Raw genomic sequence first — 47,745 nt, 5'->3', positions numbered from 1 at the left:
GTCCAAAATGTACAAGCCATAAAAAAAGTAGACAAACTCGATTTTCATCGAGTTTGTCTACAGTCTGAAGGGGTCCCTACTCGGGATCCCTTTTTTTATCCATTCAGATGAATCCATCTGCTTGTATGAAACAAACTGCTATATTTTCACTTGGTTGTGCAGAGAATAAGATAAAGCACTTTCTCGATCACAGCTGCGCTGCTTTTGGAGAAGGAGTCCTCTTACAGAACTTAATGAATGCAACGTTACATAACTTGTGATATAATACAATTAAGTTACATTAGCAAGAGGAGAAGATGTATGGAATATGTAGAAGCCTTTAAAGATATTAATCAAATCAGCAAAATTAAAACATATTTACGAGCTCACTCCAGTCGAGATTATTTATTGTTCGTGCTCGGCATCAATACAGGCATGAAAATAAATGAAATGCTGGAAATGACAGTCGCCAACGTTCTTGATGAAACAGGTAAAATCAAGGAGTTTTATGAGCAGCGGATGGAAAATGACGAGGTCCATCAAATTTTCTTAAACCTAAAGGTTCGTACCGCTTTACAAGAGTACCTTAAAGGCTCGAAGGTTATCGAAGGTCAATTTTTATTTCTTTCCCCCAAGACAAAAAAACCGATCACTCGTCAGCAGGCGCACCGAATCATCCATGATGCTGTGGAAGGTGCAGGATTGACAGGTAAATTCGGAGCAAGTTCGATGCGTAAAACTTTCGGCTACCATGCCTATAAACAAGGTGTGTCATTAGCTTTGATCCAAAAGCATTACCATCATTCAAGCCCTTCGGAGACACTAAAATACATCGGCATATCCAGGGAGAATAAGTTCAAGACGATTATTGATGTTAACTTATAAACATTCTTCTATCTTCTATCTTCTGTTACTCTAACCAACAAATTTAAGGAGGAATTCCAGTGAGAATTAGAGAAAGTGAACTTCCTGGCATTGGTCAAAAATTCGAAATCATAACCAGAAATGATGAAAAGCTAGTAGTCGTCATTCACGATGACGGCCGTCGGGAATTATACCATTTTGATCAGGAGCATGAAGATGTCATATCGAGCATCACCATTAATGATCAGGAATCGAGGCAATTGGCTTCCATCATAGGCGGAATGGTTTATAAACCACAAGCACTTGAAACGATTGAAATGTCCCTGGGTGATTTGGTAATTGAATGGTTCAAAGTGGAACCAGGTTCTAGAGCCATCAATCAAACGATCGGTTCGATTGATATCCGAAGCAATTATAACGTTACCGTCATCGCCCATTCGAAAAAGGGCAAAAAACAACTGAATAATCCTGGTCCTGACTCCATCATTGAAACAGGCGACACGCTTGTGATATCTGGTGAAAGAAAAGATATCCGTAACCTGACGAGAGAACTACTTACCGACGAAAGGAGTGACTAAGCTCTTATGGACCATTTAGTCTTTGAAGTGGGAACTGCCCTGCTTCTAGTAGCATTCGCTGCTCTCATTGCAGGCAAATTTAAAGTATCAAATGTTCCTCTTCTAATTATCATCGGGATGCTCGTGGGTCCCCATGCCCCGCACTTCGGGTTGATTGACCTACGATTCATCGAAAGTGATGAAATCATCGCGTTTCTTGGAAGAGTTGGTATCTTATTTCTCCTGTTTTATTTAGGGCTTGAATTTTCCGTCAAAAAGCTTATGAAATCAGGGAAAAATATCGTGACTGGCGGAACCTATTACATTTTAATCAACGTAGGCATGGCCCTCATATATGGGTTCCTTCTAGGTCTCCCATTAAAAGAAGTCCTGATATTAACAGGGATTATCAGCTTTTCATCAAGTGCCATTGTGGCAAAGGTACTGGTGGACCTGAAAAGGACCGGTAACAATGAAACGGAGCTAATCCTTGGTATTATCATGTTTGAAGATATCTTCCTCGCCGTTTATTTATCAGTCGTATCTGGATTGGTATTAAGCTCTTCCGGTTCCGTTTGGGGAACATTACTTTCCACTTTCATCGCGATCGGGTATATGCTGATATTCTTCGTTATTGCCCGTAAGGCTTCTGGGGTACTGAACAAGCTATTCAACATAACCTCAGATGAGATATTTATCATTGTCGTATTCGCGTTACTATTCTTCATTGCAGGTTTCTCGGAAACGATTCATGTTGCAGAAGCCATTGGTGCTTTATTGCTCGGCCTAGTCTTTTCTGAAACGGAACATAGCGACAGGATAGAAAAACTTGTCATTCCCTTTAGAGACTTCTTTGGGGCCATATTCTTCTTCAGCTTTGGCTTGAGTATCGATCCGACCTCCCTTGGTGGAGCTATCTGGATGGTTCTTGGGGCTGTCATCATCACTATAATCGGTAACTTTGCCGCTGGTATGATAGCCGGACGCAAATCAGGTCTATCTCACAGGGCCTCTGCAAATATCGGTTTAACGATCGTTTCTCGTGGTGAATTCTCCATCATTTTAGCGAACCTAGGCATCGCCGGCGGTTTAATGCCTATACTCACCCCGTTTGCTGCCTTGTATGTGTTGACATTGGCGATTCTTGGACCGATCATGACCAAAGAATCCAAACACATCTATAATATCCTAAATAAAGTCTTCAAATGGGCCCCTCCAAAAATCGAAAGGGAACAAGAAAAAAAAGTGCACTAATGAAAAAAACAAGCTCTGCCTTCTAGCTTTGCTTGTATACAAAAAGGTTGGGAATGACCTCATTCCCAACCTTTGAGCATAAAAAATAAAAAAGGAAGCCTAGGCTTCCTTTTTTTCATGCTAAGATGTTGCATTTGAACTGCTGATTTCATGTATTATTATTTTATCTGCTTTCTGGTTTTTGATTTTGCTTTTTTACTTCCTGAGCATTTGTTTCACTTGCAAACTCAGTTTCGAATCGACCTTTAGTGGATTGTTGGTTTTGACGTATTACTTCCTGAGCATTTGTTTCACTTGCAAACTCAGTCTCAGATTGAGTAGCATATTGTCTAAAGGTACCTGCTTGATTTTTCTTTTCCATTTGAATTCACCTCCACGATAGTAACATAACCAACATCGTGAGGTAGTATCCGGAAATTTCTTACTTAATCTAACGGGTAGACTATTTTTTTACAAGACTTGACCTTGTTGATTGAAAAAATGATTTCTAGACATTTATTTTACGACCCTTCCATTTTACAGAACGTAAAACATTAACCCGGAAAAAGGAATATACATAGACTCCTGTGAAAAATAAAAACAATAACGGATAAAAAGGGAATACCGCCCATCTGAAATTACCGACCCTACGGGCAAACCATGCCGTTTGAATCGAATAGAGGATATACAATACTCCACTGATAATAATGACGGGAGTGTTTAATTCAATAATCGAAGAGATCAACGCTCCCGTAGTGATTAAACTGCCGGCAATCCAGATGATAACCATCAACATGATGACTGGATGAGTAGACTTGGAACCCACGGCAAAGCTTTTGCACCAGCCTTCTATAAGGCTACTCAAGCCTTCAGGGTACATGCGTAAAGAGATAATCCCTTTGCCACCCAAGCAATGAACCGGGAGATTATGGTCAAGAAATGCCTGGCCCAGTGCCAGATCATCCATGATTTCTCCCTCGATTTTTTTATGCCCTCCGGACAAAAGATAATCGTCTTTATTGCATAAAATGCACGGACCGAACGAACCGGCGGTTTTAAACCGTGATCCCCAAATGGTAAATACATTCATGCCCACAATGACAATAATGTTAAATATTACAGAGAGATGTTCATACAAGCGATCGACTGTATGATATGGCTGTAAGGATACAATGCCCCTCGCTCCTTTTCCCTTGTAGAAATTCAGTAGATTTTTCAACCCATCCAAATTGGTGAACGCAGTATCTGCATCCAAAAACAATAACCAACTCCCTTTTGCATGCTCAGCACCACGCCAACAGGCCGATGACTTCCCGGATCCTTCATTTTTCAGAACATTTGCACCGTAGCTTTCCGCAATAGCCACAGTATTGTCAGTTGAATGGTCATCAACAACCAATATTTCAAATTGCTTGAAATGTTGTTCTTGCAAGGATTGCAATAACGGTGAGATCCTGCCTCCTTCATTCCTGGCAGGAATAATGATCGACAGAAACGGAAGACCGGTATTCTTAACAGAGGAGAAAACTGGAACTGGCAAAGACCAGAACATGATAATGGCAATAATAACTGCCAGAAAACCAATTGCGAGATTAATCACTTCTGAAGCTGTCATATAAAACGCCTCCTTCACTTAAACTCATCAGAAAGTCTTTATTTTCCTGAATAATCAAACATTTCACCTGTATCATCTTGTATTAGTTCCTGTGTGGTGATCTTGGCCGATAATAGCACGATAGGGACACCAGCACCCGGATGTGTGCTGCTTCCTGTAAAATACAAATTTTCACAATGTGTTGCCTTGCTTTGCGGACGAAAGTGGTTGCTTTGGGCCATCGTTGGTTGCAAACCAAAAGTGGCTCCATTATATGCATTGAATCTCGACTCAAAGTCCGAAGGTGTTGTATACGTTTCGGTTACAATCTCATTTTCAATGTTTTCAAAACCGCGGATTTTTTTTAATTCATCAAAAATGTAGCTGCGATAATAAGAAATGGTTTCCTCGTCCCATTGATAATTGGCTGCTGCTACATTGGAGACAGGCATCAGGATGTACAATCCATCTTTCCCCTCGGGTGCAAGGGAAGGATCCATTTTTGAAGCTATGTACACATAAAAGGAGGCATTCGTCAGTTTCTTCCCGTCAAAAATATCCTCCAGATTTTTATTTAGCTTTTTATTGAAAATAAAATTATGTACATGGTCAATTTCTTCATATTTTCGATCCATGCCGAGATATAAAAGAAAACATGAGCAGGTGTATTTCATGCTGTCAATCTTTTTATCAGTATATTTCCCTTTGGCGGTCTTGTCTTTTATTAAGTGTTTCATGGCATACGGGAAGTCTGCATTACAAACGACAAAATCCGCGGTGATATTTCTGCCATCCACGGTAATCCCAGTCGCCTTGCGATTATGAATGCATATTTCCTGCACATCTTTGCCATAGTGGATGGTTCCTCCAAGTTCCGTGAAGAGACTCTCCATAGCAAGTGCCATCGTATACATACCGCCTTTTATAAACCATACTCCATATAAAAATTGGATCATGGGGATCATGGCGTAAAAAGATGGACTTTCAATAGGGGAAATGCCTATGTACAACGTTTGAAAACTGATTAATTGCTTCAGCCGTTCATTCTTAATATACTTTCCTATGAAGGAATCTGCAGTGCCGTATGCTTTCAGTTTCAACGCTTTCTTTAACATGGGAAGGTTATAAAAATCAGCATTTTTGCGGAACGGCCTTTGAAGAATGTGATGCTTTGCAATGACAAAGCGTTTATAAATTTCATGCAAATATAGAAAAAACCCTTCCGTATCCTCTTCGCTGATCGATTCTATCGTCTGTGTCAATTCGGTAAGGTCCGAGGAGATATCGAAAGGCTTGTCGGGAATATCACTGAAATAAGCCCGATAAATCGGGTTCAATTTTTCCATTGGAATATAATCATCGGGGTTCCGTCCGCATAGTTCGAAGATCTCCCGATATAATTCCGGCATCATGACGATGCTTGGCCCCAAATCAAATGTATAGCCATCCAGTTCAATTCGATTCATTTTGCCACCGGGAGTTAATCCTTTTTCATATATCTCCACCTGGTACCCCGCGTGCTGCAGTCTAATTGCACTGGCTAGCCCTGCAACACCTGCACCCACAACAATTACCTTCTTACTCATGTACATTCCCTCATTTCCATACGATATGCTGCTTCATTTCTTAACAAGTTCTGAAGTAATGGCAGTAATACGCCCGCGATTGTAGCGCTGAACAACGATAATGGGAAGGTTGAATACAAAGGCATACAGGATCATCACCCAGCCCGCCCATAGTGGATTCCACAAGAAGAACAACGGAGCAGGCAGAATGGAAAGCCAGTGTGTGAATTCCGCGCGTTTTGTTTCCGCAGCAAAGATCATCAAGTCCCTCAACCCGATGCCATGTAATCCCTTTTTACTGTAACCCTTTTTAAGAAAAATCGTACCGTCTATAATATAGCCTTTCCATTTTTTCACCTGGAATAAACGCTGCCACAATTCTCCGGATTTTTCCCAAGAGAAAATTCGAAACCAAAATTGATCTCTTAGAAACCATGCCAAAGGCACTTTCAAACAAATGGCAGAAATGAACAGATGAAAAAATGCCCATGCAAAAATGTCAGTGATAATGATCCAATGCTCAGGAAATGAAACAACCATGATAATTCCCCTCATTTTCTATGCTTCATAGGTAACAACGTGTTTTATGATTTACAATTACAACAGCCACTTCCTTAACTTTTTCAATAAATTCATATTTCTATCGGAATAAGGCGGGAATTTACCTTGAACATGGATGTAATGATATGCTTTGTAATCTGTTTTATCATAACTGAAGGCTAAAAAACCAGCCTTCCCATGATAAGCACCGTATCCACTTCTTCCAACCCCTCCAAATGCGACATGGGGATTCGCGGCATGATGAATCACTTGATTGACGCTGATGGTTGGTGACCGCATGTGTTCCATGAACAGCAGGATTTGTTTATTGTCTTTACTGAAGATATACCCTGTAAGTGCATCACGTTGAATCATATCACTAGATAATAATGTTCTTAAATCAGTATATGGAATGACAGGCAGTACCGGGCCGAATATCTCTTCCTGAAAGATAGAACTCCCCGGTTTCATATTCGTAACAACCGTTGGTTCGATGAACCGATCGCTTCGATCATACGTACCGCCATGCCAGACATCCCCTTTCCCGATAAAATCAACCATCTTCTGAAAATGTGCATCGTTACAAATCCTGCCATAATCAGCGCTTTCCTGTGGCCGAGCTCCGTAGAATGCTGAAAGCGAAGCGGATATTTCAGAAAGTGTTTTTTCGTAAATGGACTGATGGACAAAAATTGTGTCCGGCGCAATACAGGTTTGTCCCGCATTAAGAAATTTACCCCAGACGATTTGCTGGATTGCCGCTTTTGAAAAGCCTGTTTCTTCTATAATACAGGGGTTTTTCCCGCCGAGTTCCAGTATCACCGGTGTGAGTTGATCGGCCGCCTGCTGCGCTACCGCTTTTCCTGTCTGCTGACTGCCTGTAAAAAAAATCAGGTCAAAAGGTGATGAAGTCAATAGGCTGGCGGTCTGTGCATCTCCCGTAACAACTGTTAATTGTTCGGGAGGAAATACGTGATTGATGACCTCTCTAAGCAATTCACCAGTTGCCGGTGCATGTTCAGATGGTTTGATCACACAGCGGTTTCCGCTGGCTATTGCACCGATGGCAGGCATTAATGCAAGCTGGAGCGGATAATTCCACGAACTAATGATGAGTATACTCCCGTATGGATGCCTCTTTCTTTTGATCGCTTCCACATATCCAAATTTTAGATGTCGGGACCGAACAGGCTTGATCCATTTTGCTAAGTGCTTGCATACATAATCAATTTCATTTAATAAGACTGCGATTTCAGATGAAAAGGTTTCGAATGCCGGTCTTCCCAAATCTGAATAAAGGGCTTGAATAAATGCACTTTCATGCTCCAAAAGAATGGTTTTCAGCTTCAATAGCTTTTTTTTACGCGTTTCAACTGAGAGATCAGCACTGGAAAAAAGATCCTCTCTCTGCCTTTCCGGTAATGTCTTTAGAAAATGACCGTTATTGTCAGACATTGGATACATCCCTCTGAACGATTTTCTCGCTTACAAGCTGACCACTTAAGGTAACCATTGGCATTCCGCCGCCGGGATTTACCGTTCCACCGACAAAATATAGATTATCGTAGAGTTCACTCTGTTTCGGATGCTTAAATCCTTTATTCTTCTTCCGGTCTGACACCGTTCCATAAATCGCACCGCGGTCGGAGCCATACATCCTCCTGATATCTTCCGGTGTCCATACATCCTTTGTGACTATATTATCCCGTAAGTCATGCAGGCCCATTTTTTCCAATTTGATCAAGACCCGCTCAGAGAATTGTTCATAGTCCTGCTGTGTAAGTGGGTGTTGATCCCGAATATAGGGAATATGGGGCAGTACTTTTATATTTTCATGCCCTGCAGGAGCTTGTGTCGGATCAGTCTTATTGACGTTGACCAAATAAATGACCGGATCGTCCGGCAGTTCATGACGATGGAAGATCGATTGCATTTGCTGCTTCATATTATCTGCGAAAAAGAAATTATGATGGCGCAGTTGCGGATAACTCTTTTTAACTCCCAAATGCATCACGAGGCCGGAACTGGCCGGCTCGAATTTCTTTTTTAGTTTTTTCACATAATGGCTGTCTTCTTCCAGTAAACGTTCGTAAACCGGTATGACTTCCATATTGGAAACAAAATAATTTGCTGTTAGTTTTGTTCCGTCTTCCAAAACGGCTCCGTTTATTTTACCATTCTCTTTTTCAAGTTTTACGATTTGCCTTCCCAGGTGGAAGGTAACACCCACTTCCTCAGCCAGCTTCACCAGGCCACTCGAAAGTTTGTGCAGACCGCCTGGTACATACCATAGACCCTGGTCATGCTGCATGTAGATCATCATATTAAGGACGGCCGGTGCATCGTAAGGGGACGAACCCACGTACTTGATAAAATAGGAGAGCATCACGCGAAGCTCCTCATTACTAATTCGTTTATTAATGGCTCCATGAACCGTAGAAAACAGATCAAAGTTCTTCAAAGCAGCGAACAAACCAGTATGTTTCATGATTTGTCTCGTAGTATCAACGCCATGCTGAAAGTAGATTTTATCCGTCATATCATAAAGTTTTTTTGAATAGTGAAGCAGATTTTGATATTCACGCATATCATTTTCACTCAGGGCTGGGTTCTTCTCTTGCATTTCGTTCAAATCTTCATATAAGTCAATGACGTTTCCATTAGGGAAAAAGGAGCGCCATTGATGATCCAGCTTTTCAATCGGGACGTAATCCTTCATGGATTTTCCACTGGCGGTAAATAATCGTTCAAAGATCTGCGGCATCGTCAGGATGGATGGGCCAAGGTCAAAACCAAAACCATCTTGATCCAGCCGGTTCAATTTACCTCCAATGTGGTTGTTTTTCTCATATAAGGAGACATCGTATCCTGCTTGCGCAAGTGAAATGGCAGCTGACAATCCACCGAGTCCGCCTCCGATGATGATTACGGTTTTATTTTTCAACTGTTAATGCATCTCCTTCCCGCAAACCAAAGACGTTGTTGGCTGCAACAATGATTTGAGTCATTTTTTCTTTTGTAACATAGTTTCGTATAGTTAGACACTGGTATCCATTGTTTCGCACAGCGTCAAGTATGCCTTTGTAAATGTGAGCAGACAGATAGACGGGTATGCGACTATCTGGATTCAACAGCTCTATGTTACACAAGAAATTGCTATATAATGATTCAGCTCGTGCAGCAAGTTTTTCCCATAGGCGGATGAAATCTTCATTAATCGTGCCGTTATGTAAATCATTCTGTGAATAGTGGACATGGATTAGTTCGTCTTCGGGTAGATAGATGCGATTTTTCTCACGGTAATCTTCTCCAATATCACGCAGGATATTCGTTATTTGCATGGCAACGCCAAGACTTATCACTGATGAATGCAGTTCCGCAGAAGATCTTGAAGCGATGACAGGGACAAGCATCAAACCAACAGTCCCAGCTACATAGTAACTGTATCTTTCCAGTTCATCCATTGTTTTTGGGGGTGTAAATGTCAAATCCAAGGTTTGCCCAGTCAGCTGGTCATAAAATGGGCTGATATCCATATCATACGTATTAAATACTTGTCTGAGTGCGCGCCAGAGTGGTTTATCCAATTCCTCATGATCGTTGAACAAATCAAGTTCTTTCTTTAATTGTCTCAGCAACTGACCCTTTTTCTTGGAAGAATGGTTTCCATCTGCACACTCATCTGCGGTCCTGCAAAAAGCATAGATGGCATAAACGGCTTTTGCTTTTTCACTAGGGAGTTGTGAAAATGCATAGTAAAAGATTTTGGAATGTTTCTTTATGATCTTCTCACAATAATCAAAATCCGCTTGCCTTTGCTCTTTATCCATATCCATCTCCTTCTGATCTATTTGCAGATCATTGAAATATAATAAAGCGCCTTTATTGGATAAGTATACTTTTTCAACTGCTGCCATATCTGTAACCTTTGAACTTATATTAAATCCTAATTCCCCCCAACAAAAACTTGGATGTGCTGAACATACATTATATTTGGAAAGAATAACGGAGGAAGTGTTTCAATTTTCATAGGATTCCACCACTTCTTTGATTTTCCATGCAATCAACTGCCAAGCCTCTTCAGCTCTTTCTTTTGGGCCTAGATGGGTAAAAGCATGAGAACAGTCTTTGAATAGCTCAGCTTGAACGTTTATTCCTGCTGCTTTTAATTTCTCAGCATAGCATTCGGCTTCTGGTCTAAATGCGTCGTACTCCGCTATGAGAATAAGGGCGGAAGCTAAGCGGTCACTGATCTCAGCACGAACAGGGGAAGCGTGAGGATGCCCCGCTAGTTCTTTGTCAGGTACGTAACACATATTTATAAAATGGGCAACTTGAGGGTATCGGGAACGCCACTTATCTCGTTCTGGTTTATCTGCATGCGAGGTGACAAAATCCAGCATCGGGCAGGATAGCACTTGGAGCAGCGGCTGATTTTCCCCTTTCTCTTCAAGGTAGAGACAGAGCGCTGCTGCGATATTTGCACCTGAACTTTGTCCGCCGACCATGATTTTCCCCGCATCAATATTCAAATCATCGGCTCTTCCCTTCACCCATTGAAGAATGTCATAGCACTGTTCAATCGGTTTGGGAAACGGGTACTCCGGTGCTTTCGCATAATCGACATTTAGAACCACACATTCTGCCTGATTGGCCAAGAAGCGGCAATAAGGATCATCCATCTCCTTTTCATGCATTATGAACGCTCCACCATGGAAGTTGATGTATACAGGGAGCTTTTCCTGCTTTGCTCCCAAAGGATAATATAAAGATAGATAAGTACGTTGAACAGAAGTCTCAACTAGCACATTTTTTTTCATTTTTACTTGCTGCAGTGGAATCATAGGTGATTTCTTTGCTTCATTGGGGAGGAGACGCAGTAATTTTGCAATAATTGTAGTGAACATAGAGTAACCTCACTTTTTTACCATTATAGCTTGAATGAAACGTATCTATACTCCCCCTTTTATGTACCCTACACATAATTTTTAAAGTTAATAATGCTACGTAACTATCTATTCCACAAAAAGAGGCGTAACCCTGCTTTAGAATCACCCTGTTAATTCAGTTGTTCATCTGTTTAACGCCTTTTCTTGATCAAGCTAGTGACGGCTGATTTTCCAGTAAAAGCTGTCATCCATCTATGAGCCACCAGGACAGGTACAGCGGCTCTTCCTGAAACTGTGCCAAGGTACCTGCCCCTTGACATAATTATTCACAATTTAAGGATATAAAAATTAAGGATGAACGACATAATATCTCATTCAACCTTTTTTCTAATTTGCTATAAATTTTATCCGTATCATGCTCAGCATTTACTGCTATCTATCGACATTAGATTGCTTTTCAGTTTTACTAGCAATTTGCTCAAACACGATATCTAATTTTTCTATAATAACTCGTTCCCCACTTACTAGCCTTTCCAAACTCTCATTACAAGCTTGTTGTCCACTTTTTTTCTGAGTTGTTTTTCCATCTCGACAGAGCCAGATTCTATCTCCTTATTCACTCTAAGTGGATTGGAACGGAAGGCAACGAACACTCCTCCTTAGAAAAACGTGTCTTCGCGAGACCTCGCAGGCTGAAAGCCGAGGAAGCTCACGGGACCGCCCGCGGAAAGCGAATGCCTGCAGTGGAAAGAAACGCTCGAGGTCCAATTCCTCCAAATCTGCGGGCAATGGTAATCAACGGACAAGCCCTAACCAGGCAAAATCATATAGCGTTCCGATAAAACATACAATTTCTTATTACAAAGGGATTAACTTTCCGCAACAGAGGGAAAAGAAGCAAATAAACCAAGTAACTAATCAGGAGTGATGTCTGAATGGATAAATCGATAAGATTTTCAAAAAAACTTATCAAAGAAATAAAGGAAGATCGTGTAACGGGACTGGCAGCAGAACAAGCTTATTACTATTTACTCGCACTATTTCCATTGCTCATTTTACTGCTGTCCATATTACCTTACCTGAATATCGATATACAAACAGCCCTCGATACAATCAAGACCTTCATGCCTGCGGAAACGATGGAAGTCATCGAGAAAAATATCATTAATATATTGAGTGAACGGAATGGCGGTTTACTGACTTTCGGTTTCCTTGGCACCATATGGTCCGCTTCAAACGGAATGAATGCGTTCATCCATTCCATGAATATCGCTTATGATGTTGAAGAAACAAGGAACTTCATTAAAGCCCGCATCATATCGATTGTGTTGACATTAGGCTTGGTTGTGGCATTCATCATCATGCTCGGACTTCCCGTCTTCGGGAAAGTCATCATCGATTTATTACAGCAAGTCATTTCGATTCCTGAAGAAATGCAAGTTGTCTTCAGCTTATTGCGATGGGTTATCGCGGTTGTGGTCATATCACTCGTTCTTACCTTTTTATATCGCTTCGCCCCGAATAAGAGCTTTCCGATTAAACATGTCCTCCCAGGTGCAGTGACTGCAACTATACTTTGGCTGGCTATCTCACTTGGATTTTCTTTCTATGTCAGCAATTTTGCCAACTATTCCTCCACTTACGGAAGTTTAGGAGGAGTCATCATCTTAATGCTGTGGCTATATTTAAGTGGTCTGATTTTTGTCATTGGAGGCGAAATCAATGCAATCCTTCATCGTCAAAAAACCATTCCGAACAAAAAGTCACGTACACTTGTACACCCTGTCCCGGTAAAAAGGTAAACACCTGATCTAATCCTGCTGAAAAACAGGCAAAAGCGGCTGTCCAAATGGATCAGCCGCTTTCCTATTCATCCTTTATTGATGAACTCTTCATATCTTTCATCATGGGCAAGCCATGCCGCGTATTTACGCTTCATGTATTTTTCCGCCTCCCCAAAAGTATCGAAGGTTTTTTTCTGTTGTTTCCCGTTAATTTCTACACTCCATTCCTCTTCCTCGTCTTCATAGATGAATATGTCCTGTTTTTCTCTCGTTGAATAGAGGCAGCCTTCTGGGGACTCTTTTACATTCAATTGATTTTTATGAGCATCACGTTTTAGCGGCTCGGCAAAGAAGGTCTTTTCAACGAACTGACTGTACGCCTTCTCGGACATGGTGCAGCCGGCGGCCTTTTGATGTCCGCCTCCATCATACTTTCCGGCAACCTCGGAGACGTCTACGTCATCATGGATTGTCCGGAAGCTGATCCGTTTACTTCCAACCATCAGAATAGCTATATAATCCAAATGCGAAAATTCTTTCGAAAGTTCATTTCCAAGTTCTGAGTGATAAGATTCAGCATGAACAACACCAGCTGTATGTGGACCGACTGTTGCTTGATACACTTCTCTTTTTTTCCTGTTTATGTACCGATCCACTCGACTTTCTTCGACATTCAGAAGAGTTTGCTCCACTTCGTCAAAAGTGAAACTTTCAGCAGTAGAAAGCTTATGCGCAATTTTCATTTCGAATTCTTCAATCGGAATCATGAAAAACAGGTCATTTAGCCGTTTTGCCGTTGCATTTTTATTAACTTCCCATTCCCATGTATCGTATTGGCGTACCAATTCGACAAATTCCGCTATGATGCTTGAAGGTTCCAGCAGCTTATTATCAATTGCATACTGATAGAATAATGAAGTCGCTGCCGTCTGTTTACCGTCTTCCTGCTCGACCGTCACAGATGCCCAATCATGTTCGTTTAAATGCAGAGCTGACTTATGATGGTCTATCAAAAGCGCTTTGCCTCCGTCTTCCACAAACTGCGAAATCATCTCTTCATTATTTTCATCAACCGAGAGATCGGTAACAATCAATGTATCTTCAATTTTTGCCTGCTCCAGAAATGCTCCAACATTTTGATTAAGCCGACCTATCGAATTGTAACTTACCACAACGTCTGCTCCAAATGCCAACTTAGCGACAATGCCGCAGCCGACTCCATCTAAATCATTATGTGTAAAGAGATGGTACACATAAACCCCTCCTAATAACTAATAAATTTACTTTTCCCTAAACATATGAATTTCACTTGCAATCTTTACAATTGTAACATAATCATATCGGCATATTTTATCATGCTTTCATTCCTCCATGCTATTGGAGGTTTTATACTTCGATCGATTTATTCCATTACTAGCACTCGCCATCATTCGCATTTCAGGAAAGATATATGTATCGATGGAATAAATGAAATGAGGAAATCACTGCGAGAGATGAATAGAAGTAAGACACGAAGTGAAAGGTTAGATGACATATTACCACCATAAACTGAGGATTCGAACCTAAAGAAAGATGCCGCCTGCAAAATACAGACAGCATCTCCTTTAAAGGGTACACTTTACTCTTCACCTGTGGCTTTCGTGTAAGAAATTATTGTTCAATCATTTTACCAAGGTTCGCCATTTCAATCGCACTAACGGCCGCTTCGTATCCCTTGTTGCCTGATTTTGTACCGGCACGTTCGATAGCTTGCTCGATATTCTCAGTTGTCAACAGGCCGAAGATGACAGGTACGCCTGTGTCCAGGGAAACGGCTGCCATTCCTTTAGCTGCTTCATTACACACATAATCATAATGAGAGGTCGCACCCCTGATTACCGTTCCAAGGCCGATTACTGCATCATATTTACCCGTATTCACAAGTTTCTTAGCAATTAACGGCAGCTCGAAAGCACCAGGAACCCAAGCGATATCAACATCATTTTCATCAACGCCATGACGCTTAAGACCATCCAATGCTCCGCCTAAAAGCTTGCTTGTGATAAACTCATTAAATCTTCCTACAACAATTCCCACTTTCAGTCCTGATCCGATTAATTGTGCTTCAATAATTTTCCCCATATCAATTCCTCCTAATTTTTAAAAAAATATTTTTTATATGAATTCCCTAAAACCATCCGTTAAGCATTCGGAATGTTCAGTTCAAATTCCTGACTCCCGCTTGTATCGCTTTGTTTAAGGTAACGTATCAAATCGGCGATGGTGATGAATTTTAAGTTGAATTTGCTGGCGATGATTTCTAAATCCGATACACGTGCCATCGATCCATCTTCATTCATGATCTCACATATGACACCAGCTGGAGCGGCGCCGCATAACTTTGCCAAATCCACCGATGCCTCCGTATGCCCGGCCCTTTTTAATACCCCGCCTTCTTTAGCGACGATTGGAAAGGTGTGACCAGGTCTTTGAAAGTCTTCAGCGACCGCATTCTCATTAAGAAGCTCAAGAATGGTCAAGGACCGTTCAAAAGCACTGATTCCTGTAGACGTGCTTTTATGATCGACACTAACCGTAAAAGCAGTGCCATGATGATCGGTATTTTCCCCTACCATTGGATGCAGTTTCAATTTGCCTGCGAGTTCTTCAGTTATAGTTGTACAAATCAAACCTCGCCCATGAGTCGCCATGAAATTAATCGCATCCGGTGTCGCCTTTTCTGCGAGCACTACAAAATCCCCTTCATTCTCACGATCTTCATCATCTGATACAATTACTACCTTACCAGCCTTCAATTCTTCTATAGCTTCTTCAATTGTATGGAACATCCATTACACCGCCCTTATATTAGAATCCGTGCTCTGCCAAAAATTCAAGATTCAGTCCTGGCTTTGAATCGCCTTTTTTCATTTGATGTATAATATATTTCCCAATCATGTCGTTTTCAATGTTAACGATATCGCCAGCCGCTTTTTTCCCCAAAAGCGTTTCCTGATGAGTCAAGGGGATCAATGAAACTGTCAAAAGGTTTCGTTCAATCCCAAATATCGTCAAGCTCGTTCCATCAATGGCAACGGATCCTTTTGGGATGCAAAAGGCACTTAGTCCTTCTTCCAATTGGATTACATAGTATACAGCATTTTCTTTTCGTTCTTTTTTTATGATTGTTCCTGTACCGTCGATATGACCTGAAACGAAATGACCGCCAAACCTGCCTTGTGCACTCATGGCACGTTCGAGATTCACGGGTGACCCAACCTTTAAGGTCCTGATCGTGGAAGCTTTGACCGTTTCCGGCATGACGTCGACGGCAAACAAACTTTTCGAAAAGGAGGTTACTGTCAAGCAGACCCCGTTGACTGATATACTATCGCCCAGATGGACATCTTCAAGGATTTTCTCGGAACGAATCGTCAACTCCATACTGTTTTTTCCTTTTTTCATGGAATGTATGCTGCCGATATCCTCAATGATTCCCGTAAACATGTTTTTCCCCCTTTTATGTAATATAAAAAAACCCCTTAGTTGACCTAAGGAGTTAGCAGGAGAATTGAGTGAAAAAAACTGTATACCTAATAAACCCAATATTTTCATTTTTGAAAAATTAGGCGCACGTATACACTTGGGTTCCACACGTCCTTCTCCCATCCAGACTGTACTGTCGGCTTTGGAATCTCACCAAATCCTGCCTTTATCAGGCTCGCGGGCTTAGAATTGCTTCATCACCGCCGGTTGGGATTTTCACCCGACCCCGAAGGACACTATCCACACATCACTGTGCTTACTAGTATATGCTGTTACTTAAAAGCCTTTGTTATAGGGTATAAAGCGATCAGTAGTTATGTTGAATTTTGCTCAGCACTACCAAAAACCTACCACATTACTGACTTTTAATTAATGCAATACTATCATGACAAAATAAAAAGAACAAGGAACTAAATTCCCTGTTCCTCATCTAACCATTTATTAAGGTTATGTTTTTCACTTCATATAAGATGTAACAGATGTTCAACCTATCTCCTTACAGTCTTTTTATATCCAGAGAGATGTTCATTGTAATTGTTCATAACTAAGTTATTGGTTTTTTTAGCAATATCAATTATTTTCTAGGAGTTTTGTCATATTAAGTAAAAACACTTTATATTCGACTGTTTACAAATATAATAGGATATGATTACAAGATTACACATTAATAAGAATATGTGAAAAAAATTCAGCAATGACCTTATGATTTTACGGTTAGCGTGCGTTGACCCACTGTAAGAAGATAATCTATATGGAGTATTCAAAAATGAAAAAATATCCCTTTAGCATTCATTATTGCAGTTCCACTCTCCACAATTTGTTTGTTTGTTTTCGACTATAAAGTAAATGGCGATTATGATACTGGTGGTTATAGTCCCTTTTGTGCAACAGTTGCATTAGTAGCATGGATTCAATTTTTAGTTTATATTGCCGTTGGCATTCCTTCCACACTTCTAATCAACTTTATTGTCAGGTTAATAAATCCAAGTACTTCTTTACAATATTACATAATAAAAATCGTCATTTTCTTATTCCCTACACTCCTATTGTCCTATTTATTAGGAGGTACTACATACACGTTTATATCGGTTTCAATAGCTGTATATGTATACCTACATGTATTATTTTTGTTAGACAAATTGTTGGACAAAAAGAGAACATAAAAATAAAAGGCCGTTCACAAAGAACAGCCTTTTTGTTTTTATTTCCAATCCCCTTGTTCATTAATAGTTTTTTGAGGATATATAGGTTGTCCCGCTAATTGTAACTTCTCCTTGTATTGAGCAGATGACATTACATTTGGTGCGTTATTGGCTGATGCAGCTAAATTCTTGAAGGAATGCTGAACTATCATTTCAGGGCTCCTACCAAACACAAATAAACAACAAAACCTTACGAACTTGAAGGATCTCCCCTTGCATTTCAAATGGTTCATTTGTTACAGATTTTATCCAATTGAGAGATGAGCCTTCTTCTCCAAACTTCCGATGTGCTAAAAAAGGGTTATTCACGGATAAATGGTGGAATAAGATATACAAGTCACATTTCATTAAAGGAGGAAGCGCATGCTTATTGCTATCGTCAATTTGTTATTCTATCTATTTGTCGTTACGATGAATTTTTTAGCCAACTATCTGCCGTTCAACGGTCAAACATCCGGAGAGATCTCCGATAAACTGGATGTTCTTTTCACCCCTGCCGGATATGTATTTTCCATATGGGGGTTCATCTACTTACTGCTCGCAATCTGGGTGTTCAGGCAGTTTACAGGTAAGAATAGGAACAGCCCTGCCACCAAGGCATCATTCCCGTGGTTCGCTTTAAGCTGTGTGCTGAACGGTGCCTGGCTCTTAGCATGGCATTACGAATACTTTTTATTATCCGTTTTCATCATCCTTGCACTTTTGGCTACCTTACTAGTCATTTATACACGGATTAAAAGGGTGGAGCATACTGGTTTTGACTTATTTCCATTTTCCATATACTCAGGCTGGGTAAGCGTTGCGACCATCGCTAACATTTCTTATTACCTCACTTATATTGAATGGGATGGTTTTGGAATTTCCAAGGTGGCCTGGACGATCACCATGCTGATTGTAGCAACAATCCTGGCTTTTGCCTTTGCCGGTAAAAACCGGGATTGGGGCTATCCGCTCGTGTTCGTTTGGGCTTTCATCGGCATCGGGGTCCGTAACAATGCCGACTACCCGGTCATTACGACCATTTCCTATATCCTTGCCGCTATCATCTTGATCGTATCCGTGATCATCTTCATTAAAAATCGAAGGAATCATTAAACAGATATAAGTGCCTTAAAGGGCTTGCTGCAGATCATCCCAAATGTCTTGCCAAGCCTCGAGGCCAACCGATAGACGGATGAGCTGATCGCTAATGCCCATTTGCCTGCGCGATTCTTCAGGAACGGCCGAGTGCGTCATCGTAGCGGGATGCTGAATTAACGTTTCGGCATCCCCTAGGCTGACGGCAATCTTGATTAATTGCAATTTATTGAGAAATTCCTGGGCCTCCCCTTTCGTACCGTATAATTCAAACGAAATAATACCGCCGCCATGTTTCATCTGTTTTTCCATAATATAATGATCCTCATGTGCTTCATCCCCTGGATAGTAGACCTTTTTCACCTTAGGATGCTTCTTCAGCTCTCGAAAGATTTCCATTGCATTAGCCGAGTGCCGATCCATCCTCACAGGCAACGTCTTTAATCCCCGTAATAGTAACCAAGCATCGAATGGCGAGATGATTCCACCTATATCTTTTTGTGTCGTTCCCGCTACATGATTCATAAAGTCTTTGCTGCCTACGACAAGCCCGGCAACGACGTCCCCATGTCCGCAAAGATATTTGGTGGCGCTGTGAAGAACGATGTCACATCCATATTCAAGCGGTCTCTGTAAGTATGGGGTCGAAAAGGTATTATCCACTACGACCGTGACATTAAATTCCTTCGCAACTCTCACCACCATCTGTAAGTCTATTATTTTCATCGTCGGATTTATCGGGGTTTCCACATAAATGCAGGTCGTTTCCGGCCGGATCATTTGCCTTACATGCTCCTCTGCATCCATTTCACAAAAATCATGAGCGATGCGATATTTATCTTTCATTAACTGCAGAAGGCCGAACGTGCAACCATATAATCCTTGTGAACAAAGGATGTGGTCATCCGTTTTGGTCAATGCGAAAAGCACGGCCGAGACTGCAGCCATCCCCGAACCGAATGCAAGCCCCGCCTCCCCACCCTCCAAGGCGGCGATCTTTTCTTCCAGCACCTGTACCGTTGGATTTCCAAGGCGAGAATAAATAAATCCATCTTCCAATCCCGCAAATCGCCGTTCTCCTTGCTCTGCCGTTTCGAAAGTGAAAGTGGAGGTTTGGAATAAAGGTGTAGCCAAGCTCCCTAAATGCTTCTTGGAGTCATATCCTTCATGAATGACTGCCGTTTCGAATTGTTTATGCTTATCTGCCATCTTGTCTCCTCCTAGCTTATTTCTGTTTCTATTTTATGTCAGGGATTATAATAATGGAAGCGTTTTCAGTTACATCTTATTGATGAGACATAAAGGAAAAACCATCCTAAATCGAATGGTTTTTTCCTTTATTCTTATATGCAGATGCGCTAAGGATACTTAACCCATTACCGACCAGAGGAGAGAAGTAGTTAAGAATCGGACCTCCTAAACAAACGGTCAAAAGCGTTCCAATACCAATTGGGCCGTTGAAAGCGAATGCCATTCCCAAGAAGAAGAGATAAATTAATGTTTTTGAGAATAGTATATTCATTCCAGTTAATTCCTGAAGTATTAGCATCAACCGATCTACAGGAATCGGGGCAAAGTTTGCATGTAAGTAGATAGCCGTTCCTAGACCAATGACTGTTAACCCAGCCATTACACAAAGGAGTTTAGTGAGTATATGTTCTGGCTGTATCAAGGTTTGCAATAATAAAAGCCATAGATCAATCCCAAGACCTGTTATAAAAGCTGTCAATAACCCTAAAATTTCCGGCCTTTTCCTTTTTAGCAATGCATTGAAGAAAATCATGATCGCCGCTATGATGAATTCCCAGCTTCCAATCGTAAGCCCCACTTGAAGGGATAGCCCGACCAAAAGGGCATCGAATGGTGATGTTCCGAGGTTCGATTGTATCGTTAAGGAACAACCTAGTGTTAAAATCATGATTCCCGTCACATAGGGGATGAATTTCGTTCTACCCACGTTCAACAGCCTTAATTCTTGTTCAATTCTTTTATCATGAGAATATGGGGACCGCCATCTTCCATAAAGACATCTGATGAAGTCCGGTAGCCAAGTTTTTGATAAAAACCCTCCGCTTGGGTCTGCCCATGTAATTTAACCTTCGATATTGACTTTTCCCTTGCGATTTCTTCCAACGTTTTTATGATCGTTTTTCCAAGACCGAACTTCCGGTAAGACTCCAGGATGCAAATCCTTTCCAATTTTCCAAAATCATCGACGATCCTTAGCCTTCCAGTTCCGACAGGTTGATCATTATAATAGACTAAAATATGTTCAGCTTGACCATCAAGTGTATCGAATTCGTCAAATTCATCTTCTAATCGGAAACCTTGTTCCTCAATAAATACTTCTTTTCTGATCGCAAAAGCCAACTTCAATTCGTCAGCCATCGTTATTTTTTTTGAATCCACTGAACTTCATCGCCTTTCTAGATTTATTCCTTTAGACAAGTCATAATATATTCATGACCTTATATTAGTATAAATGAAATTATTTTTGTTGTAAATACAACAAAAATGATAAAGGCAGGGGTTTTTGAATGAAGGAAATACTTCGAGAAATCGGAATGATTGCAAGGGCATTGGACTCGATAAGTAACATAGAATTCAAAGATTTCGACCTTACAAAAGGTCAATATTTGTATCTTGTTCGAATATGTGAAAATCCCGGGATCATCCAAGAAAAAGTAGCAGAAATGATAAAGGTTGACCGTACGACAGCAGCTCGTGCCATTAAAAAACTTGAGAAGCAGGGATTCATTGAAAAGAAAAATGACGCCAGCAACAAAAAAATCAAAAAATTATATCCTACTAGTAATGGCGAAAGGATTTATCCATTTTTAAAGAAAGAAGGAGAATATACCGACAAAGTCGCATTAGCTGGTTTGTCCTCAGAAGAAACCGATACAATGTTTCGTTTGCTTCAAAAGGTCAGAATGAATATTGAGGTCGATTGGGAATATGTAAAAAAAGGAAACAAACGAAAGTATTGATCCTGGCTAAAACGATGAAGGCTTTTCTGAGGGATTTTGCAGCACTTGGCATCTGCTTGTATGCATAAAAAAAGCGACGGCCATAGCGGCGGTCGCTCTTTTAAAGAAATTATTCGTCGTCCACGATGTTTCCACCATAGAAGGTTACCCTCGTTAGGGAAATATCCAGTTCACGAGCCATTTTTTTCAACTCGCGCTCCTCCCTTTCCGTCACGATTGAAATAACGGTGCCATCAGCGCCCGCACGTCCGGTTCTCCCGGAACGGTGGATATATTGATCAATATTATCGGCCATATCGATATGGACAACCGCGGTAAGACCTTTAATGTCAAGCCCCCTTGCCGCTACATCCGTTGCAATCAGCATCGGTGATTTGCCGGAACGAAGCTTACGCAACGCTTTTTCCCGATCAACTTTATTGGATTCGCCATGAAGTACACCCATCTCGACACCTTTATAACTTAGCTTTTCATGTAAAACGCTCAGCTCAGCTATATCGTTAAGGAAGGCTAGGGCCTTTACATCTTTAATTCTTGTGATTTTTTCAAGAATCTTGGATTTCTCCCTTCTCTCTACAACAAAGTAAAGGTGGTCCACTTTCGATTCCATTTTTTCATGCTTATCGACTTTGATCAGTTCAGGTTCATTCATGAATCCACGAGCCGCTTTTTCCGTTTCCGCTGGCAAGGTTGCTGAAAACACCAAGATTTGCCGATCTTTAAGCGTCGCCTTAATGATATTATTGATCGTACTCATGTGCTCAGCGATAATCAATTGATCCCCTTCATCAAGTACAATGGTCTTAACCTCATGCATCTTCAATTTCTTTTGGGCAATTAATTCATAAATTCGCCCTGGCGTCCCAGCAATCACCTGTGGATGCTTCTTCAGTTTGTCCAACTGCCTTTTAACGTTAGCACCGCCAATGAAAGCTGCCCCGCTAATGCCGCTTCCTTCTGACCAAATCCGAACTTCTTCATTGATTTGCATGACAAGTTCACGGGACGATGCCAAAATCAAAGCTTGGGGGGATTTTTTTTCAGGATCTATTTTTTCTAGCAATGGCAATAAATAAGCCAATGTTTTTCCTGTTCCAGTCGGTGATTCAGCCATGATGTCTTTTCCTTCAGCGATTACGGGAATCGCCTTCGTTTGGATCGGTGTAAGCTGCCCGAATCCAGACTTTTTCCAGACCTCTTGGATATATGGTTTTCTATCATTCAATAATTCAGGTAATTCGCTCATATCGTTCTCCTTTAATAAAAAAACTTTTCCTATCTTCCATAGTACCATTTATTCATGTCCAGTAGCCAACGGAATCCGAATTGTAACGGTTGTCCCTTCGTTGACCTCACTTTCAAAATGCAGCTCCCCTTCAAGCCGGTGTACGATCTTGCGGCAAATGGCCAGACCGATTCCTGTCCCTTTCTCTTTCGTGGAATAAAAAGGTTCTCCAATCCGTTCCAAGCGCTCAGGCATCATGCCCACGCCATTATCTCTCACGCTGACTACTGCCTGATTTCCAATTATCTGCAGATATATATCGATTTCCCCATTATTCTTTATCGCTTCAATGCTGTTTTTCACTATATTGATCATCAACTGTTTAAGTTCAACCGAATCAGCCATGATTTGAATCGGCTCGGCGGTTTTAACCTTAAACCCCATCTCGATATTATACAAATTCGTTTCTGCTTTCATCAACGTAAATACTTGCTGTATATTGTCGGCAAGATCAATCCTTCGGAAAGCGATATCCTGTTTCTTTCCAAGAACCAGCAATTCACTTGAGATAATATTGATCCGGTCAATTTCCTTCAACATAATATCAGTATGCAGCGGATTGACTTCCTTCGTCATATCCATTAGCTGCACGAACCCTTTTAACGATGTCAGCGGATTCCTTATCTCATGGGCAACGGAAGCAGCCAGATGTCCGATTACCGATAGCTTTTCAGACAACACCACCAATTCCTCTTCTCGCCGCAATTCGGTAATATCCCTAACGATTGCATATACACCGAGCATTTCCGATTGAACGATGATCGGTAAAAAGGTTACACGGACGATCCGCTTTTCATCTCTTGCATTTTGGAAGGTCGTTTCGAATTTAACAGCTTCGCCTTGAAGGGACTGTGTAAAGAAATCAGAAATTTTTTTCCCTTCATTCCAGTTAATGAGGTGATAGAAATTCTTCCCCATCAAGCTGTCACTTTGGTGACCTAACAGGTTTTCCGCTTCTGGGTTAATGGAAACGAAATTTCCTTCAAGATTCAATTCAATGACACAATCCGGATTATGCTTGAACAGTGACTGATATTGTTCATCCTTTAAATTGAAATCCTGTTGTGACCTTAACATTTTCCCCGTCCAATATTGAATTAAAAAGTATAAGAATATCCCGGTTATGAAAATGAATGCCCAGCCTTTAGACTGTTGAAACATTGCATATATTTGAACATCCGACTTTGCCTGTGTCATCGAGATGTAGTCTGTGACAAAAATCCATAAGACCCCAATGATTATATATATAACGGCTACTTTACCTGCAATTTTATGAGAGTGGTTCATATCTATTCCTTTGTATGGTTTTTCATTTATCATTCCCAAATCGCTCAAAAAAAGCCCTCATGCATTAAACATAAGGACTGCATCGATATTGTACCATATATTTTGTCTGCATTTAAAAGACTTTTTCTGATATTAAAAACGCTAATGCAACTGGGATGAAGTTCGGATGAACTGCATACCGCTATGACCTAATCGGCCCATAGGACACGTAAAATGCAGACAGAACCCCAAGCCAATATTTACAATTATGACTGCTGGTACTAGAATTAAAGCAACGAACACAGCTGACGGCCTCTTGCATGTTCTAGTTTAATTGTAACTGCCACAAATTATGAGTCATTTTACAAGATTAGATTATTAGGAGGAATTCGACCATGCAATCCTATATCAATCAGCCTGATGGAGTCTTTCCCTCTGTTTGCTCCCTTGATTGTCCTGATCAATGCGGTTTATTACTGCACAAGAAAGACGGAAAAATCATTAAGGTTCAAGGAGACCCGGACCATCCAGTCACAAAAGGGAGTATTTGCAACAAAGTAAGGAATATGACAGACCGTCTATACGATCCAAAACGCCTTAAGCAGCCGTTAAAGCGCATCGGTCCAAAAGGGGAAGGTGCCTTCACCCCAATCAGTTGGGAAGAAGCCATAGACACCATCACTTCGAAATGGAAGGATTTAATTAAAAACCACGGTCCTGAAAGCATCCTCCCTTACAGCTTTTACGGAAATATGGGGAACCTCAGCGCCGAGGGGATGGATCGCCGTTTTTTTCACAAGCTCGGCTCAAGCATGCTTGAACGGTCCATATGTAACGCGGCCGGCTCCGTTGGATACAGCTATACAATGGGCGGGTCTTTCGGCATCGACCCTGAAGAAACGATTCATACAAAGCTTTTCATCATGTGGGGCATAAACGCGGTGAGCACCAATATGCATCAAGTCACGCTTGCCCAGCAAGCTCGAAAAAACGGTGCCAAAATAGTCGTCATTGATGTACATAAAAACCAAACAGGTAAGTGGGCTGACTGGTTTATCCCTATCCTCCCTGGTACCGACAGCGCCCTTGCCCTCGGTTTAATGCACATCCTCTATGGAGAGAATTTAGTCGACCAACCATTTCTCGATGCATATACAGTGGGTTCCGAACGATTGCGCGAGCATGTCCGCCAATACGACCCGGCGACCGTATCAGGAATCACAGGTGTACCCATCGAGGACTTATATGAATTAGCGAGGATGTATGGAACGACCACCCCGTCCTTCGTTCGAATCGGCAATGGCCTGCAGCACCATGACAATGGCGGCATGGCAGTACGTTCAATCGCCTGCCTTCCTGCACTTACCGGCCAATGGATGACAAAAGGAGGCGGAGCTCTCAAAGGTAATTCAGGATATCTTGCATTTAATACAAATGCCTTGAGACGACCTGACTTATTAGATGATAAAGCAACCCGGACGATCAACATGAACCAAATCGGCCAAGCTCTTATGGCAAAAGAAAACCCGATTCGTTCCATGTTGGTATACGGCTCCAACCCGGCGCTAGTCGCCCCTAATGCAAATAAGGTACAGGAAGGACTAATGCGTGAGGATTTATTCACAGTCGTTCATGATTTATTCTTAACCGAAACGGCCATGTATGCTGACATCGTCCTTCCCGCCACTTCATCATATGAAACGGAGGATTTTTATAATTCTTACTGGCATAATTACATCCAAATACAAAAACCTGTTATCGAAAAATATGGAGATTCGAAATCGAATGTAGAAGTGTTCAAACTATTAGCTGCTGCAATGGGCTTTGAGGAACAAGCATTTAAAGATTCAGAGGAAGATATGATACGTCAAGCGCTAGATTTCCCTGACAATCCACATTTAGAAGGCATCACGTATGAATCTCTATCTAAAAATCAATTTATCAAAGCCAAAATGCAGCCGCTGTTCCCGGGCAAGCTGCAAACTCCGAGCGGTAAAATCGAGCTATACTCTGAACGGATGAAGCAGCAGGGACACGAACCTCTGCCAACATATACACCAATCATAAAAGACAGCGATCTGCCCTTTTTATTCATACCGGCACCTAACCACAACTTCTTGAATTCAACCTTTTCCAATAATGCCAAGCATATCTCATTGGAAAAGGAACCGAAACTGCATATGAATGCGGCTGATGCCAAAAAATTAGGAATCGCTTCCGGTGATATGGTCAGAATCTGGAACGACCGCGGGGAATGCTTGCTTAAGGCAACACCAGGCGAAAATGTATTGCCCGGCGTTCTCGTCAGCCAAGGCTTATGGCAAAAGACGCCCGAAACAAAGCAGCACATCAATGCCCTTACACCAGACCGCCTTTCAGACATGGGTAACGGCGCCGTTTTCTTTTCAGGACGAGTCGACCTTGAAAAAGCTCCGCATTGAGGTTTAAATAAACTTCAAATCTGCGATATGTATGAGATTTTTCCCGATTTATCGACGATTCTGGACATTTAACTGCGGTTTTTCCGGTTTTATCGACGATTCTGGTCATTTATCTGCAGTTCTTCCCGATTTATCGACGATTCTGGTCATTTATCGGCGATTCTCCCTGCTTTATCGACGATTCTGGACATTTATCTGCGATTTTTCCGGATTTATCGACGATTCTGGACATTTATCTGCGGTTTTTCTGGATTTATCGACGATTCTAGACATTTATCTACGGTTTTTACGGATTTATCGACGATTCTGGACATTTATCTACGGTTTTTACGGATTTATCGATGATTCTGGACATTTACCTACGATTTTTCCAGTTTTATCGACGTTTCTGGACATTTATCTACGATTTTTACGGTTTTATCGACGATTCTGGAATTATATCTACGTTTTCCCCGGATTTATCGACGATACTTGAGGTATATTATCTACACGCAAAAAAAGGCCATTCCACAAGGAACGGCCTTTTTTGCTAAAACTATCCTTTACTCTTCATCAAACCAGCCTGTTGGTTGAATATCCAGGTTATTATTGATTTGCTTCAATTCTGTGTATGCTTCATATCCGAAGGTTCCTAGTTCGCGTCCATTTCCGCTTTGCTTGAATCCGCCCCACGGAGCTTCGTTATAAGTCGGATGATAAGAGTTAATCCACGTGATGCCCGCACGGACCTTTTTGATGACGCGGTGTGCTTTGGCGATATCATTGGTGAATACCGCCCCGGCTAAACCATATTTCGTATCATTGGCGAGATGGAGAGCCTCCGCTTCATCCTTGAACGTTTGAACGACAAGCACCGGCCCAAAGATTTCTTCCTGTACGATTCGCATATGAGGTGTCGTATTGACAAAGATCGTTGGCTCGACAAAGTACCCGTTTTCCAACCCTTCTCCTTTAATTCGTTTTCCGCCAACGATTAATTTAGCTCCTTCTTCTTTTCCGATTTGAATATAAGATAATATCTTGTTCATGTGCGCCTCTGAAACGACAGGTCCCATTTGGCTTTTTTCATCCGAGCCTGCTCCCACCTTGATACGTTTTGCTTTTGCAGTAAGGCTTGCTATGAACTGATCATAAACCGACTCTTCCAAAAGTAAACGAGAGCCGGCTGAACAAACTTGTCCTTGATTACAGAAAATCCCATACAATGCATAATCGACGGCTGTCTCAAAATCAGCGTCCGCAAATACGATATTGGGAGATTTACCGCCAAGCTCCAATGTCACTTTCTTTAAATTGACAAGCGACGCTTCCATGATCTTACGTCCAGTTGCTGTTCCTCCTGTAAAGGCTACTTTATCGATTTCCTCATGCTCGGCAATAGCCTGCCCGACAATAGGTCCGGCTCCTAACACAAGGTTTGCGACACCTTTTGGCAAACCGACTTCAGCCATGATTTCAAACAGCTTGACCGCTGTCACTGGTGTGATCTCCGATGGTTTGAACACGACGGAGTTTCCTGCGGCAAGCGCCGGTGCAAGCTTCCAGGCTGACATCATTAAAGGGAAATTCCAAGGAACGATTTGCCCGCATACACCGATCGGTTCCCTTACGACCATCGCTTGTTGACCGTCAGGAACTTCGTAAGTCTGACCTGTCGGTTTCGTAGCCAAACCTGCGTAATATCTAAAACAGGCTGCTGAATCATCGATATCAAAACGGGACTCGCGCAATGGTTTCCCATTATCCAGCGTTTCCAACGCAGCAAGCTCTTCGGCCTTTTCTTCAATCTTGTCGGCAATCTTGAATAAAATGCGGGCGCGCTCGACTGCCGGCGTTCCCCACCATCCACCTTCATAGAACGCATACTTGGCTGCCTCTACTGCTTTATCGACATCCTCCTTCGTTCCTTCCGCAGCTGTAGCAATCACTTCTCCCGTGGCCGGATTCAACACATCCCTTTTTTCACCTGAAGATGAATTCACCCATTGCCCATTAATGAACATTTTTAAATCCAGTGCTCCGGTCCCTTCTTTTTTCGTGTTATTTTGTAAAGTTTCCTGCATCTAAATTCCTCCTCTGTTTAAATGATTTACCTTGTATTAATAAAAGCAAGTTTCATGCCATTTTAAGAGGTTGATAAATCACGTTCTCATACCCATCCGGGATCCCTTAATATTCATTCGTGAATTTTCTATTCAGATCTGCATACCGCAGCAGCAAAAAAAAGATGGGCTTTTGCCCATCTCCTAATTAATTCCGATTGATAACGACCAATTTCATTTCCGTCATTTCCTCGATTGCATATTTTAATCCTTCGCGGCCCGTTCCGCTATTTTTGACTCCACCATATGGCATGTTGTCGACGCGGTAAGTGGGGATATCATTAATGATCACACCGCCGACTTCCAATTTTTCTGCTGCAGAAAGGGCCAAATTGATATTATCCGTGTAAATCCCAGCCTGCAAGCCGAAATCGGAATCATTGACCAAATCAATCGCTTCTTCAACGGACGAAACCTTGTTTATTAATACGATCGGAGCAAAGACTTCCTGACAGGATACCTTAAGCTTCGAATCCACTTCCAGCAACACAGTTGGATGCAGGATATTCCCCTCAGATTTACCTCCTGCCGCCACAACCGCACCATGCTGTTTAGCTTCCCCGATCCAGTCGAGGCTTCGCTGCACATCACCAGGACTGATTAAGGCAGAGATGTCCACCGAAGGGTCCAAAGAATCACCAAGCTTCAAGGCATTTGTTGCTGCTGTGAATTTTTTTACAAACTCATCATATACGTCTTCATGAACATATGCACGTTGTAATGAAATGCAGACTTGCCCTTGGAAAGCGAAGGCTGCCGAAACACAGCGCTGGATGATTTTATCGATATTGATTCCTTTATCGACAATGACGGCCGCATTCGAACCGAGTTCGAGACTTACCTTCTTCAATCCTGCTTTATTGCGGATTCCGATTCCTACAGCAGGACTGCCAGTGAAGGATATGCTTTTCACCCTTGAATCAGTGACTAATTTATCACCGATTACAGAACCGCTTCCGGTAACTAAATTGAAAGCCCCGGCAGGCAGATCCGTTTCCGACAACAACTCCGCAAGGAATATCGAGGATAGCGGCGTTTGGCTCGCAGGTTTCAAGACAATCGTATTACCCGCGGCAATGGCTGGGCCGACTTTATGAGCGACCAGGTTCATCGGAAAATTAAAAGGCGTGATTGCACCAAGAACACCAATCGGTTCACGGACTGTATAGCCAATCCGCCCCTCCCCGTCTGCTGTAGCGTCCATCGTCAATGTTTCCCCATGGATCCTCTTTGCTTCTTCCGCCGCAAATTTATATGTGGCAATCGTACGGGACACTTCTCCCATTGCCGTTTTAATCGGCTTCGCTGCCTCTTTAGCGATAATTTCAGCCGCCTCCTGCTTGCGGCTTTCGAGCAGACTTGCAAGCTGTTCAAGTATGGCAGCACGTTTATGACTAGGCAGGGCTGCCATCGTTTTTCTAGCTTGATGAGCTGATTCTATCGCCAGGTCCACATCTTCTAGGGTTGCCGAGGGAATTTCCGCTAGAACCTTCCCGCTATACGGAGATTTTAACGTCGTGAAATTTTCAGCTTCTTGCCATTTACCATTAATGAATAATTTCTTCTTCAGCATTTCCGTCATTTCCATCACTTTCACCTCTTATAAAATTTCTTTTTCGACAGCTGTAAATATTTTATCAAGTATTTCAATGATCTTTTCGATTTCAGATTTAGTGATGATTAGAGGCGGGGCAAATACGAGCGTATCTTGATCAAACGTGACCGACCGGCAAATCAAGCCATTCTTCGCCGCTTCAGATACAAGTCTTGGAGCTAATTGTGTCTCAAAGCCTTCTCCTGTCTTTTTGTCCTTCACGATGGAAATGCCTCCAATCAGTCCAAGCGCCCTGACATCACCAATGATCGGGTGTTTGCCCTGAAGTTTCTTAAAGCCGGCAAGTAGCTCTTCACCGCGCTGTTTCGAGTTTTCCATCAGGTTTTCACGTTCAATTATTTCGATGTTTTTTAAAGCAACCGCACAAGCCATCGGGTGACCGCTATATGTGTAGCCATGTAAAAGCGTGCCTTTTGATAGGGAAATGAAATCCTGATGCATCCTATCATTCAGGACCACACCGCCTAACTGTGCATATCCACTTGTCACACCTTTTGCAAAACACATCATATCCGGCACGACGCCATAGTGTTCAATGCCGAAATAAGTACCTGTTCTTCCGAAACCTGTAATGACTTCATCCGTCACCATTAAAATGCCATATTCATCACAAATCTCCCTTACTTCCTTGAAGTAGCCTTCTGGAGGAAGATTCACGCCACCTGCTCCTTGAATCGGTTCCGCGATAAATGCCGCAACCGTTTCCGGTCCTTCTTGTTCAATGACCTTGCGCAACTCTTCAATAGACGATCCGTCTACATAACAAAAATCAGGAGCGACGGAATTCGTGAAGTCACGGAACGGTTTCAGGCCAGTTGCACTTGTCGCACCCATGGCAACTCCATGATACGATTTTGAACGTGAAATGATTTTTTGGCGATTAGGCTGGCCTTTCAATATCCAATAATGACGGGCAAGTTTGAACGCCGTATCATTTGACTCCGATCCGCCTGAAGTGAAGAAAACGGCATTCAAATCACCAGGAGCGATGGAAGCGATCTTGGCAGCCAACCGAATGGCCGGCTCATTGCTGAAAGTAGCGAAGCTAGAGGTGAAAGCAAGCTTTGCCATTTGTTCTCTTGCCACATCAGCCAATTCTTCTTGTCCATGTCCTATGTTCACATTCCAAAGTGAAGACATGCCATCGATGACTGTCCTGCCCATAATATCCGTAAGATAAATTCCCTTGCCTTCTTTAAAGATGAAACTTGGACCATCTGCCTGCTGTTGCTCGATTGCCGTAGTTGGATGAATGAAATGCTTTTTATCCAAATCGATTAATTGCTGAATACCCTTCTTCTCTTTAATCATGTAAAAAAACACCCTTCTTTAATATTGGATTTTTTTATCATTTGCTCTTGATATATTGATAGATATTGCAAGATACATGCCAAAGTATATGAACCTTATATAAATGGTATTCAACTTAAAACAATTCAGATTCAAATCAAAATCAACACAAAACGATTTATTTTCGAATCAATTGATCTACATTCGAATCAGTTGACTTCCCTAGTGAAAAATCAACTGACGTTACATAACCTTACATAAAATGTTGAATTTTCGGAAGATTTGTATTATTATCTATACTAATTCCATTGTTTGTATCATTTAGTTAATCTAATATGAAAGAAGTTAATAGATATGCAGGTAAGTTTTGAATTGCATCTAAAACAATCCTTGAAATTATCATTAACCCCTGAATTAAAGCAGGCAATCAATATCCTGCAATATTCCACACATGAATTATTGGATTTCTTAAAAGAACAGGCTAATGAAAACCCTATTCTCGAAATGGCCGCAGTGGCTAATGATCCCCTCGCCCCAATTTCTGAATCTAGCATTCCTACACATAAAATGGACTATCGCATACGAGATAGTTCCCCCAAAAGCGATCAATTCGGCAAGAACAATGATTTTAACCCAATCAACAATTATTCCTGCACCACAGAAACATTGGAAGCCCATTTATTGGAGCAGCTGAGCTTGGTCAAAACCTGGAAAGATTGTGAAACAAAGATTGTCGAATTTTTAATAGGAAGCTTAAATGAAAATGGCTTTCTTGATATTGATATAAATTGGACAGCCTCGCTTTTTTCGGTGTCCCTCGAGGAAATGGAGTCTATGATTCAAGTATTGCAATCTCTTGACCCCATTGGCGTCGGTGCTAAAAATCTGACTGATTGCTTACTCATACAAATTCGCAAGCAAGAAAACGACAACCAATTGGCTTATACGATTGTCGAGAAGCACTTAACGGACTTAGCCGAAAAGCGCTACCGGAAAATTGCGGACCTTTACAAAGTGACCATTCAGGAAGTGCAGGAGGCAGCGGACTTCATCCGTACCTTGAACCCACGCCCGGTCAGTCAATTTTCTGATGAGATGATTTCTTACATCGTCCCGGATGTATTCGTGGAAAAAGAAAAAGAAGGATTTTTGATAACGGTCAACGATAGCTATATACCAAATCTGTCCATCAATCCTTACTATAAGGACTACATCAACATGAAACCGGGAAATCCAGCTAATGATTACGTTAAGACTCATCTACATGATGCTCAGCTGCTGATCAAGGGGCTCGAGCAAAGGCAAATGACTCTATACAAAGTGACGGCGACAATCGTTGATGCTCAGCAGGAGTTTTTCCTAAGGGGAATGGCTGGATTAAAACCGATGACACTGAAAGACATTTCCGAAAAACTTCAGCTTCATGAATCAACGATCAGCAGGGCGACTAGTAATAAATACATCCAGACACCGCATGGACTTTTTAAATTAAGGAACTTCTTTACGAGAGGGTTAAATCGTGTAAACGGCAAAGAATGTGAATCAACTACTACCATCAAAGAAAAAATAAAGGTCTTGATTGCCGATGAGGATAAAATAAAGCCATTTTCGGATCAGTTGCTATGCCAAATATTCGAAAGCGAAGGAACGATGATATCCCGCCGCACCATTGCAAAGTATCGTGAAGATCTTGGTATACCGGGTTCTTCCAAACGGCGCAGATTTTAAGATCCCATTAAACGATATCGCGGGCTCCCCATGCTTTATGTCTCACTTAGATATCCAGCTTTCAAATTTTCGTTAGATTCAGCTTGCTCCGTCCACCACAAGATTGGCTCTTTCTTGCGGTGTTTGTGTTTCCACATAGTGATCTTCCTGAATCATCCAGTTATCTTCCCACATCTGACGCGCCTCTTCGCCATCCCGTTCGAGGCCGCGTTCCAAACGCTGATCGCGGGGACATTCCACCCAGATAGTGAAATCATAAAGTCGAGCCAATTCTTTACGAGTCGAATACATTCCTTCAATAATGACCAGGCCTTCAGAAGGAACCTGATGCCATTCAGCCAGAACATCCTTGTCCCAATCATAGCGCTGATATCTTGCTTCCATCCCTTCGGAAAGCGGCTGCAGGACTTGGAGAAACAACCGTTTCCAATCATAATCTGCTCCGATTTGTTTTTGGGATGGAGGCAGCGGAATGCGTTGCGAAGATGGGAAATGGAAATCGTCCATATGAACAATGGCACTCCCCGGACATGCTGCATGGATAAGGGAAGCTAGTGTACTTTTTCCAGACCCGCCCCTGCCATCTATGGCGATTAAATATGGAGATCGTTTTTTTGACAGTAAGTGAATTTCGGTTATAAGGCCTTCAAGCGTATACGGACCGTTAAGTGTTGGAAATTTCATGGGCATTCCTCCTATATTATATATTTCCATTCATCCTCCCGTGTTTCCTTTGGAGGAAAAAAAGAAAAATCGAAAAGAAGGTGCATGTATTGAACACGATCCAATTTGCCGCCATTTTTGATATGGACGGCACTTTATTTCAAACAAACGAAATTTTAGGTTCTTCACTTGAAAGAACATTCGATATTCTTAGGGCAGAAGGAAGCTGGAGGGGGATTGCCCCGCTTGCAGCCTACCAAAGAATAATGGGCGTCCCATTGAGTGTCGTCTGGGAGACTCTGATGCCAGAACATCCTGATCATATTCGCCAACAGGCGGACCGCCTTTTTTTAGAATGCTTGAATCAGGAAATCAAAGAAGGAAAGGGGCAGCTTTTTCCTAACGTCCTGGAGACATTATCAACGTTCAAAGAACTTGGGATTTCCGTTTTCATCGCTAGTAACGGACTAGAAAAGTATTTGGAAGAAATCTGTTCATACTTTGGACTGCATCAATATGTTACCGACATCTACAGTGTCCAAAGATCAGCGGAAGGCTCCAAATCAGACTTAGTAAGAATGTTATTGAATGACCATCAAATTCAAAATGCGATGATGATCGGCGATCGGAAATCCGACATCGAAGCAGCAAAGAAAAACAGCCTAACTGCTGTAGGCTGCCAATTCGGGTTTGCCGAGGAACAGGAATTAAATGATGCGGATGTACTGATTGCAGATTTTCGTGATCTGCAAACCTACGTATCCAAATGGCTCCTAACGGCCGGTGGCTAATAAGCGTTCCTGTTCAGCCAACATAACGGCTATTCTATCCTGGATGGCCATTATTCCTTTTTCTTCGACAAAATTATTCAAGATGATTGAAAATATGACTTTTTCCCCTCGTTTAGTCGTCACATAACCTGCTAATGAGCTTGTTCCTGTAATCGTTCCCGTTTTCGCACGCACATTTCCAGCAGCAACAGTCCCCTTCATCCTCTTCCTTAAGGTGCCTCCTACCATTCGATTCTCGATTCCTGCCACCGGCAACGCATTCAAATAAGCGGGGAACCACGTTTTTTCCTGTATGGCATATAAAAGCTTGGTTATTTCATTTGCTGGAATCATGTTGACTTGGGATATGCCTGAACCATCACGCATCTCGATCGTTTTCATATCTAGTCCCATACTCTTCATCTCGTTGCCGGCGACCTTCAACCCGTCCTTCCAGCTTCCTTCCCCGCCAGCTTCTTTACCCATCTCTTTTATTAAAATCTCAGCATGACTGTTATTGCTCAGTTTCATGAAAGGAATGAGAAGCTGTGAAAGCGGCATGGATCGATGAGTGGCAATCAAATTAGCATCTACTGGTGTTTCCCCTTTTTTCCTTTCTCCCACTATTTTAATTCCTTGTTTTCTCATTGATTTTTCAAATAGACTCAAGGCATATCCAGCGGGATCCTTCACCGAAATCCACTCCTTGACTTGCTCGGCATTCTCAGGAATCGTTCCAGTCACCGTAATGATCTCCGTTCCGTAAGATCGTTCAATATCGACTTTCCTGTGACCGCCTGCCTCCACCGTTTTCATTTTGTTGATGATTTTCACATGACCCGTTTCCGGTATCTTTTTCACCTCTGCCTTGCTGCCTGCTTTGTTACCTGGCGTAATCTTTACGATGATGGTTCCGGTATCATAATCTTCATCAGGGGATGCCGTTAAAGCTGAAACAGCCGCTCCGTAATATTCTTGTTCATCGCTCCAAACCAAGTCTTTCGAATACCGAACATCATCATACCAGGAATCATCGCCAATTAGATTTCCGTGAATGAGCTTCACTTTTTTTTGCTTCAGTGAAGCAGCCAGCTCATCGAAATCACGTTCCAGCAATGTCGGATCTCCTTTCCCTTTCAGATACACATCTCCTTGCAGGACATGGCCGACTTGCAAGCCCGTTACATATAATTCCGTCACAAATACATGGTCTTCCCCCAAACTTTCCAGCGCAGCCGCCGCCGTCAATAGCTTAAGGTTGGAAGCTGGACGTAGGCGCGTTTGCGAACCTCGTTCATAAATTCTCTCCCCCGTTTCTGCCGAACGGATTGATATTCCCACTAACGCCCCTGATAATGCCGGGGAATCAGCCAAAATCCGTTGAATCTCGTGGCCCACCGTTCCCACTTCTTTCGCAGCCTGCATCGATTCACCATGAAAGATGCCCATCAAAAACAGGAAGAAGATAAAGCTTACCTTCCTTTTATATGTCAAACCTATCACTCCTAATCTAAAAATTCCCTCCTACTATCTTGTCCACTTTACTGTCATCTAAAAGCAAGACAATCCGGGAACTTTTTGGAGCGATACCTCGTATAAGTATGAAGACATAAAAGGAGTGAATTTATGTATACAAAGATTAAGCCGCCAACCAAGGAAATTTCCAAACAAGCCGTGAAAGTCTGGCGGATGACTGAAGCCATTACCCATATCATTATTATTGCCGTCCTTATCATTCTCCTATTTGCAGATGATTATTTTGCTTGGAAAGATTGGATCGGATGGCTGTTAAACGGACTTGTCGTACTATCACTATTCCATTCTGTCTGGTCCATCTTCATTGAACCAGCCTTGCTGCAAAAATATTGGCGTTACGATGTGAATGAAGAATTCATCCAAACAAAACGTGGCGCCTGGAATGAAACGCATGAACTCATACCGATGACGAAAGTGCAATCCGTCAAGCTGGAACAAGGTCCTTTGTTACGGAAATACAACCTATACTCACTAAGCATCGGCACAATGGGCGACTCTCACGACATTCCTGCCATCCCAGAGAAAGAAGCCTATGAATTACGGGACAAGATCGCCTACTTCGCAAAAATTAAGGAAGTGGATTGACGATGGAAGAAAAGGCAAAACGGCTTCACTTCATCAAAATCCCTTTTGAATTAGGAAAATTGCTTAAAGGGAATATTTTTTTCATTATCATGCTTTATATTTTGAACTTCGGTAGCGAAAAAACGTATATGAAGCTACTCCAAGTCTCCTTTCTCATCTATTTAACCTGGAGGGTTTTGTCGATCATCCTTAAATGGTATACCTATAACTATCATATCAAGGAGGGCACCATTCATATTACCTCAGGGCTTATCTCGAAATCATATCGATCGATCCCGCTTCATAAGGTGCAAAATGTCCAACGACGGACGACCGTTTTTCACAGGATCTTCAGCTTGACCTCCTTGACATTCGAAACGGGGACTAGCGGCGACGAGGGTAGCGTAGCTTTCGAGGTGATTTCCCAAAAAGAGGCCGAACGGCTAGAGCGGGCACATTCATCAAACCATAATTCGATTATCGATGCGGAGGTTCCCGAGGAACGAATTGCAGAAGACTTGGAACCAGTTACGAAAAAAACGATTCATTTCACACCAACCAAACGAGACGTTCTGAAAGCTTCCTTTACATCGCTAAGCTTTCTGGCCCTCATTCCGATTGTGGCCACGATATATAGTACACTCGATGACTTTTTTGACTTGGAAAATGCCGGAGGATACGTTACCAAGGTATTGGATACATGGTGGATCGTCACCATCGCCATCACGGCTCTCGTCTGTGTAGCGGTTACCTTCGGAATCGTTTCCACCTTTGTTAAATATGGAAAATATGAAATTTCATCCGATCAGGAGCGCATCCATATCAAGAAAGGTGTACTGGACGAATCTGCTTTTTCAATTCAAAAAGAAAAGGTGCAAGCTGTCGTGATCACCCAATCAATCATGAAAAGGATGCTAGGTTTAGCCGAAGTGAAACTGATAAGCGCAGGAAGCACTGGCGATGAAGAACTTGATACGAATGTTCTCTATCCTTTTTTATCGGTTAATCGGGCCTATGGGATGGTAGAGGAGATTTTACCTGCATACAAGGTGGAACGTGTGATGAAGCCGCTCACGAAACAAGCATTCAAAATTAGGATGCTGCGTCCGAGCTTTTTATGGCTTATTGCAACAGTCGCGATCTATCTTTTCAAACCAGCGTTATGGTATATCTCGCTCATTTTACTAGTCGCCATTTACACGTTGAGGATACTCAATTACAAAAGTAGCCGTTACTTGTTGAATGGCGAGTTTGTCCAGTTTAAATCCGGAAGCTTAGGAACCTCATTTTTCATAACCAAAAGAAGTAAGGTCATTCAAATTGAAGTGAAGCGCTCCAAGCTGCAGAAGGTTTTCGGGCTAGCCACCATCGAGACGATCAACCGCTCCAAGCCTGTGCATCACACAAAAATCCAAGATGTGCCCGTTGAATATGCGGACGTTTTTTACACGTGGTACATAGGCAGAACGAAAAATATTCAAATCGAATAAGCTACCTACGGAAGAGGTGACTGATACAGTCTCCTCTTCTTTCTCATTTGTTTCTGCTCCCGAATCCTTGCAATGGTACGGGGGCTCAAGTTTCATAATTAATTATGGCCATTTTCTATATTCAAGCTTCAAAAAAGGGAATGCGCACCGAAATATCTAATAGAAGCCAAATTTAAATTAGATCTATATAAGGAGCATTGTCCATGAACAAAATTACAGATTGGTATTTTAATTCGCTAAAAAAACAAATATTGATTCCCTTTTTAGCATTGATTATGATCAGCGGATTGGCCATTGCTTACATGAGCTATAAAAACAGCATTGAACTAACGACACATGAGCTTACTGACACGACAAAAGAGCAGGTCAAGTCATTGAATGAATCATTTGAAATATTTTTCAAAAAAACCGAAGATCAATTGGATAGGATCAGTAAATATCCCAGCATGAGTACCTACGAAAAGGACCCTGAATTGATATTCGATGAGTTTTCCCATACACAGTCCAGCAATTCTGAAATAAACGGCTTATATCTTGGCACAGAGAAAGAGGGAAAAACAATCATATTTCCTAAAGCTGAATTGCCAGCTGACTTTGACCCGAGGCAAAGAGAGTGGTATCAATCCGCGTTGAAGGAAAAAAATGAAACCATTTGGACGGAACCTTATACAGATCAAGCTACAAATACACTTGTTATTACTGCTGCAAAGTCCATATATGATGGTGACCGATTAATCGGCGTGCTCGGTGTCGACATTTCAATCGACACATTGGTCAAGATGATTAATCAAACGAAGTTCGGTGAAACCGGTTATTCGGTTTTGCTGGATAAAAAAGGAGCCTTCGTTACCCATCCGGATAAGGAGAAAATTCAACAGGACATATCCAAGGAGTCCATGTTCAAGAAAATGAAAAGTGAATCCGGCTCGATGATCGAGGAATATGAAGGAAAAAACCGGATCATCGGCTACGCCATCAACCCGACTACCGGATGGAGAATAGCTGGATTGATGGATGAAAATGAAGTGATAGTCCGTGCAAGCCCGATGATCAAAGATAATCTCATCACCTTGTTGATCGTCTTTACCATCACTGCCTTATCTGCCATCTTCATCACCAGATCTTTGACGAATCCGATTAAAAAGCTGCAAGAATCGATACGGAGGATGGCTGGCGGCGATTTCACAGCCAAAAATTCCATCTCAAGGACCGATGAAATAGGACAGCTTGCAGAAGACACGAACTTGATGGCCCAAAATATGAGCCAGATGTTAGGAAAGGTCAATACCCTTTCCGATAAAGTATCCGAGTCCTCCATGACGCTAGTGGCAAGTGCAGAGGAGAATTCGGCTGCAGCAAACGAGGTCGCCTTGACGATGGAACAAATAGCTTCAGGTGCAATAGACCAAATTGAAGTCGGTCAAAATAATGAAAATGCCGTAAAGCTTTTGGCAGACAAAATTAATGATCTTGATGCAGAAACAAGCAAAATGGCGTTGGAATCCGACAACATGTTCAAAGCTTCCGAAAACGGCATCGCTCAAGTGCAGGACCTCAAACAGCAATTCAACGAAACGTCGCTTATCTCCAAGAAGATGAGTACAGCCGTTACATCATTGGATGCTCGTTCGCATGATATTAGCGCGATTGTAAAGACGATAAGCGGGATAGCCGGACAAACTAACTTACTTGCCTTGAATGCCGCCATCGAAGCAGCCAGGGCTGGTGAGCACGGAAAAGGGTTTGCCGTGGTAGCCAATGAAGTGAAAAAGTTGGCCGAGCAGACGGAACATTCGCTGAAGGAAATCTCGGAAATCATCCAAGCGATTCAAGCCGATACAAACAATACAGTACATTTGATTGACCAAGTCAATCAAAAAATCCATCACCAGGATACTTCGGTGACGGATACAGAAAATGCCTTCAGTCACATCGCAACGATTATCGCCAACACATTCAGCAATTTTGACGATATTAAAACGATGATGAACGATATGGTATCAGAGGTCACTCGGATGGCCGGCAATGCAGAACAATTAAACTCGATCGGTCAGGAAACAGCGGCGGGAACCGAAGAAGTCTCCGCTTCAGTCGAACAAACGAACGCTTCCATGGAGCAATTAAATGCACTTGCCAGTGATCTGGATACCTTATCACAGGAAATGCATAAAGAGATACGTAAATTCATATTCTAACAAAAAAAGGACGGACCCCAAAGGGTTTCCGTCCTTTTCCACTTGTTATCAAAGCGTTCTTCTACCGTGCGCTAACGTTTCATCCGTTTCTGTAATACCTGAGTAAGAAGAATTCGATTTACGCGCATCTGCATCGACGAGCACAAGCAGCTTGCCGTTTTTCACATCCGCTTCATATCGATTCGCCTCATCTTCCGGTAAGCCCATCCCAATCAATGTTCCGGCCAAACCACCTGTACCAGCACCTACAGCCGCACCAGCCAATGTGGCAGCAAGCGGTCCTGCTGCCAGTACCGGTCCAATTCCCGGTATCGCCAATGCACCCACTCCTGCTAATAAACCAGCTGCTCCGCCCAAAATACCTCCGGTCGCTGCACCAGCTGCGAGTCCCTCTTCGGCTTTTGTACCGGTTTCTTCATTCACTGCCCTTAATTCCTCTTTATCTTTCGCTACTACCGATATATCGTCTCGGTTATATCCATCGGCCTGCAAGGCCTCAACTGCCCTAATGGCTTCTTCTCCAGTTTCATATACCCCAATTATACGTTTATCCATTTCTATCATCCTCCTTAAAGAATGTAAACTATCGCTCTTTCTTTACATACCCCATAAAGTGGAAGTACTAAACGTTATGTAACAGGAAAAATTTTTCGAGTTATTACTTAGAAAGGAAGGGTATATATAATGATAGTATGCATATTTTTGGGAGGTTTTATTTTTGCTCATCGAGTTACTTGAAGATTTAGTATCGATTGACAGTTCGTCGAAACAAGGAGCCAACGAGGCAGTGGAATACTGCGCGGATTGGCTTAAAAAGCAAGGACTTAGCGTCAATGTAATCGTTAATAATGGGTATAAAATGCTCGTTAGCGAGATTGGCAGCGGAGATAAAACCGTCATTTGGAATGGCCATGTCGATGTTGTCAGCGGGACTCCGGATCAATTTTTCCCTCGCATTCATGAAGGGCATTTATATGGACGCGGTGCAGCCGATATGAAAGCTGGGGTGGCCGGAATGATGTGTGCATTTTCCGAACTGAAAGATATGAACTTAGGCTTGAAAATCCAGCTACAGATTGTATCCGATGAAGAAATTGGCGGGCTGAACTGTTCTGGGTATTTAGCTAAACATGGATATAGAGGGGACTTTGTAATTTGTGCAGAGCCTACCCAATTGGGAATTGGCCTTCAGGCAAAGGGTGCCCTGCGCCTTGATATTGAAGTATCTGGTAAATCTGCACACGGAAGCCGCCCATGGGAAGGCGTGAACGCAATCGAGAAGGCTTATGAACTCTATCAAAAAATAAAGGAGCTTCCTTTCACAAAGGATCATACCCCCCTTTACGACTCCCCTTCACTTAACCTAGCAAAAATAAAAGGCGGGGATGTCTACAATAAGGTACCGGATGCCTGCTTGCTCAGCCTGGATATCCGCTATCTCCCTACACAAACAATGGAAGAAGTCGTTACGCAAATTGAAAGTGTGACGGGTAAGAATATTTTCATCAATATGTACAGCAAACCTGTAAAAACGGAAGAGTCGGACCCATTCATCTCACTGCTCCGTCCCGTCATCAAAAAGAACACCAACCAAGATGCCGTCATTTTTGGACAACACGGTTCGGCTGACACTGTCTTTTTTGCCGCATATGATATACCTGCCATCGAATTTGGACCAAAAGGCGAGAATTGGCATGGCGACAAGGAATGTGTCAATCTCGAATCTGTTGCCGTATATCAAAAAATGCTAGTTGATTTTGCAACGGAATTTACTTTAGCTTAATGTATTTCATAACTTGAAGAAGCTGCTGTCTGAACTTTGCAGACGGCAGCTTTTTTAGGTTTCATTGCCCTCGATAATGGCTGTAACAGGTCGTCTAACTTTTCAACTCTTCCAGGCGCTTTAATTACTATTTTTCTACTATCTGATGAACCAAATTCAAATTTCCGATCTGCTCCACGTTTCATTTCTTCTTCAACATTTGTCTCCTCTCAAGTAAATCAAACTTTACTAAAGTTTCATTCTCCGCATGAACGATCGAGTTCGAAAACCAACAGGATTGCTAGCTTTTGTTCTGTTGCAAAATGCAACTGGCAAGGTTCAAATCCTCTAAAACCGTAGGCAATTTGGGGCTGTCTTTGTTTTAAATGCAGAGTGGAATGCAACGGAAGGCGCGACACTCCTGCGGGAAATGCGGTCCAGGGGAGACCCCGCAGGCGCTTTTGCGACGAGGAGGCTCTCCGGCCGCCAGCGAAAAGGGAGTGCCTGCAGTGGAATGAAACGGATAAAGTAAAAGCATCCAAGTATTGTGGTAATTAAAACCTAAATCATCCTAAAATCGATGCCGCATCCTCCCCCGCTCTCGAATGCAAGCAATTATATAGCAATAATCCGGTCATAATTGCATTGTTTTTTTTACAAAAACGCATAGGACCTTTTTACCAAATGTAATATAACCAAATATTGTACATTTAAACAAAATACGCTACTAATTTAACAAAAAAAGCGTTCAAACCGACATGATAAATCAATATAAACCATGGCCAAATCAATCATCACCAAGTCCTTTTCACCTAGTTTATATTACATCGATTTATCAACAGAAACGTTTTTGTAACACAATTACTATTCCACCGAAACATTATTGTCATATATACCTGTTATTCTAAGTCTACGATTTAAAACAAAGGAGACTATTCATTTTGAAAAAAATACTACTTCCAATTTTCACTGCTTTCTTCCTGGTATTTAGTTTTTCCGGAGTTTCATCGGCTGCTACTACTACATACAAAGTCAAAAGCGGCGACACACTATGGGGTATCGCCAATAAACATAATATAACAGTCAATCAACTCAAAAGTTGGAACAACCTGAAAAAAGATAACATCCATCCAAAACAAGTTTTAAAGGTCAAGAAAACATCGACCTCAGCTAAACCTAAAGCTAAAACATCATCGTCATCATCAAAATATAAAACGATCACGGTGAAGGCAACAGCTTACACAGCGAACTGCAAAGGCTGCAGCGGAATTACAGCATCGGGTCTAAACCTAAAGAAAAACCCTAACGTAAAAGCGATCTCAGTCGACCCTAAGGTCATTCCACTTGGAACAAAAGTCCATGTAGAAGGATACGGGGATGCCATTGCGGCAGATAAAGGCGGCGCAATCAAAGGAAATAAAATTGACGTCTTCTACTCTTCTCACTCAAAAGCTATCAATTGGGGCAGAAAGACCGTTAAAGTAAAAATCTATAAATAATGATAAGCACCAGCCTGAATCTATCAGGCTGGTTTTTTATTTCCCCTAATTCAACACCTTCATGCATTATGACTCCCCTAATACGTTTAACATTTACTGAAAATTACGACAATGGTATGATGAGTACATCTTACAAAAAAGAGGTGTTCACTTTGAATATTGTCATTATGGGAGCCGGGGCACTCGGCTGCTACTTCGGGGGAAGATTACAGCAGACCGGACAGGATGTTCAATTCCTGGTCCGGAAAAGCCGTGCCAAGCAATTGAAGGAAAACGGCATTAGTATAACAAGCCCACACGGAAACTACCAATTCAACGAACTCCATATCTCTGAAAACGTGCATGATATCGAAAAAGCGGACCTCGTCATTCTTGCCGTAAAAGGCCAGCACCTTCAGGGCACACTCGCAGATTTAAAGGTGCTAGTGAATAAGGGCGCTAAGGTCCTTCCGCTCTTGAATGGGTTAGAGCATATCTCCATTTTGCAGGCTGCACTTGGCGAGGAAGCCGTGATGGGCGGCAGCGCCTTCATCATTGCCACCCTTGACGAAAAAGGCCATGTCATTCACTCCCATCATAATCATGATTTAGTATATGGCGCGCTTCACCCGTCTCAGGCGAAGGTTTGTGAGGAATTTGAACAAGCAGCAAAATCAGCTATCATGACGGTAAACAAAACGGATAACATCTTGATCAGAATGTGGCTCAAATACATGTTCATTACCGCCTTTTCTGGTGTAACTACCGCATCCAACCTTCCTATCGGCACGATACGGAGCTTTCCGGAAACCAATGGATTACTGGAAAATTCCCTTATTGAAATGATGGAACTTGCAAACGCTTACGATATTGGGCTAACCAGGCAGAATGTTGCGCAAGGTATGGAGAATATGGCAGTTTTACCGGAGGAGTCCACTTCTTCCATGCATCAAGATCGCCGGAAGGGCCTGACGCTCGAAGTGGAACATTTACAAGGAGGGGCGCTGCGTCTTGCCGATAAGGTTGGTTTGAAGCTCCCCGTGATTGGAGCCCTTTATGCCCTCATAAAACCATTTGAAAATTGATAGATTGATACCGGTGCTTAGCCGGTATTTTTTTCGGCAGCTCCTTGATAGTCAGTTGCCCCTCCTCCCCTTCATTGACTTTACATCCTAAGACCATAAGCATATAAAAATAGTAATCAAATAAATTTCAGAACCGTTAAAAAATGTTTATACTTTTTTGTAACAGGTATGGTATAAGGTTGAGAGTTTTTGTAGTTTAAAGGATTAAACCAAAAATTGGAGGTTTTATCATGAAGGATTACGGATTATTCATTAATGGTGAGTGGTCAAATTTTGGATTGGACAAAATTGAAGTAACAAACCCGGCAACGAACGAAGTCGTTGCCACCGTTCCAAAAGGCGGCGCAGCAGAAGCGGCGAAGGCTGCAGATGCCGCATATGAAGCATTAACCGATTGGGCAGCACTCTCGGTCTACGAACGGGCTGAATTAATCTGGAAATGGCATCGTTTAATTGATGATAATAAAGAAGAATTGGCTAAAATCATGACGGAAGAACAAGGCAAGCCCCTTAAAGAGGCTCTTGGTGAAATGACATATGCCAACGGATTTTTATCTTGGTTTGCCGAAGAAGGAAAACGGGTGTACGGCGAAACGATCCCTGCTTCCGTGTCCAATAAGCGGCTTTTTGTGACTAAACAGCCTGTCGGGGTTGTTGCAGTCATTACGCCTTGGAACTTCCCTGCAGCGATGATCACCAGAAAAGTCGCGCCTGCCCTTGCCGTCGGCTGCACAGTGGTCATTAAACCGGCAAATTTAACACCAATCACCGCTTTAAAGATGGCTGAATTAGCGGAAGAAGCTGGCATCCCAAAGGGTGTCATCAACGTCGTGACAGGCAAATCATCAGAAATTGGGGAAACCTGGCTTCAAGATACAAGGGTCCGCAAACTGACGTTTACCGGTTCTACAGAAGTCGGTAAAACTCTCATGAGGGGATCAGCTGACACGGTTAAGAAAATCTCGCTAGAACTTGGAGGCCATGCACCAGCAATCGTTCTTGAGGATGCCGACCTTAATAAAGCCGTCGATGGCATCATCAGTTCCAAATTCCGTAATGCAGGACAAACATGTGTCTGTTCAAATCGCATTTATGTCCACGAAGCCATTCAAGAAGCCTTCATTGAAAAACTTGTAGCTAAGGTCAAGGAACTAAAAGTAGGAAACGGCTTGGAAGATGGCGTCGATATCGGTCCGCTCATCGACCAAAATGCTGTCGATAAGGTACAAAATCAAATTAATGAAGCAATCAGCAGCGGAGCTAAACTCGAAACTGGCGGGAAAGCTATCGGCGGCCTTTTCCTTGAACCGACCATACTTTCCAACATTGATGACAGCATGCTTTGCATGAAGGAAGAGACGTTCGGACCGTTAGCTCCCATCGCCTCCTTCAAGACTGATGAAGAAGCGATCAAAAGGGCCAACGACTCCATCTTCGGTTTGGCAGCATATGTTTTCACTGAAAATATCACCAAGGGGATCAAATTCACCGAGGCACTCGAATTCGGTATAGTCGGGTTGAACGATGGGCTTCCTTCCGTTCCACAAGCCCCATTTGGCGGATTCAAGCAGAGCGGGCTCGGCCGCGAAGGCGGTCACCAAGGCATCGATGAATTCCTGGAAGTGAAATACATTTCTTTAGGCTTGTAATCTTAACGGCAAAGGGACCGGCTCATATGAGCCGGTCCCTTTTTTTCATTCCAATATTTCTTCTTCAAGCTTTTCCTCTTTTCGGATCCTGATGAATTTTACGATATTCAATACAATCGTTTTAACAACGGAATATGTTGGAACGGCCAAAATCATCCCGATAATACCGGCAATGTTTCCAGCAACTAGCAATAAGATGATGATGGTAAGCGGATGTGTGTTCAATTTCTTTCCGATGACTAAAGGCGAAATCACATTACCGTCCAGCTGCTGGATGATCGTGATAACGAGAATGACCAATAACGCTTGAGTAGGCGAATGGATCAATCCCACAATGACTGCAGGAGCAGCCCCGATGAAGGGACCCACATACGGAATGATATTTGTAATGGCACCAATCAGCGCAAAAAGGAATGCATATGGCAGATCAATGATTAAATAGCCTATGAATGTTCCAATTCCAACAAACATGCACACAAGCATCTGCCCTTGTATGTAAGTGGTAAGCGTTTCTCCCGTTTCCTGAAGAACCGTTAAAGCCGGCTTCCTGTATCCAACCGGTACGAATTTCATGATCGCGCTCGGAAGTTTATCTCCATCCTTCAACATATAAAACAGGATGAAAGGAACCGTCACCACCACTAATGTAATGTTCGTGACTACGCTGAAAACGGAAGATAAACTGTTCGTTATATTAGTAGGTAAATCCGTCAAATATTTTTGCAGAGTATCTCCTACTTTTTGCAAATCTACATAATCTTGTTCCATCGTCCACAAAAACCATTTTGACTGAGCCGAATCTTCAATGAATTTCCTTGTTTGATTGAAGTATTCCGGAAGATTATTGATTAAATCGGTAACCTGTTTGGAAAGAGACGGTCCAACCAGGCCAACCAACAAACTGATCAACCCAAGGAAAAATACGTAAAGCAATAATATCGCCAATCCCCTTGGCACTCTCCTTTTAGCAAGGAAATCCACAGTTGGGTTGAACAAAAAGTAGAGAAAACCTGATATCAAAATTGGG

Annotated in this window: 41 protein-coding genes, 1 pseudogene and 1 riboswitch (1 of these 43 cut by a window edge); of the genes and pseudogenes, 16 read left to right on the top strand and 26 right to left on the bottom strand. The window is 42.2% G+C overall.

Annotated elements, in window-relative coordinates; genetic code table 11:
- Positions 1 to 300: 300 nt before the first annotated feature.
- The 3 genes from ASU00_RS13645 to ASU00_RS13635 are packed head-to-tail and all read left to right on the top strand — an operon-like array spanning position 301 to position 2,654.
- Positions 301 to 864 (top strand): tyrosine-type recombinase/integrase, encoded by a 564-nt coding sequence (locus tag ASU00_RS13645; RefSeq protein ID WP_057914019.1) that lies wholly within the window; start codon positions 301 to 303, stop codon positions 862 to 864.
- A gap of 59 nt (positions 865 to 923) precedes the next feature.
- A complete protein-coding gene (locus tag ASU00_RS13640) occupies positions 924 to 1,421 on the top strand; it encodes a cation:proton antiporter regulatory subunit (protein ID WP_057914018.1) in 498 nt (165 codons plus the stop codon).
- Positions 1,422 to 1,427: 6 nt separating this feature from the next.
- On the top strand, positions 1,428 to 2,654 hold the full coding sequence (locus ASU00_RS13635; RefSeq protein WP_057914017.1) for a cation:proton antiporter: 1,227 nt from the start codon (positions 1,428 to 1,430) through the stop codon (positions 2,652 to 2,654).
- A gap of 163 nt (positions 2,655 to 2,817) precedes the next feature.
- Here the strand turns inward: ASU00_RS13635 and ASU00_RS13630 are convergent, their stop codons facing one another.
- The 8 genes from ASU00_RS13630 to ASU00_RS13595 all read right to left on the bottom strand — a co-directional run bounded on the left by ASU00_RS13630 (position 2,818) and on the right by ASU00_RS13595 (position 11,239).
- Complete coding sequence (locus ASU00_RS13630; RefSeq protein WP_057914016.1) at positions 2,818 to 3,015, bottom strand: gamma-type small acid-soluble spore protein; 198 nt, start codon at positions 3,013 to 3,015, stop codon at positions 2,818 to 2,820.
- A 126-nt stretch (positions 3,016 to 3,141) separates the two neighbouring features.
- Positions 3,142 to 4,248 carry a glycosyltransferase family 2 protein gene (locus ASU00_RS13625; protein WP_057914015.1) on the bottom strand — a complete coding sequence of 369 codons (1,107 nt, stop codon included), beginning with the start codon at positions 4,246 to 4,248 and terminating at the stop codon, positions 3,142 to 3,144.
- A gap of 38 nt (positions 4,249 to 4,286) precedes the next feature.
- Positions 4,287 to 5,813, bottom strand: coding sequence for a phytoene desaturase family protein (locus ASU00_RS13620; RefSeq protein WP_057914014.1), 1,527 nt, complete (start codon positions 5,811 to 5,813; stop codon positions 4,287 to 4,289).
- A gap of 33 nt (positions 5,814 to 5,846) precedes the next feature.
- Positions 5,847 to 6,332, bottom strand: coding sequence for a glycosyl-4,4'-diaponeurosporenoate acyltransferase CrtO family protein (locus ASU00_RS13615; protein ID WP_057914013.1), 486 nt, complete (start codon positions 6,330 to 6,332; stop codon positions 5,847 to 5,849).
- 57 nt (positions 6,333 to 6,389) lie between these two features.
- Positions 6,390 to 7,787, bottom strand: a complete 1,398-nt coding sequence (locus tag ASU00_RS13610; protein ID WP_057914012.1) for an aldehyde dehydrogenase family protein — start codon at positions 7,785 to 7,787, stop codon at positions 6,390 to 6,392.
- Complete coding sequence (locus ASU00_RS13605) at positions 7,780 to 9,276, bottom strand: phytoene desaturase family protein (protein ID WP_057914011.1); 1,497 nt, start codon at positions 9,274 to 9,276, stop codon at positions 7,780 to 7,782. Before ASU00_RS13605 ends, ASU00_RS13610 begins: the two co-directional genes overlap by 8 nt.
- Entirely contained in the window at positions 9,266 to 10,249 is a 984-nt protein-coding gene (locus ASU00_RS13600) for a phytoene/squalene synthase family protein (RefSeq protein WP_236712728.1), read from the bottom strand. Before ASU00_RS13600 ends, ASU00_RS13605 begins: the two co-directional genes overlap by 11 nt.
- Positions 10,250 to 10,351: 102 nt before the next feature.
- The gene (locus tag ASU00_RS13595) at positions 10,352 to 11,239 is read right to left on the bottom strand and encodes an alpha/beta hydrolase (RefSeq protein ID WP_057914010.1); all 888 of its coding nucleotides are present in this window, start codon (positions 11,237 to 11,239) and stop codon (positions 10,352 to 10,354) included.
- A gap of 917 nt (positions 11,240 to 12,156) precedes the next feature.
- Between ASU00_RS13595 and ASU00_RS13590 the strand changes: the two genes are divergently transcribed.
- Positions 12,157 to 13,023, top strand: coding sequence for a YihY/virulence factor BrkB family protein (locus ASU00_RS13590; RefSeq protein WP_057914009.1), 867 nt, complete (start codon positions 12,157 to 12,159; stop codon positions 13,021 to 13,023).
- 68 nt (positions 13,024 to 13,091) lie between these two features.
- Here the strand turns inward: ASU00_RS13590 and ASU00_RS13585 are convergent, their stop codons facing one another.
- The 5 genes and pseudogenes from ASU00_RS13585 to ASU00_RS25465 all read right to left on the bottom strand — a co-directional run bounded on the left by ASU00_RS13585 (position 13,092) and on the right by ASU00_RS25465 (position 17,884).
- Complete coding sequence (locus ASU00_RS13585) at positions 13,092 to 14,258, bottom strand: DHH family phosphoesterase (protein WP_057914008.1); 1,167 nt, start codon at positions 14,256 to 14,258, stop codon at positions 13,092 to 13,094.
- 397 nt (positions 14,259 to 14,655) lie between these two features.
- A complete protein-coding gene (gene ribH, locus ASU00_RS13580) occupies positions 14,656 to 15,126 on the bottom strand; it encodes a 6,7-dimethyl-8-ribityllumazine synthase (protein ID WP_057914007.1) in 471 nt (156 codons plus the stop codon).
- 68 nt (positions 15,127 to 15,194) lie between these two features.
- Positions 15,195 to 15,833, bottom strand: a pseudogene (gene ribB, locus ASU00_RS13575) (3,4-dihydroxy-2-butanone-4-phosphate synthase); the annotation flags it as partial.
- 19 nt (positions 15,834 to 15,852) lie between these two features.
- Entirely contained in the window at positions 15,853 to 16,491 is a 639-nt protein-coding gene (ribE, locus tag ASU00_RS13570; RefSeq protein ID WP_057914006.1) for a riboflavin synthase, read from the bottom strand.
- Between the two features lie 146 nt (positions 16,492 to 16,637).
- Positions 16,638 to 16,768: riboswitch (FMN riboswitch) on the bottom strand.
- Positions 16,769 to 17,731: 963 nt separating this feature from the next.
- Complete coding sequence (locus ASU00_RS25465; protein ID WP_161809737.1) at positions 17,732 to 17,884, bottom strand: hypothetical protein; 153 nt, start codon at positions 17,882 to 17,884, stop codon at positions 17,732 to 17,734.
- Between the two features lie 211 nt (positions 17,885 to 18,095).
- Here ASU00_RS25465 and ASU00_RS13565 point away from each other — a divergent pair, with 211 nt between their 5' ends.
- Positions 18,096 to 18,827 (top strand): tryptophan-rich sensory protein, encoded by a 732-nt coding sequence (locus ASU00_RS13565; RefSeq protein ID WP_057914005.1) that lies wholly within the window; start codon positions 18,096 to 18,098, stop codon positions 18,825 to 18,827.
- A 15-nt stretch (positions 18,828 to 18,842) separates the two neighbouring features.
- Here ASU00_RS13565 and megL read toward each other — a convergent pair whose 3' ends face one another.
- From megL to ASU00_RS13550, 3 genes are all read right to left on the bottom strand, one after another.
- Positions 18,843 to 20,018, bottom strand: coding sequence for a methionine gamma-lyase (gene megL / locus ASU00_RS13560; RefSeq protein WP_057914004.1), 1,176 nt, complete (start codon positions 20,016 to 20,018; stop codon positions 18,843 to 18,845).
- A gap of 106 nt (positions 20,019 to 20,124) precedes the next feature.
- Complete coding sequence (locus ASU00_RS13555) at positions 20,125 to 20,727, bottom strand: YczE/YyaS/YitT family protein (protein ID WP_057914029.1); 603 nt, start codon at positions 20,725 to 20,727, stop codon at positions 20,125 to 20,127.
- Between the two features lie 50 nt (positions 20,728 to 20,777).
- Entirely contained in the window at positions 20,778 to 21,218 is a 441-nt protein-coding gene (locus tag ASU00_RS13550; protein WP_057914003.1) for a GNAT family N-acetyltransferase, read from the bottom strand.
- A gap of 128 nt (positions 21,219 to 21,346) precedes the next feature.
- Between ASU00_RS13550 and ASU00_RS13545 the strand changes: the two genes are divergently transcribed.
- Complete coding sequence (locus ASU00_RS13545) at positions 21,347 to 21,799, top strand: MarR family winged helix-turn-helix transcriptional regulator (protein ID WP_057914002.1); 453 nt, start codon at positions 21,347 to 21,349, stop codon at positions 21,797 to 21,799.
- A gap of 109 nt (positions 21,800 to 21,908) precedes the next feature.
- Here the strand turns inward: ASU00_RS13545 and ASU00_RS13540 are convergent, their stop codons facing one another.
- Both ASU00_RS13540 and ASU00_RS13535 read right to left on the bottom strand, forming a co-directional pair.
- Positions 21,909 to 23,045, bottom strand: a complete 1,137-nt coding sequence (locus tag ASU00_RS13540; protein ID WP_057914001.1) for a DEAD/DEAH box helicase — start codon at positions 23,043 to 23,045, stop codon at positions 21,909 to 21,911.
- Between the two features lie 48 nt (positions 23,046 to 23,093).
- On the bottom strand, positions 23,094 to 24,419 hold the full coding sequence (locus tag ASU00_RS13535) for an ATP-binding protein (protein ID WP_057914000.1): 1,326 nt from the start codon (positions 24,417 to 24,419) through the stop codon (positions 23,094 to 23,096).
- A gap of 326 nt (positions 24,420 to 24,745) precedes the next feature.
- Here ASU00_RS13535 and ASU00_RS13530 point away from each other — a divergent pair, with 326 nt between their 5' ends.
- Positions 24,746 to 26,791, top strand: a complete 2,046-nt coding sequence (locus ASU00_RS13530) for a molybdopterin-containing oxidoreductase family protein (RefSeq protein ID WP_057913999.1) — start codon at positions 24,746 to 24,748, stop codon at positions 26,789 to 26,791.
- Between the two features lie 542 nt (positions 26,792 to 27,333).
- On the opposite strand, the gene ASU00_RS13525 is transcribed toward ASU00_RS13530, so the two are convergent.
- The 3 genes from ASU00_RS13525 to ASU00_RS13515 all read right to left on the bottom strand — a co-directional run bounded on the left by ASU00_RS13525 (position 27,334) and on the right by ASU00_RS13515 (position 31,819).
- Positions 27,334 to 28,854: an aldehyde dehydrogenase family protein gene (locus tag ASU00_RS13525; protein WP_057913998.1), complete on the bottom strand. Its 1,521-nt coding sequence runs from the start codon at positions 28,852 to 28,854 to the stop codon at positions 27,334 to 27,336.
- Positions 28,855 to 29,041: 187 nt separating this feature from the next.
- Entirely contained in the window at positions 29,042 to 30,481 is a 1,440-nt protein-coding gene (locus ASU00_RS13520) for an aldehyde dehydrogenase family protein (RefSeq protein ID WP_330219539.1), read from the bottom strand.
- Positions 30,482 to 30,493: 12 nt separating this feature from the next.
- On the bottom strand, positions 30,494 to 31,819 hold the full coding sequence (locus tag ASU00_RS13515) for an aminotransferase family protein (protein WP_057913997.1): 1,326 nt from the start codon (positions 31,817 to 31,819) through the stop codon (positions 30,494 to 30,496).
- A gap of 333 nt (positions 31,820 to 32,152) precedes the next feature.
- Between ASU00_RS13515 and rpoN the strand changes: the two genes are divergently transcribed.
- A complete protein-coding gene (rpoN, locus tag ASU00_RS13510; protein ID WP_057913996.1) occupies positions 32,153 to 33,526 on the top strand; it encodes an RNA polymerase factor sigma-54 in 1,374 nt (457 codons plus the stop codon).
- Between the two features lie 78 nt (positions 33,527 to 33,604).
- Here the strand turns inward: rpoN and ASU00_RS13505 are convergent, their stop codons facing one another.
- Entirely contained in the window at positions 33,605 to 34,210 is a 606-nt protein-coding gene (locus tag ASU00_RS13505; protein WP_082630313.1) for a uridine kinase family protein, read from the bottom strand.
- Positions 34,211 to 34,299: 89 nt separating this feature from the next.
- Here ASU00_RS13505 and ASU00_RS13500 point away from each other — a divergent pair, with 89 nt between their 5' ends.
- The gene (locus tag ASU00_RS13500) at positions 34,300 to 34,980 is read left to right on the top strand and encodes an HAD hydrolase-like protein (protein ID WP_236712727.1); all 681 of its coding nucleotides are present in this window, start codon (positions 34,300 to 34,302) and stop codon (positions 34,978 to 34,980) included.
- Here the strand turns inward: ASU00_RS13500 and dacB are convergent.
- Positions 34,963 to 36,408, bottom strand: coding sequence for a D-alanyl-D-alanine carboxypeptidase/D-alanyl-D-alanine endopeptidase (dacB, locus tag ASU00_RS13495; protein ID WP_057914025.1), 1,446 nt, complete (start codon positions 36,406 to 36,408; stop codon positions 34,963 to 34,965). The genes ASU00_RS13500 and dacB overlap by 18 nt on opposite strands.
- Before the next feature lie 177 nt (positions 36,409 to 36,585).
- Here dacB and ASU00_RS13490 point away from each other — a divergent pair, with 177 nt between their 5' ends.
- The 3 genes from ASU00_RS13490 to ASU00_RS13480 all read left to right on the top strand — a co-directional run bounded on the left by ASU00_RS13490 (position 36,586) and on the right by ASU00_RS13480 (position 40,744).
- Entirely contained in the window at positions 36,586 to 37,080 is a 495-nt protein-coding gene (locus ASU00_RS13490; protein WP_057913995.1) for a PH domain-containing protein, read from the top strand.
- Positions 37,081 to 37,082: 2 nt separating this feature from the next.
- Positions 37,083 to 38,549, top strand: a complete 1,467-nt coding sequence (locus ASU00_RS13485; protein WP_057913994.1) for a PH domain-containing protein — start codon at positions 37,083 to 37,085, stop codon at positions 38,547 to 38,549.
- 203 nt (positions 38,550 to 38,752) lie between these two features.
- Positions 38,753 to 40,744, top strand: coding sequence for a methyl-accepting chemotaxis protein (locus ASU00_RS13480; protein ID WP_057913993.1), 1,992 nt, complete (start codon positions 38,753 to 38,755; stop codon positions 40,742 to 40,744).
- 48 nt (positions 40,745 to 40,792) lie between these two features.
- Here the strand turns inward: ASU00_RS13480 and ASU00_RS13475 are convergent, their stop codons facing one another.
- A complete protein-coding gene (locus ASU00_RS13475) occupies positions 40,793 to 41,299 on the bottom strand; it encodes a general stress protein (RefSeq protein ID WP_057913992.1) in 507 nt (168 codons plus the stop codon).
- 163 nt (positions 41,300 to 41,462) lie between these two features.
- Here ASU00_RS13475 and ASU00_RS13470 point away from each other — a divergent pair, with 163 nt between their 5' ends.
- Positions 41,463 to 42,527 (top strand): M20 family metallopeptidase, encoded by a 1,065-nt coding sequence (locus ASU00_RS13470; RefSeq protein ID WP_057913991.1) that lies wholly within the window; start codon positions 41,463 to 41,465, stop codon positions 42,525 to 42,527.
- On the opposite strand, the gene ASU00_RS13465 is transcribed toward ASU00_RS13470, so the two are convergent.
- Entirely contained in the window at positions 42,524 to 42,712 is a 189-nt protein-coding gene (locus ASU00_RS13465) for a hypothetical protein (protein WP_057913990.1), read from the bottom strand. The genes ASU00_RS13470 and ASU00_RS13465 overlap by 4 nt on opposite strands.
- A 735-nt stretch (positions 42,713 to 43,447) precedes the next feature.
- Here ASU00_RS13465 and ASU00_RS13460 point away from each other — a divergent pair.
- The 3 genes from ASU00_RS13460 to ASU00_RS13450 all read left to right on the top strand — a co-directional run bounded on the left by ASU00_RS13460 (position 43,448) and on the right by ASU00_RS13450 (position 46,718).
- Positions 43,448 to 44,005 carry a 3D domain-containing protein gene (locus tag ASU00_RS13460; RefSeq protein ID WP_057913989.1) on the top strand — a complete coding sequence of 186 codons (558 nt, stop codon included), beginning with the start codon at positions 43,448 to 43,450 and terminating at the stop codon, positions 44,003 to 44,005.
- A 143-nt stretch (positions 44,006 to 44,148) separates the two neighbouring features.
- The gene (locus ASU00_RS13455) at positions 44,149 to 45,069 is read left to right on the top strand and encodes a ketopantoate reductase family protein (RefSeq protein ID WP_330219541.1); all 921 of its coding nucleotides are present in this window, start codon (positions 44,149 to 44,151) and stop codon (positions 45,067 to 45,069) included.
- Positions 45,070 to 45,299: 230 nt separating this feature from the next.
- Positions 45,300 to 46,718 (top strand): NAD-dependent succinate-semialdehyde dehydrogenase, encoded by a 1,419-nt coding sequence (locus tag ASU00_RS13450; RefSeq protein ID WP_057913987.1) that lies wholly within the window; start codon positions 45,300 to 45,302, stop codon positions 46,716 to 46,718.
- Positions 46,719 to 46,763: 45 nt separating this feature from the next.
- Here ASU00_RS13450 and ASU00_RS13445 read toward each other — a convergent pair whose 3' ends face one another.
- Positions 46,764 to 47,745, bottom strand: the 3' portion of a protein-coding gene (locus tag ASU00_RS13445) for an AI-2E family transporter (protein ID WP_057913986.1). It continues 125 nt past the right edge of the window; only the last 982 of its 1,107 coding nucleotides appear in the window; its start codon lies off the right edge, out of view; its stop codon occupies positions 46,764 to 46,766.

Origin of the sequence: Peribacillus muralis (assembly GCF_001439925.1) — a bacterium.
GTDB classification, from domain to species: Bacteria; Bacillota; Bacilli; order Bacillales; family DSM-1321; genus Peribacillus; species Peribacillus muralis.
This window is presented reverse-complemented; position numbering and strand designations above follow the sequence as displayed.

Bases quoted from the DNA above. Each gene is read 5' to 3' on its own strand.
- ASU00_RS13540 (WP_057914001.1), bottom strand. From the start codon at position 23,045: ATGAGCGAATTACCTGAATTATTGAATGATAGAAAACCATATATCCAA.
- megL (WP_057914004.1), bottom strand. From the start codon at position 20,018: ATGGCAGATAAGCATAAACAATTCGAAACGGCAGTCATTCATGAAGGA.
- ASU00_RS13465 (WP_057913990.1), bottom strand. From the start codon at position 42,712: ATGAAACGTGGAGCAGATCGGAAATTTGAATTTGGTTCATCAGATAGT.
- ASU00_RS13490 (WP_057913995.1), top strand. From the start codon at position 36,586: ATGTATACAAAGATTAAGCCGCCAACCAAGGAAATTTCCAAACAAGCC.
- ASU00_RS13555 (WP_057914029.1), bottom strand. From the start codon at position 20,727: ATGATTTTAACACTAGGTTGTTCCTTAACGATACAATCGAACCTCGGA.
- ASU00_RS13515 (WP_057913997.1), bottom strand. From the start codon at position 31,819: ATGATTAAAGAGAAGAAGGGTATTCAGCAATTAATCGATTTGGATAAA.
- ASU00_RS13590 (WP_057914009.1), top strand. From the start codon at position 12,157: ATGGATAAATCGATAAGATTTTCAAAAAAACTTATCAAAGAAATAAAG.
- ASU00_RS13475 (WP_057913992.1), bottom strand. From the start codon at position 41,299: ATGGATAAACGTATAATTGGGGTATATGAAACTGGAGAAGAAGCCATT.
- ribE (WP_057914006.1), bottom strand. From the start codon at position 16,491: ATGTTTACGGGAATCATTGAGGATATCGGCAGCATACATTCCATGAAA.
- rpoN (WP_057913996.1), top strand. From the start codon at position 32,153: ATGCAGGTAAGTTTTGAATTGCATCTAAAACAATCCTTGAAATTATCA.
- ASU00_RS25465 (WP_161809737.1), bottom strand. From the start codon at position 17,884: ATGATAGTTCAGCATTCCTTCAAGAATTTAGCTGCATCAGCCAATAAC.
- ASU00_RS13505 (WP_082630313.1), bottom strand. From the start codon at position 34,210: ATGAAATTTCCAACACTTAACGGTCCGTATACGCTTGAAGGCCTTATA.
- ASU00_RS13450 (WP_057913987.1), top strand. From the start codon at position 45,300: ATGAAGGATTACGGATTATTCATTAATGGTGAGTGGTCAAATTTTGGA.
- ASU00_RS13635 (WP_057914017.1), top strand. From the start codon at position 1,428: ATGGACCATTTAGTCTTTGAAGTGGGAACTGCCCTGCTTCTAGTAGCA.
- ASU00_RS13530 (WP_057913999.1), top strand. From the start codon at position 24,746: ATGCAATCCTATATCAATCAGCCTGATGGAGTCTTTCCCTCTGTTTGC.
- ASU00_RS13615 (WP_057914013.1), bottom strand. From the start codon at position 6,332: ATGGTTGTTTCATTTCCTGAGCATTGGATCATTATCACTGACATTTTT.
- ASU00_RS13645 (WP_057914019.1), top strand. From the start codon at position 301: ATGGAATATGTAGAAGCCTTTAAAGATATTAATCAAATCAGCAAAATT.
- dacB (WP_057914025.1), bottom strand. From the start codon at position 36,408: ATGGGCATCTTTCATGGTGAATCGATGCAGGCTGCGAAAGAAGTGGGA.
- ASU00_RS13620 (WP_057914014.1), bottom strand. From the start codon at position 5,813: ATGAGTAAGAAGGTAATTGTTGTGGGTGCAGGTGTTGCAGGGCTAGCC.
- ASU00_RS13610 (WP_057914012.1), bottom strand. From the start codon at position 7,787: ATGTCTGACAATAACGGTCATTTTCTAAAGACATTACCGGAAAGGCAG.
- ASU00_RS13545 (WP_057914002.1), top strand. From the start codon at position 21,347: ATGAAGGAAATACTTCGAGAAATCGGAATGATTGCAAGGGCATTGGAC.
- ASU00_RS13480 (WP_057913993.1), top strand. From the start codon at position 38,753: ATGAACAAAATTACAGATTGGTATTTTAATTCGCTAAAAAAACAAATA.
- ASU00_RS13630 (WP_057914016.1), bottom strand. From the start codon at position 3,015: ATGGAAAAGAAAAATCAAGCAGGTACCTTTAGACAATATGCTACTCAA.
- ASU00_RS13485 (WP_057913994.1), top strand. From the start codon at position 37,083: ATGGAAGAAAAGGCAAAACGGCTTCACTTCATCAAAATCCCTTTTGAA.
- ribH (WP_057914007.1), bottom strand. From the start codon at position 15,126: ATGGGGAAAATTATTGAAGCACAATTAATCGGATCAGGACTGAAAGTG.
- ASU00_RS13525 (WP_057913998.1), bottom strand. From the start codon at position 28,854: ATGCAGGAAACTTTACAAAATAACACGAAAAAAGAAGGGACCGGAGCA.
- ASU00_RS13625 (WP_057914015.1), bottom strand. From the start codon at position 4,248: ATGACAGCTTCAGAAGTGATTAATCTCGCAATTGGTTTTCTGGCAGTT.
- ASU00_RS13600 (WP_236712728.1), bottom strand. From the start codon at position 10,249: ATGGCAGCAGTTGAAAAAGTATACTTATCCAATAAAGGCGCTTTATTA.
- ASU00_RS13520 (WP_330219539.1), bottom strand. From the start codon at position 30,481: ATGGAAATGACGGAAATGCTGAAGAAGAAATTATTCATTAATGGTAAA.
- ASU00_RS13565 (WP_057914005.1), top strand. From the start codon at position 18,096: ATGCTTATTGCTATCGTCAATTTGTTATTCTATCTATTTGTCGTTACG.
- ASU00_RS13595 (WP_057914010.1), bottom strand. From the start codon at position 11,239: ATGTTCACTACAATTATTGCAAAATTACTGCGTCTCCTCCCCAATGAA.